This is a genomic window from Pigmentiphaga kullae (assembly GCF_004216695.1).
GTDB lineage: Bacteria > Pseudomonadota > Gammaproteobacteria > Burkholderiales > Burkholderiaceae_B > Pigmentiphaga > Pigmentiphaga kullae.
Window position 1 is genome coordinate 226,791 of sequence record NZ_SGXC01000004.1, and the last position, 55,981, is coordinate 282,771.

The window sequence follows — 55,981 nt, forward strand, 5'->3', positions numbered from 1 at the left end:
GCACCAGATCCGCAGCGAGAACGGCAGCTGGCTGGTGGGCGTGGGCGTGCGCTGGACGCTGTGGGACTCGCTGGACCGGCCGTCGCTGGACGCCGCCAGCGACAAGACCATTCTCCAGGCCCAGTTGACCGAGGCCCAGGCGCGGCAGGACATCAGCCTGCTGGTGGAAAGCAAGTGGCGCGCGGTGGACCAGGCGCGCCGCCAGTTCCTGGCGACCGGCGCCAGCGTGGAACTGGCCGACGAGGTGGTGCGCCTGCGCACCAGCGGCCTGCGCGAAGGCGTCAGCACCGCCACCGACCTGATCGATGCCGAGACCAACCGCGCCAAGGTGCAGACCGAAAGAGCGCAGGCCGCCTACGACTACATCCAGTCCCTGGCCGAGCTGCTGGAGGCCAGCGGACTGGGCGGCGAGCTGCCGCGCTACATCGAACGGGCGGACGTGTGCCTGCCGCTGGCGGCCGTGGTCGCCGACTCCGCCCACGGCCCCTGACGACAACGAGACCGAGCTGCCATGAGCGCAAAAAAATCCACTCTCGCCCTCGCCGTCGCCGGCCTGCTGGTGCTGGCCGTCGTCGTCTATGGCTTCTGGCGCGCGTCGCGGCCCGCGCCCGAGCAGTTCCAGGGCTACATGGAAGCGAAGGAAACCGACATCGCCGCCAAGATATCGGCGCGTGTGGCCGAAGTGGCGGTGAAGGAGGGCGACCGGGTGGAGCGCGGTTCGCTGCTGGTGCGGCTGGACAGCCCCGAGGTCGCCGCCAAGATGGCCCAGGCCCAGGGGGCGCTGGCGGCGGCGCGGGCGGTGCAGGCCAAGGCCGATCGCGGCGCCCGTCCGCAGGAGATCACGATGGCGCAGTTGAACTGGCAGCGCGCGCAGGCGGCGGCCGATCTGGCCGAGGTCTCGTTCCGCCGCGTGGACAACCTGGCGCGCGAGGGGCTGGTGGCCGAGCAGAAACGCGACGAGGCGCGGGCCAACTACCACGCCTCCCGCGATGCGGCGCTGGCGGCGCGGGCACAGTACCAGCTCGCGCTGGACGGCGCGCGGCCCGAGGACAAGGAAGCGGCGGCGGGCCAGGCCCGGCAGGTGGCCGGCGCGCTGGCCGAGGTCGAGGCGGCCGAGGCCGAGGTCAATCTGAAAAGCCCCGTGGCCGGCGAGATCACCAAGGTCTATGCCAAGGTGGGCGAGTTGTCGCCGCAGGGCGTGGCGGTGGCCACTGTGGTGGATCTGGCCGATCAGTGGGTCGTCATCAACGTGCGCGAGGACCGGCTCTCGCGTTTTGCCGTCGGCTCGAGCTTCCAGGCCGAACTGCCCGCGCTGGACAACCGCCGCGCGGATTTCAAGGTCTATTACGTGGCCGTGCTGCCCGACTTCGCCACCTGGCGCACCACCCGCGCCAGCCAGGGGTTCGACGTCCGCACCTTCGAGGTCCGGGCCCGTCCGGAGGCGCCGATAGACGGGGCGCGACCGGGCATGAGCGTGCTGGTGCGGTGACGGCATGAGCGCGGCCGCCGGGCCTTCTTCGCATACGGCCGGCAAGTCCGCGAAGCGGCATGCGCGGTCCGGCGTCTTCCTGCGCGCGGCGGGCCGGGAGGCCGCCTGGCTGCGCCGGCATCCGCGCGAACTGGCCATGATCAGCTGGGTGCCGCTGCTGGCCGTGCTGCTGCTGTGGTGGATGTTCTCGGCGGGCATCCCCACGCGCCTGCCCATCGCCATCGTGGACGACGATCATTCGGCCTTGTCGCGCCAGCTCGGGCGCATGCTGGAGGCGGCGCCGGGCCTGCGCATCGCGCGGCGCGACGCCAACCTGGCCGAGGCGCGGGCCGGCATGGAGCGGGGCGACGTCTATGCGGTGGTGGCGATCGAGCGCGACTTCTCGCGCGACGTCAAGCGCGGGGCCAGTGGCCACGTCACGCTGTATCACAACGCCCAGTTCTACACGGTGTCGGGTCTGGTCCTGCGCGACGTGCAGACCGTGGCCATGACGCTGTCGGCCGGCGTCGAGATGGCGGCACGCAATCGCCGGGGCGAGCCGGCGCAGGCGGTGGCGGTCAGTGCCGAACCGATCCGGCCAGGTTCGCTGGCCTTGTTCAACCCCAGCCTGAACTACGAACAATTCCTGGCGGCCGCGCTGATCCCGGCGCTGCTGCACATTCTGGGCATGACGGCGGGCGCCTGGGCCGTGGGCCGGGAGATCCGCGACCGCACGGTGGGCGCCTGGCTCGCGGCCGCCACGGGGGCCGGGATGGATCCCGACGGCGGCGTGCGCATCGCGGCGGGGCCGGCCCTGGCCGCGCTGGCCGGCAAGCTTGCGTGGCCGTGGGCCGGGCTGTCCGCCGTGGGGCTGGCGGCGCTGCTGTGGCTGACCTGGGGCCGGGGCTGGCATCCGCCCGGCAGCCTGCCGTGGGTGGCCACGGCCCTGGTGGCCTTCATCGCCCTGTCGATCGCGATGGGCGCGGCCGCAGCGCTGGCGACGCGGTCCCTGCGCACGGCGCTGTCGCTGGCCGGCGTCGTGACGGCGCCGGCCTTCGCCTTCAGCGGCATGGGCTTTCCGCTGGCCGCGATGCCGGCTGGCGCGCGCGCCTGGGCGCTGGCGCTGCCCTATACGCACTACATCCGGCTGCAGGTGGAGCAGTTGCAGATGGCGGCGCCCCTGCGCCATTCGCTGCCGGCCTTCGTGCTGATGCCGCTGGGCACGGTGCTGCTCGCGCTGGCGGGCGCGTGGCTGTTGTGTCGCGTGGCGGCCGAGCCCGCGCGCTGGGGAGGCCGCTGATGGCCGCGCGCGGCTGGGTCGCCGCCTGGCGGGACACGCTGGCGGAACTGCTGCGCGACAAGGGCGCGCTGCTGCTGATCGTGCTGGCGCCGGTCTTCTACGGCTTCTTCTATCCCTGGCCCTATGCCACCGAGGTCCTGCAACGCGTGCCGGTGGCCATCGTGGACCTGGACCATTCCAGCCTGTCGCGCCAGATCGTGCGCTACGCCGATGCCAGCCCGGACCTGCGCGTGGCGATGGTGGCCGGGGATGAAGAAACGGCCAGGCAGGCGATGTGGCGCGGCGAGATCGAAGGCTACGCGCTGCTGACCCGGGACCTCCGGCGCAACGTGCTGCGCGGCCGGCCGGCGCCGGTGGTGGTCAGCACCAACGGCAGCTACGCGCTGTACAACAAGGCGGTGATGACCGGCTTCACGGCGGTCATCGGTACGGTGTCGGCCGGGGTCGAGATCGCGCAGCGTACCGCGCGCGGCCAGGGGCGGGCCCAGGCCATGGCCGGCCGCAGTCCGGTCGGCGTCAGCGCCGTCGCGCTCTACAACCCCACCGGCGGGTATGGCAGCTACGTCGTGCCGGCGGTGGCGCTGATCATCATGCAGCAGACGCTGCTGATGGGCGTCGCGATGCTGGCCGGCACCTGGGCCGAGGCCGGGCGCCTGCGGGCGCCGGCCGCGGTCTGGCTGGGACGCGTGCTGGCCTTCTCCACCGCCGGCCTGTTCGCCGGGCTGGTCTACTTCGGCTGGATATTCTGGCTGCAGGACTACCCGCGCGGGGGCAATCCGCTGGGGGCGCTGGTGCTGCTGCTGTGCTATGCCCCGGCGGTCAGCGTGGCGGGGGCGCTGCTGGGCGCCTGGCTCAGGGACCGCGAGCAGGCGTTGCAGGTATGGCTGTTCACGTCGCTGCCCATCGCCTTCCTGTCCGGCTTCGCGTGGCCGGTGGAAAGCCTGCCGCCCGTGCTGCAGGCGGTGCGCTGGATCTTTCCCAGCACCGCCGGCATCGATGCCTCGCTCAGGCTGAACCAGATGGGGGCGCCGCTGGCCGACGTGGCGGGATCGCTGTCGTGGCTGGCGGCCTGGGCGCTGGCGGGCTTCGCCGCGCTGGTCTGGTGGATGCGTCCCCGGGAGCCGGGGACGCTCCGTGGCAACGTCAGATCTGCGTGATGAACTTGGTCACGAGATAGCCGTCGAAGGTCTCGACGCCGCCTTCGCTGCCTATGCCCGAGTCCTTCACGCCGCCGAAGGGCGTCTCGGCCAGGGCGACGCCGAAGTGGTTGATGTTGACCATCCCGGCTTCCAGGCCGTTGGACACGGCGGTCGCGGTCTTGAGCGAGTTCGTGAACACGTAGGAAGCCAGGCCGAAGGGCAGGCTGTTGGCGCGCTTGAGCACTTCCTCGGTGGTCTTGAAGCGCGTGACCGGCGCGATGGGCCCGAAGGGTTCCTCGGTCATCAGCTTGGAATCGTCGGGGATGTCGGTCACGACGGCGGGCGAGAAGAAGTTGCCTTTTTCGCCCATGCGCGAGCCGCCCGTCACGATACGGCCGCCGCGCTGGCTGGCGTCGTCCAGGAAGGTTTCCATGGCCATCAGCCGGCGCTCGTGGGCCAGCGGGCCCATTTCCACGCCCTTGCCCAGGCCGTCGCCGACCTTGATGGAGGCGATGGTATCGGTGAAGCGCGCCACGAACTTGTCATAGGCCTTCTCCTGGACGTAGAAGCGGGTGGGCGAGATGCACACCTGGCCGGCGTTGCGGATCTTCATGCGTGCCAGCATCTCGGCTGCCGGCTCGACGTCGGCGTCGTCGAACACCAGTACCGGCGAATGGCCGCCCAACTCCATGGTGGTGCGCTTCATGTGGGCGCCGGCCAGCGCCGACAGCTGCTTGCCCACCGGCACCGAGCCGGTGAACGAGATCTTGCGCACGATGGGCGATTCGATCAGGTAGCTGGAGATCTCGCTGGGCACGCCCCAGACGATGTTCAGCACGCCCGGGGGCAGGCCGGCGTCGTGGAACAGCCGGGCCATGGCGACGACTGCGCTGGGCGTGTCTTCCGGGCCCTTCAGGATGATGGTGCAGCCGGCGGCGACGGCCGCCGAGACCTTGCGGATGGCCTGGTTGAACGGGAAGTTCCAGGGTGTGAACGCGGCGCAGACGCCCACCGGCTCGCGCACCACGAACTGGCGCACGGCGGGGTTGCGCGGCGGGATCACGCGGCCGTAGATGCGGCGGCATTCCTCGGCGTGCCATTCGGCGTGCTCGGAGCAGGTCATGATCTCGGCCACGGCCTCGGCCAGCGGCTTGCCCTGGTCCAGCGTCAGGTTGTGCCCGATCTCCTGGGCACGCTCGCGCGCCAGCTCGGCCACCTTGCGCAGGATGCGCGAGCGCTCCAGGGGCGAGGTCTTCTTCCAGCTTTCGAAGGCCCGCTGGGCCGCCGCGAGGGCGCGGTCGAGATCCGCGCGCGAGGCGTGCGGCAGCTTGCCGAGCACTTCCCCGGTGGCGGGATTGACGACGTCCTGCTCGCGCCGGTCGCCGCCTTGGATGAATTCGCCGTCGATGTAAAGGGCGAGGTCCTGATACATGCCAGTCTCCTGAGGTCGGAGTCCGGAACGTTCCGGACTCCGGAAGCGAAAAGCAACCCCATAGACTAGCATGGCCAGACGCTTTTCCGCGTGCGCCGGCCGCCCCGCATGCTATCTTCCCGGGGACTTCCCCTAATATCGAACCTTGCGTATTCCCCGCGGCATGCCGGCAGGACGAGACCCGACAACACAGCCCGGCGACAGCCCCCGCTACCGGCAGATCCTGGATGCGCTGCTGGCGCGCATCGAGCACGGCATCTATCCGGTGGGAGGCCATGTCCCCACCGAAGGCGAACTGTGCCGCGAGTTCGAGGCCAGCCGCTACACCATACGCGCGGCGCTGGCCCACCTGGTCGAACACGGCATGGTCGAACGCCGCCCGGGAATCGGGACGGTGGTGCTGGCGTCGCGGTCGCGGCGGGCCTACCAGCAGTCGATCGCCTCGCTGTCCGACCTGTTCCAGTACGCGCTGGACACCCACGTGGAGATCCGCGCCTCGACCCTGGTGGCGCTGGACGCGGCCATCGCGGCCATGCTGGGCGCGCGCGAGGGCGACCGCTGGCTGCAGGTGGATAGCGTGCGCTGGACCGAGCGGGGCGGCGCGCCCATCTGCTGCACCAGTTCCTTCCTGCCCGAGCGGCTGGCGTGGATAGGCCCCGAGCTGCCCGGCTGCGTGGGGCCCTTCTATGCCCACATCGAGGCCCGCGCGGACGAGCCCATCGTCCGCGCCACGCAGGAGATCCGCGCCGAACCCATGCCGGCCCACCTGCGGCCGCTGCTGGACGAACGCCGCGAGGCGATCGCGCTGTGCCTGATCCGCCACTATTTCTCGGCGGCGGGCAGCGTCATCTGTTCGTTCAACTGGCATCCGGCGGCCACTTTCAGCTACCGGATGGAGATCGAGCGCCGGGGTTAGGCACTACATGATGGCCGGCTTGTCCACGTGCGGCGCGCGGGCGCCTTCGGCGGCCAGCTCGGCCGGCAACGATTCGTTCCACAGCCGCGCGACGTAGCGTTCGCCGCTGCGGCCGTTGGAGGCGTCCGAGCACAGCCACAGGATGCCGCGCCGCATGACGGAGGCGGGCAGCAGGCTGCCGTCGGCGCCTTTCCTGTTCGGGCCGGCGGGAAGGAAATCGGTGTCGGCCGCGCCGCCGGGCAGATAGACGTTCACGTCCACGCCGGTGCCCTCCAGATCCTGGGCCCAGATGCGCGAGGCGGCCTCCAGCGCGGCCTTGCTCGGCCCGTAGGGCGAATAGCCCCGGCGCACCATGGTCTGGTCGCTGGTCGAAATGTTGACGATCTTGCCGAAGCCCTGGGCCACCATCAGGGGCGCGGCGGCGCGCGCCATGTTGAAGGCGCCGTTGATGTTGGTGTCGATGATGGCGCGCCAGGCCTGCGGGTCGGTCTGCCAGAAGCGCGCGGGCTCGGTGGTGAAGGTGTCGCTGATGACGCCCATGCCGATGCCCGCATTGTTCACCAGCACGTGCAGCGCGCCGAAATGGTCCCGGATCTCGGCCACGGCGCGCGCGCAGTGCTCGAAGCGCGTGACGTCGGCGACGATGGCGAACATGCGCCCGATGCCGGCCGTGGCCTGGGCCTGCGCCATGGTCTCGTGCATGGCGTCCGAGGCATGGGCGCCGGTGATCGCGACCCGGGCGCCCGCCGCCACCAGCGCCAGCGCCATTTCGCGCCCCAGCCCGCGCGTACCGCCCGTGACCAGCACGACGCGGTCGCGCAGGGATGCCGTGTAATCTGCCGTCATGACGTTCGCTCCTGGAAGAGGCGCCCAGCCGGCCGCACCGTCGGGTGCCCGTATCGCGCCGCGCATGTCCCAGTGTAGCGGCTTGGTGGGCGCACGGGGGCCGCCGGTGGCGCCGGCATGCCACTTTGTCCGGACAAAGCTATACTTTTCCCTACCCCAGACACCAGGAGACCCGGCATGGACGGCCACGTGCAGATCATCGACGTCGCGCCGCGCGACGGTATCCAGAACGAACGCGTGCTGCTTCCCGCGGCGGACAAGATCGAGTTGATCCGGCGCATCGCCGATGCCGGCGGCCGGCGGATCGAGGCAACGAGCTTCGTCAACCCGAAGCGGGTGCCGCAGATGGCCGACGCCGAGGCCGTCATGGCGGGCATCGAGCGCCGCCCGGGCCTGTCGCTGATCGGCCTGGTGCTCAACGAGCCCGGCCTGGCGCGCGCGCGGGCGGCCGGCTGCGACGAAGCCAACGTGGTGGTGGTGGCCAGCGAGACCTTCTCGCGCAAGAACCAGGGCGCGGGCGTGGCCGACGTGGTCGCGGCCGCATCGGCCATCCTGGACGGCGCGCGGGCCGCCGGCATGCGCACGTCCGTCACGGTCGGCGCCGCCTTCGGCTGCCCCTTCGAGGGCGAGGTGCCCGCGCAGCGCGTGCTGGCCCTGGTGGAGGCGCTGCTGCCGGCCCGGCCGGACGAGATCGCGCTGGCCGACACCATAGGCTGCGGCGTGCCGACCCAGGTGCGCGAGCTGCTGGCGGGCACGCGCGCGCTGGCGCCTCGGGCGCGCCTGCGCTGCCATTTCCACAACACGCGCAATACCGGCATCGCCAACGTGCTGGCGGCCCTGGAGGCGGGCGTGGATGCCCTGGACGCCAGCACGGGCGGTTTCGGCGGCTGCCCGTTCGCGCCGGCGGCCACCGGCAACATCGCCACCGAGGACGTCGTCTACATGCTCGAGCGCATGGGCGTGGCCACCGGCATCGACCTGGACGCCGTGCTGCGGACGGCGCAGTGGCTGAGCGAGCGGCTACAGCGGCCCGCCATCGGCGGCGTCAGCCGCGCCGGCCGTTTTCCGTCCGCGGCCGCGCAGGCCTGCGCGTAGCGGCCGGAGCCCGGGCCTGGACTATCATGACGTCCTGAGAATGACGTGGAGTGGCAACGACGATGGACAACGTCGATCTGGACGTCCTGCGGCGCCTGGCCCAGTGGCGGCGGGAAGGGCACAAGGTGGTGCTGGGCACGGTGACGCGCACCTGGGGCTCGGCGCCCCGGCCCATCGGCGCGATGGTGGCCGTGCGCGGCGACGGCTCGATCGCCGGCTCGGTGTCGGGCGGCTGCATCGAGGACGACCTGTCGGACAAGGCGCGCGCGGGCGCATGGCCCACGGACGTGCCCAGCGTCGTCCGCTACGGCGTCTCCGCCGACGAGGCCACGCGCTTCGGCCTGCCCTGTGGCGGCACGCTGGAACTGGTCCTGGAACCGGTGGCCGACCATAGTGGGGTGGAAGAGCTGCTGGCCGAACTGACCCGGGGCCATCGGGTGCTGCGCCGGCTGGACCTGGCCACCGGCCAGGCCGTGCTGGAGACCGCCAGCGACCGCGCCGACACGCTGTCGCTGACCGCTTCGGAGCTGGCCGCCACCCACGGGCCGCGCTGGCGCCTGCTGATCATAGGCGCGGGCCAGATGTCGCAGTACCTGGCGCAGATGGCGCTGGCGCTGGACTACGAGGTCATCGTCTGCGATCCGCGCGAGGAATATTCGCAGGGCTGGGAAGTGCCGGGCGCCAGGCTGGTGACCACCATGCCCGACGATACCGTGACCGAGATGCGCCCCGACCGCCACACGGCCATCGTCGCGCTGACGCACGATCCCAAGCTGGACGACCTGGCGCTGCTGGAGGCGCTCAAGTCCCAGGCCTTCTACGTCGGCGCCATCGGTTCGCGGGCCAACCAGGCCAAGCGCCGCGAGCGCCTGGTGGAGTTCGACCTGACCCGGGACGACGTGGCCCGCCTGCACGGCCCGGTGGGCCTGCGCATCGGCGCGCGCACGCCGCCCGAGATCGCCGTGGCCATCCTGGCCCACATGACGGCCGAGCGCTACGGATTCCACAAGCTCGAATTCGAAGCCCCGGACGCCGGCGCGTAAACTATCGCGCCTTGTCGTTTCCCGGATCCGCCGTGCCCGCCGTCGTCAACATCGCCGCCTACCGTTTCCTGACCCTGGACGACCTGCCCGCGCTGCAAGCCGCGGCGCGGGACCGGGCGCTGGCGTGCGGGCTGAAGGGCACGGTGCTGCTGGCGCAGGAGGGCATCAACCTGTTCCTGGCCGGCACGCGCCAGGGCATCGACGCCTGGCTGGACTGGCTGCGCCACGGCCCGGCCTTCGGCGGACGGCTGGCCGGCATCGAGGTCAAGGAAAGCCTGTCCGCCCAGGTGCCGTTCCGCAAGCTGCTGGTGAAGATCAAGCGCGAGATCATCCGCATGGACCACCCGGCCATCCGGCCCGAGGCGGGACGGGCGCCGGCGGTCGAGGCCCGCACCCTGGCCCGCTGGCTGCGGCAGGGCCGCGACGACGAGGGCCGCGAAGTCGTCATGCTGGACACCCGCAATGCCTTCGAGGTGGACCACGGTACCTTCCGGGGCGCGATCGACTGGCGGATTTCCCGTTTCACGCAGTTCCCGGCGGCCGTGCAGGCGAACCGGGACCAATTGGCCGGCAAGACCGTGGTGAGCTTCTGCACCGGGGGCATCCGCTGCGAGAAGGCGGCCATCTACATGGAACAGGCCGGCATCGAGCACATCTACCAGCTCGAAGGCGGCATCCTGAAGTATTTCGAGGAAACCGGCGGGGAAGGCTACGACGGGGCGTGCTTCGTGTTCGACGGGCGCGAATCGCTGGATCCGGCCCTCAAGCCCCGGCTGGACGGGCCGGACGAGCCGTTCCAGGCGGCGTAGGCGGGGGCGCGCGCCGCCCCCCGTATTGTCCCGGCATCCGGGTAAAATACCCGGTTTCCCGTACCGGCCCGACCCCTCGCGCCGCCTCCGGTACAGCCACGCAACCCGCGCCGGACGATCCTCATGTCTGCTTTCATTTCTCCCGTTCCCGCCCCCAGCGGGTCCTCCGCCATCTCGTCGGTGCCGGAAATCGTGGCCGAGCTGCGCGCCGGCCGCATGGTCATCCTGGTCGACGAAGAGGACCGCGAGAACGAAGGCGACCTCGTCATGGCGGCCGAGTTCGTCACGCCCGAGGCCATCAACTTCATGGCCCGCTACGGACGCGGCCTGATCTGCCTGACGCTGACCGAGGACCGCTGCCGCCAGTTGAACCTGCCGCTGATGGTGTCGGCCAACGGCACCAAGCACGGCACCAATTTCACCGTGTCCATCGAGGCCGCCCAGGGCGTGACCACCGGCATCTCGGCCGCCGACCGGGCCCGCACCGTGCAGGCCGCTGTGGCGCGCGAGGCCAGGCCGTCCGACCTGGTGCAGCCCGGCCACATCTTCCCGCTGAAGGCCGCGCGCGGCGGCGTGCTGGCGCGCGCCGGCCACACCGAGGCCGGCTGCGACCTGACCGCCATGGCCGGGCTTACGCCCGCCTCGGTCATCTGCGAAGTGCTCAAGGACGACGGGTCGATGGCGCGGCTGCCCGACCTGATCGAGTTCTCGCGTCAGCACGACGTCAAGATCGGCACCATCGCCGACCTGATCCAGTACCGCAGCGAGCACGAGTCGCTGGTGCAGCGCGTGGCCGAACGGCCGATCCGCACGGCGCACGGCGTCTTCCGCGCCGTGATGTACCGCGACACGCCCAGCGGCGCGCCCCATCTCGCGCTGGTCCACGGCGACATCCATCCCGAGCGCGAAACGCTGGTGCGCGTGCACGAGCCCACGTCCCTGCTGGACGTGCTGGAAGTGGCCCGCAGCACGCACAGCTGGAGCGTGCCCAGCGCCCTGGAAGCCATTTCCCAGGCCGAATCCGGCGTGGTCATCCTGCTGAACTGCGACGGCGCGTCCAGCGACCTGGCGGCCGAGTTCCAGCAGTTGATCGACCAGGACCGCACCGGCGCGGCCTGCGGCGACGCGCCGCCCCGCATGGACCTTCGCACCTACGGCGTGGGCGCGCAGATCCTGAAGGACCTGAACGTCGGCAGCATGAAGCTGCTGGCTCGGCCGGTCCGCATGCCCAGCATGACCGGCTTTTCCCTTACCGTGACCGGCTACGAAGCCGGCCATGACCAACCCCCCACCAAGGACGGCGCCCCATCATGAACCCCTATACCATGACTCCCGATCTGAATGGCGAAGGGCTGCATATCTGCATCGTGCGCTCCCGCTTCAACGAGAACATCGGCGAACAGCAACTGCAGGCCTGCCTGGAAGAACTCGGCAAACTGGGCGTGGACGAGCGCGACATCATGGTCGTGTCGGTGCCCGGCGCGCTGGAGCTGGGCGTGACCCTGGCCCAGCTCGCCCACACCGGCGAGTTCGACGGACTGATCGCGCTGGGCGCGGTGATCCGCGGCGAGACCTACCACTTCGAGGTGGTCAGCAATGAAAGCGCGGCGGCCATCAGCCGCGTCGCGCTCGAGACCGGCATCCCCGTCGCCAACGGCGTGCTGACCACGGAAACGGAAGAGCAGGCCCTGGAGCGCGCCGCGACCAAGGGCCGCGACTGCGCCCAGACCGCCGTGGAGATGGCCAACCTGCTGGCCACCCTCGAGCCCGAAGAAGACGACGAGGACGACGAGGACGAGGACGACGAAGATTTCGACGACGAGGAAGAACAGGATGACTGAGGCCAGCCGCCAGAACGCGCGCAGTGCGCGCCGGCGCGCGCGCGAGTTCGCTCTGCAAGGGGTGTACGAGTGGCTGCTCAAGGGGGGCGATGCCGGCGAGATGGGCGAGATCGATGCCCACATGCAGGACGGCGAAGGTTTCGCCGAAGCCGACCTGGGCCATTACAAGGCGCTGCTGTACGGCGCCGCCCGCGATGCGGCCGCGCTGCGCGAACGCTTCGCGCCCTTCCTGGACCGTCAGGTCGACGAACTGTCGCCGGTCGAGCACGGCATCCTGCTGATCGGCACCTACGAGCTGCAGAACCACGTCGAGATCCCGTACAAGGTCGTCATCAACGAGGCCGTCGAGCTCGCCAAGTCCTTCGGCGGCACCGACGGCTTCAAGTTCGTCAACGGCGTGCTGGACAAGCTCGCGGCCGAAGTCCGCGCCGCCGAGGTCCAGGCCGGCCGTCGGACTTGAAATGGATGCGCTGACGCGCATCCTCCAGGGCGCCGCGGATCCGGCTTTGCCGGTCCGCCAGCGCCGCGCCCACGGGATCCGGCGCTGGGCCGCCCCAAGGCGGGTCCTGGCCCCCGAGGGGGGCTGCCGCATAGCGGCTGGGGGCTCACCATGCGGGGCGCCCGAAGGGCGTAGGGGGTGGGCCTGACCATGGCAGGGGAATTCGAGCTCATCCGCCGGCATTTCACCCGGACGGCGCCGGCGGGCATGCTGGGGGTGGGCGACGATTGCGCGTTGCTCGCGCCCTCGGCCGAGGCCACGGCGGTCAGCACCGACCTGCTGGTGGAGGGACGCCACTTCTTTCCCGACGTCGACCCGCGCGCCCTGGGTCACAAGTCGCTGGCCGTGAATCTGTCAGATCTTGCCGCCATGGGCGCGAAGCCGACCGCCTTCGTGCTGGGGCTGGCGCTGCCGCGCGCGGACGATGCCTGGCTGTCGGCCTACGCCGGCGGCCTGTTCGCGCTGGCCGATGCCCATGGCTGCCCCCTGGTCGGGGGCGACACCACCCGCAGCGACGCGGGCACGACCCTGTCCATCACCATCTTCGGCAGCGTGCCCGCCCGAGCGGCGCTGCGCCGCTCGGGCGCCCGGCCCGGCGACGACATCTGGGTGTCGGGCATGCTGGGCGACGCCGACCTCGCGCTGCGCCTGCTGCTGGGCGAGCCGGAAGTGCCGGTGGCGGACCGGGCGGCGGTGCTGGCGGCGACCCGCCGCGCGCTCGAATGGCCCGAGCCGCGCGTGGCGCTGGGGCTGGCGCTGCGCGGCCTGGCCAGCGCGGCGATCGACATCTCGGACGGCCTGCTGCAGGACCTCGGCCACATCCTGGCCGCCAGCGGCTGCGGCGCCCGTCTGTGCGCCGACGACGTGCCGGTGTCGCCCGCCGTGGCGGCCCTGCCGGTCCCCTGGCGGCGGCGCTGCGCGCTGGGCGGCGGCGATGCCTACGAATTGTGCTTCACCGCGCCGGCCGATGCCCGCGCCCGTGTGGCCGACGCGGCCGCGCGCGCGGGCGTGGCGGCCACCCGCATCGGCGCGGTGCAGGCTGGCGCCGGCCTGCGCGTGGTGGATGCCGGCGGCAACCCGGTGCCGGACCTGCCCCGCGCCGGCTTCGATCATTTCCCGTCGACGGCCGGTCCGGCGGCGGGGCTCTTGCCTGAGACGACATGACCGACATTTCCTCCGCCGGCACGGTGCCGGCGAGCCCCAGCTTCGCCTGGATGCGCGCGCGCCTGTCGCGCACCATCGCCTTCGGCCTGGGCAGCGGCCTGATCCGCCCCGCGCCGGGGACCTGGGGGACGCTGCTGGCCTGGGCGCTGTGGCAGCCCTTGACCATGGTGCTGGGCGCGCCGCTGCACCAGGCCATTTTCCTGGTGGCGGCATTCGTCGTGGGCATCTGGGCCTGCGACCGCGCGGGGCGCGACCTGGGCGTGCCCGACCATGGCGGCATGGTATGGGACGAGATGGTCGCCTTCTGGACGGTGTTGTGGCTGATCCCGGATTCCGTGGTGTCGCAGGCCTTCGGCTTCCTGCTGTTCCGGCTGTTCGACATCCTCAAGCCGCCCCCCATCGGCCATTTCGACCGCCGGCTCAAGAACGGCCTGGGCGTGATGTGGGACGACATGATCGCCGCGTTCTACGCGCTCTTGGTCTGCGCGCTGTACTGGCGTATCGTCAACTAAATTAATCCAGGGGGCGGCTTTCAACCAGGCTGACGATCGCCATTCTCGGCCGGCCTGGTAGTGCCCCAGGATGCGGTGGATCCGGCTTTGCCGGTCCACCCGCATCGCCCCCTGGGGGGCGCGCGTCAGCGCGTAGGGGGGAGCATATATGTTCGACCAGGAATCGCTGGATCTGTCTGCCGCCCTGGGCGAAGCCCTGCAGCCGATGGGCTGGATGCTGGCCGCCGCCGAGTCCTGCACCGGCGGGCTGGTGGCGGGGCTGGTCACTGCCGTAGCGGGGTCCAGCGCCTGGTTCGACCGGGGGTTCGTCACCTACACCAACGCGGCCAAGGTGGCCGAGCTGGGGGTGCGGGAAGAAACGCTGGCCGCGCACGGCGCGGTCAGCGAACAGACCGCTGGCGAGATGGCGGCCGGGGCGTTGCAGGCGGCGGGCGCGCAGATGGCGGTGTCGACCACCGGCATCGCCGGACCCGGTGGCGCGACGCCGGGCAAGCCGGTCGGCATGGTGTGCTTCGGCTGGGCGTGGACGACGCCCGAAGGCGTGCGGGTGCGCACGGCCACGCATCTGCTGGCCGGGGACCGCGCCGCCGTGCGCATGCAGGCGGTGCGGATCGCGCTGCGCGGCGTGCTGGAAGCGCGGGCGCTCGCGGTCGACCCGCTTCAGAACGAGTAAGCCAGGCCCACGCTGCCGAAGGCGGCGGTCTTGCGTTCGACGATGGGGCTGTCGGCCGCGTCGCCCATCAGGCTCTGCACGCCCAGCAGCGTGACGACGCGCCAGCGCTGGTCCAGCCGGTAGGTCCAGAGCGCGAAGGCCGAGCCCGAACGCAGGCCCGACGATGGCCGGTAGGACGCAAGCCCGGCGCCGCTGTGCGCGGATTGCTCCGGCGTCACGCCGAACCAGGTCTGCATGTGGTCGCGGTTGCCCCATTCCAGGCCGGCGCCGACCTGCACGTCGTGCTTGCCGCCCTGCCAGATGGCGTACGAGCCGCGCACGGCCAGGGTGCCGCCATAGCCGCTCTTGGCCGCCTGGGTGTAGGCCAGCGACGCGCGCCACCGGCCGGGCGCCCAGTCGGCGAATACGCCATACTGGGCATGGGCATCGATGTCGCCCAGGCCGGACAGCCGGTCGGACCGGCTTTCCTTGCGGCCCAGGCCGAAGCCGGCGCGCACGCCCACGCTCAGGCCGGGCGCGATTTCCGTCTTCAGTCCCAGTCCGGGCAGGCCCTGGCTGTTCGAGATGAAGAAGGGGCCGCGCTGGAAATTGAGGATGGGCGCGGGCAGCACGCGATAGCTGTCGGCGCCGGGGTAGGCCGGGATGACGGCAATGCCGCCGCCCACGAGGTCCTGCCCGACGGCGGGCTGCATGGCGCCCAGCAGAAAGCAGAGGCAGAGGCTGCGCGGGTCCTGGATCATGTGGCTGGCTCCTGGAACCTGCCGCCGCGGGCGGTTCCGAACGTGGATGTGAGGGCGGCGGCCAGCCCGGCCCGGGCATGAGCGCGAGCCAGCCGCCACCGCGAATTCTGGGCGGGGCGGTTTAAGAACTTTTTAAAATCGGGCGACGATACTGGCCTTGGCCAGCCGATGCGGCCGCGCGCGCCGCTCATCCGAACCACGGGAAACCGATCTTGCGCATTCTGCTCGTAGAAGACGACGCCATGCTTGCCGACGCGCTCGTCACCGCGCTGGGCCAGCACGACACCGTGGTCGAATGGGCCCGCGACGCCGCCGCCGCGCGGCTGACCTTGATCGACCACGACTACGCGGCGGTCCTGCTCGACCTCGGACTGCCCGGCGGTTCCGGACTGGGCGTGCTGGCCGCCATGCGCGCCCGCTACGACACGACGCCGGTCATCATCATGACCGATGACCGCGCGCGACCGCCTGAGCGACCGCATAGGCGGCCTGGACGCGGGGGCCGACGACTACCTGGTCAAGCCGTTCCAGGTCGACGAACTGCGGGCCAGGCTGCGCGCGGTGCTGCGCCGCAGCCTGGGACGCGTGGCCCCGGTGCTGCGCAGCGGCGACGTGGAGCTCGACCCCGCATCGCGGGCGGTCTCCAGTCGCGGCCAGCCGGTCGCGCTCAGCGCGCACGAATACCGGACCCTGCTGGCGCTGATGGAAAGGGCGGGCAAGGCCCTGTCCCGCACGGCGCTGGAAGAGGCGGTCTACGGCAGCGACGGCGTGATCGAAAGCAACACGGTGGCGGTCTATGTCCATCAGTTGCGCCGCAAGCTGGGCGAGGACCTGATCGAGACCGTGCACGGCTACGGCTACCGGCTGCGGGAGACGCGATGAGATCGCTGCGCACGCGCCTGCTGACGGGCATCGTCGCGACCATGCTGCTGACCTGGGCGGGAACGTTCCTGTGGTATCGGGCCGAGGTCACGCGCGAATGGAGCGGGGAGTGGGACGCCGCGCTGCGCGAGGTGGCGAACCTGACCCTGCTGTCGCTGCCCGTCGGACTCGAGAACAACGTTGCCGAACGCGGCTTTTCGCTGCCGGGCGAGCAGCGGCTGGATACCTCCCAGCTCCAGATGACCTTCCAGGTCTGGAACCTGGCGACCGGCCGCAGCGTGCTGCATTCCCCCAGCGCGCCCGGCCGGCCCATCGTGCCGGACATGCGCGAAGGCTACGGCACCATCATGGTGGGCGGCGAACCCTGGCGCGTCTATGCGGTGTCGGACGCCAGCGGGCGGATACAGGTGCAGGTGGGCAAGCCGCAATCGCTGTTGCGCAAGGAGCTGCACGACCGCCTGACCCGCGGCTTGATGTTCGTCGGCATACTGGCGTGCATGCTGGCCTGTGTGGTGGGCTGCCTGGTCCAGTGGTCGGTCCTTCCCGTCACGCGGCTGTCGCGCCGCATCCTGCAGCGGCGCCCCACCGACTTGCAGCCGCTGCCGGCCCGGGAACTGCCGGTTGAACTGCGTCCGCTGGTCGAGTCGTTCAACGGCCTGCTCGGACGGCTGGACGAGACCATGCAGAACGAGCGGCGCTTCCTGGTCGATGCCGCGCACGAGCTGCGCACGCCGCTCGCGGTCCTGACTGTGCAGACCGAGAACGCCCTGCGGTGCCAGGATCCCGTGCAACTGCGCGCCGAACTCGGCAAGCTGCTGGCGACCACCCAGCGCAGCGCGCGGCTGTCCGAGCAATTGCTGGACATGGCCAGGCTGGATGCCAACGGATTCGGCGAGGACGACGTGGAGCTGCACACCGTGGTGTCGGTGATCGCGCGGGATTTCGAGACCGGCGCCGCCGAGCGCGGCCAGCGCATCAGCCTGGACACCGAAGACTGCCTGGTGCGCGGCCGGGTCGATCCGCTGGGCATCCTGGTACGCAACCTGATCGACAACGCGGTGCGCTATGGCGGACGCGACGCGCACATCGCCGTGGCCTGCCGGCGCGAGGCCGACGGCGTGCTGCTGACCGTGGCCGACGACGGCCCCGGCGTGCCCGAGTCCGAATACCGGCGCATCTTCGACCGGTTCTACCGCGTGATGGGTACCACCGAAAGGGGCAGCGGCATCGGCCTGTCGCTGGTCGCTCAGATCGCCGAATCGCACGCGGCCTCCATCCACGTGGGCACCGGCCTGCAGGGGCGCGGCCTGGGCGTGCGGATACGTTTCCCGTCGGCGCAGCCGGCCTGAGCCGGGACGCCGGTCAGGCCGGGAGCGAGGCGCGCCGGGCTTCGTCCGCGCTGGCCTCGGCCAGGATCCAGTCGCGGAACGTGCACAGGTGCGCGTCGTATTGCAGCCGCTCCGGATAGATCAGGTAGAAGGCGTTGTCGATGGGAACGCGCAGGCCGAAGGGCGCGACCAGCCTGCCTGACGCCAGATCGTCGGCCACCAGCGCATGCTGGCCCATGGCCACCCCCAGGCCTTCCAGCGCCGCCTGGTAGGCCAGGCTGACGCTCTCGAAGGTCAGCCCGCGGTCCGGGTCGATGTCGCCCGCGCCGGCGGCCTGCAGCCAGGTCGGCCAATAGTCCGGCCGCGCCACCGATTGCAGCAGCGTGTACTGGCCCAGGTCGCCCGGATGGATGGGCGGGGCGCGGCCCTCCAGCAGGCGCGGACTGCACACCGGCAGCAGCTCGATGCCGACCAGGAAGCGGGAGATCACGCCCGGCCAGTCGCCGCGGCCCATGCGGATGGCGACGTCGGCGTCGTGCTCGGTGAAGTCCACCGGCTTGAGCGAGGTGGTGAAGATGGCGTCGCGGCCCGGATGGGCGGCGTGGAACGCCGGCAGGCGCGGCACCAGCCAGCGCATCGCAAAGGTCATCGGGCACCAGATGTGCAACGGCTTGTCGCGCACCCCCTGCATGGCGCGCTGGGTGGCCTCGCCTATGCTGTCGAACACGTCGTTCAGGTCGTCCAGGTAGCGCCGGCCCACGGCCGTGAGCCGCACTTCGCGATTGACCCGTTCGAACAGCCGCGCCCCCAGGAATTCCTCCAGCACCATGACTTGCCGGCTGACGGCGCCGGGCGTGACGTGCAGCTCGCGCGCGGCGCGCGTGAAGCTCAGGTGGCGCGCCGCCACCTCGAAGGTGCGCAGCGGGTTGAGCGGGGGCAGGCGAGTGACCATTTCTATGAGTAAAAGTCAATGATATTGACTATAAATCGATTGATGCGCTTTGGGAAAGCGATGAGAATTTTTCACATATGAAGACCGCCGCCGCGGATGGGCCGCAGGCGGCGGCGCGCCTCATTCCTTACGGAGACCACGCATGACCAAGACGCTGCTGGGCAAGATCGCCCCCGAACGGGTAAAGAGCCTCGACATCGAGCGCCCGCCCCAGGACCTGATCGATGGCTTCAAGGCGCTGGGCGACGCCTCCGGCATCGTGTCGGACGTCATGGATCACCTGGGCATTGCCGCCACGCTGCCCGGCTCGCTGCTCAAGCCCACCATTCCCGGCGCCACCATCGTCGGCCCGGCCATGACCCTGCGCAACACGGTCATGACCGGGCACCCCGTCGACAACGCGCGCGCGCACCGCAACGGCATGGCCGAGATCGAGGCCCACAACATCGCGGAGCAGGGCGACGTACTGGTGATCGAGGGCGTGCCCGGGCTGTCGAACATGGGCGGCATCTCGGCCCAGGTGGCCAAGCGCCAGGGCGAGATCGGCGCCATCGTGTCGGGCGGGGTGCGCGACGTCGCGCACTCGCGCCGCGTCGGCTTCCCGGTCTGGGCCACCGAGGTCTCGCCCATCACCGGCAAGTGGCGCATCGAGACGATAGAGATCAACGGCCCGGTCCAGATCGAGGGCATACGCGTCAACCCCGGCGACCTCGTGGTGGCCGACGACACCGGCGTCTGCTTCATTCCGCGCGACCGCGCCCGCGAAGTGCTGGAGCTCTCGCGCAAGCGCGCCGCCGCCGAGGACGCGCGCTGCGACGCCATCGACCGCGGCGTTGCCATCCGCGACCTGCCGTCGGCCAGCTGAGCCGCGCGCCGGCGGTATCGCGCCGGCGACCCCGCCGCCCCGGCCACGGCCGGGCGGCCACCAGGAGACACCAACGTGCAAAGACATTCCCTCAAGCGTGGGCGGCCGGCGCTCGCCTGCGCCGCCGCCGCGCTCTTCAGCGCCGGCGCCTGGGCGGCCCCGGATTATCCTACCCAGCCCATCCGCCTGATCGTGCCTTTCGCGCCCGGCGGCGGCACCGACATGATCGCGCGTGTCGTGGGCAAGAAGCTGGGCGAGCGGCTGGGCCAGCCCGTCATCGTGGACAACCGCCCGGGCGCCAGCGGCATCATCGGCGCCGAGGCCGTGGCCCGCTCGGCCCCGGACGGCTACACGCTGCTCATGGCCACGACCGCGATCAGCTCGAACGGCAGCCTGTACAACACGATTTCGTATGACCTGAAGAAGGACTTCGCGCCTGTCTCGCAACTGGCCAACGCGCCCGCCGTGCTGGTGGTGAATCCCGGCCTGCCGGTGGCCTCGCTGCAGGAACTGATCCGCTATGCCCGCGAGCGGCCGGGGCAGGTCAACTACGCTTCCTATGGCGTGGGCACGGCGCCGCATCTGGTGGCCGAACTGTTCCAGCAGAGCAGCGGCACCAAGCTCTACCACGTGCCCTACAAGGGTGGCGGCCCGGCCGTGCTGGCGACCCTGTCGGGCGAGACCCGGCTGCTGTTCCCCAGCCTGGTGCCGGTGATGAACCACATCCGCAACGGCAAGCTGCGGGCGCTGGCGGTGGCTTCGGACAAGCGCTCGCCCAGCCTGCCCGACGTGCCCACCTTCCGCGAGGCCGGCATGGAGTTCGAGACCGGGACCTGGTTCGGCATCGTGGCGCGCGGCGGCACGCCGGCGCCCATCGTGGCGCGGCTGCACAAGGAAATCGTCGCATTGCTGAATGACGCCGACGTGCGCAAGTCGATCTCGGACGAAGGGGCCGAGGTCGTGCCCAGCGCCACGCCGGAGGCCTTCGGCAAGCTGATCCAGGCCGAGGCCGAGCGCTGGGCCAAGGTGGTCCGCACGGCCGGCATCAGGATCGAGAAGTGACGAGGGGGCGGCCCTGGCCGCCCCGGATTGGCGGCTAGCCCCGGCCGGGGCGGAAGCCGTTGATGGCGTCGCGGGTCTCGCGCGCCACGCGCGCCGCGGCCTCGCGCCAGTCGTCGCCGCCGCTGGCGTACAGGATGGCGCGCGAGGAGTTGATCATCATGCCGGTGCCCGCGGCATTGCATCCCGCTTGCACCGTGGCCTGCACGTCGCCGCCCTGGGCGCCCACGCCGGGCACCAGCAGCGGCATGTCGGCGCCGATGCGGGCGCGCACCGCCGCCAGCTCGGCGGGGAAGGTGGCGCCCACCACCAGGCCCAGCTGGCCGTGGCGATTCCATTTCTTCGCCACCAGGTCGGCCACGCGCAGGTAGAGCGGCTCGCCGCCGGTTTCCAGGAATTGCAGGTCCGAGCCGCCCGGGTTGGAGGTGCGGCACAGCACGATCACGCCGCGGTCCGGCCAGGCGAAATAGGGTTCGATCGAATCCGAGCCCATGTAGGGGCTGACCGTGACCGCATCGGCGCCGTAGCGCTCGAAGGCCTCGGCGGCGTATTGCTCGGCCGTGGAGCCGATGTCGCCGCGCTTGGCGTCGAGCACCAGCGGGACGTCGGGGTGGTGCTCCTTGATGTGCCGGCACAGCGCCTCGAGCTGGTCCTCGGCGCGGCGGGCGGCGAAATAGGCGATCTGGGGCTTGAACGCGCACGCGTAGGGCGCCGTGATGTCGGCGATGGCCCGGCAGAAATCGAAGATGCGGTCGGCCCGTCCGCGCAGTTCGGCGGGAAAGCGGGCGGGATCCGGGTCCAGGCCGACGGTCAGCAGGGAGTCGGACGCGGCCCAGGCCTGCGTCAGTTTGCGGGTGAAAGACATGGTGCAAGGGGAACGGAGTCGATCCGACATTGTAGGATCATCCGGCCAGGGGCGCGAAAACGGCCCGTTGCCCCAGGGGCGGGGTCAGCCCAGCAGCCGGCCCGCCAGCACGTGTATCCAGAGCCCCGCCGAGAACAGCAGGGACAGCATCACCGCCGCGCTGCCCAGGTCCTTGGCGCGCCCCAGCAGCGGGTGCGTTTCCACCGACAGGGCATCGGCCAGGGCCTCCACCGCGGAATTGAGCAGTTCCACCACCAGCACCAGCAGCATGCTGAACAGCAGCAGCAGGACTTCGGTGGTATCGCGGCCCAGCCAGACCGCCGCCGGCACCAGGATGACCACCAGCGCGACTTCCTGGCGGAACGCGGCCTCGTATTTGAGCGCGGCGCCCAGGCCCTGCAGCGAATAGCGCCAGGCGCGGAAGACCCGCTGGAGGCCGCCGGTGCTCTTGTAGGGAGAATGCTGTTGATCGGTCATCGGAGCGGGGTAGGGAAGGGTCGGCCGCAGGATACAGCGAAACGCGTCCGCGGCGCATGCTTCGGGTTTGCAACAATGGTCGGAGCCGGACGCCGATGTTGACATAGATCCCGTTGGAAAATTCCCCACCGATACAAGAAGGAGACGCACCCATGAGGCATTTCCCGTCATCGGCCCGTGCGGCCTGCCTGGCCGCGCTGGTTTCCCTGGTATCCGCCGGCCCCGCCGCCGCGGCCTCGTACCCGGACAAGCCGGTACGCGTGGTGGTCGGCTTCTCGGCCGGCGGCACCACCGACGTCGCCGCCCGCATCATCGCCAAGGAGCTGGGCGACGACCTGGGCCAGAGTTTCGTGGTCGAGAACAAGCCCGGGGCCGGCAGCAACATCGGCGCCGAACTGGTCGCCCGCGCCAAGCCCGACGGCTACACGCTGTACATGGTAGCCGTCACCAGCACCATCAACCAGACCTTGTACAAGAACCTGAACTTCGACATCGTCAAGGATTTCGCGCCCATCGCGCTGGTCATCAAGGTGCCCAACATCCTGGTCGTCAATCCGTCGCTGCCGGTCAAGAACGTCAAGGAACTGGTGGCCTACGTCAAGGCGCACCCGGACAAGCTCTCGTATGCGTCGTCGGGCAGCGGCACCTCCATCCACATGGCGGGCGAGCTGTTCAAGCTGCGGGCGGGCGTGGACATTCCCCACATCCCCTACAAAGGCAGCGCCCCGGCCCTGACCGACCTGATCGGCAACCAGGTGCAGCTGATGTTCGACAACATGCCCTCGGCCTGGCCGCACGTGCAGGCCGGCAAGCTGCGCGCGCTGGCGGTCACCACCGCCGAACGCTCGGCCACCGCGCCCGACCTGCCCACCATGATGGAGTCGGGCTACGACAAGTTCGACGTGTCGTCCTGGTTCGGATTGATCGCGCCCAAGGGCACGCCGCCCGATGTCATCGCCAAGGTCAACGCGTCCGTGCAGAAGGCGCTGGCCAAGCCGGACGTGCAGCAGCGCTTCAAGGACCTGGGTGCCGTCACGGCCAAGACCACGCCGGAGCAGTTCGGAACCTTCATCAAGGACGAGGTGGAGACCTGGGCGACCGTGGTCAAGGCCTCGGGCGCGAAGGTGGAGTAGCCACGCTGACCGCCCGCGGCGTCAGCGCGCCGCGGCGGCTTTCCAGATCGCGGTCTCGCCGTCCAGGGGGCGTTGCAGCGAACGCTCCGGGATTTCCCAGACGATCAGGCGGGGCGGCGTGTCGCGGAATTCCTCGCTCTTGAAATAGGCCTGGGCGGCGCCGGCGAATTCGCCGCCGTCGCGGGCGAAATTGACCACGCGGGTCTGTAGCGCGGCTTCCAGGAACGGGACGAAGTTCGAGTTGCGCGAGTAGGACGTGCCGATCAAGGCCACCCGCGGCAGGTCGGCGTCGCCGAACAGGTCGTCTTCGCTGGCCGGGGCGGCGGTGTCCGTCACCGGCGCGAAGGCCGTGCGCGGTTCCAGGTCCAGGGCCGGCAGCAGCGGGGTCGGCAGCCAGTCTATGCCGGCCAGCCTGATCAGATCGCCCGCCAGTGGCTGCGGCTGGCCCCGCGTGATGGCGAAGGCCTGGTGCGGCTGCAGTGTCTCGGCCGCCGAGGGCAACGAGCGGGCGGCTGCCGCGATGGCGCCGGCCGCCGCTTCCGCGCCGGCCTCGTTCCAGTGGGTGTCGGTGCGCAGGAACCCCGGCACGCGCAGCTTGCGCAGGGCGAGTTCCAGGTCCACGGTCCGCACGCCGCTGGCTTGCAGGAGGCCGTTCCACTCGCGCAGGCGCCGTTCCAGCGCGGCCGGGCGATAGACGCCACAGCGTTGGCCGGCCGCGATGCGGCTCTTGTCGGGTACCGTGGCCACCAGCAGTTCGATGCCGCGCGCGGCCAGCCGCGTCCGCAGGTCGGCGACTTCCCGGGCACGCGCCCGCAGGGCTTCGTCGCCGCCGGCATGCGGCTCCAGTTCGTCGGCCAGGAACAGCCAGTCCGGGCAGCCCTGGCGCACGCGCGGGCCCAGGTCGCCCACCGCCAGCCAGCTCGCGCCGCGTTCCAGGCTGGCCGAGCCGGACGGCAACGGCGTCTTGGCCAGGGTGTCGGCGATCTCGGCGGTGACCCGTCCGTCCAGGAAGCCGGGCCAGTCGGGCGCGTGGCGGGTCAGGGGCAGTCGTTCGACCAGCAGTCCGTAGCCATTGGACAGCAGGCCCGCCGCCAGGACGACGGCCATGACACAGCCCGCGAGCGCGTAGCGGGGACCGGAGCGGGAAGAGGTCTTGTCCATCAGAACTGGAAATACAGGAAGGGGACCGCGCCGCGGCTGGCGATCAGCGAGAAGCCCAGCAGGAAGCCGGCCACCGGCCAGGCGCCGTCCCAGGCGCGCAGCAGCGCCGGCCGGCCGCCGCGCGCCAGCCAGGCGTCCACCGCCGGGTAGACGATGCACAGCACGCCCAGGACCATGGCCATCAGGTGGGCGGGGCGAAGCTGGACGCGCAGGGCATCGCCCAGCGCGTAGCCGTTCAGGCCGAACTGGCCGGCGTACATGTCCAGGGCCGAGCCGAAGGAGTGCGCCCGGAACAGCGTCCAGGCCAGCATGACGAACAGCAGGGTCAGCACCCGCGACAGCACGGCGGGCGGCTCGGGCAGCGAGGCATGGCCCCACAGCCGGGTACCGGCCAGCGCCAGGCCGTGGGCGATGCCCCACAGCAGGTAGTTCCAGTTGTCGCCGCCGTGCCAGAGGCCGGCGATGGCCATGGTCAGCAGCAGGTTGACGTAGGTGCGCACCTCGCCCTTGCGATTGCCGCCCAGTGGAATGTAGAGGTAGTCGCGCAGCCAGCTCGACAGCGACAGGTGCCAGCGGCGCCAGAAGTCCTGGATGCTGGCGGCCAGGTAGGGATGGTTGAAGTTCTCGGGAAAATGAAAACCCAGCATCAGGCCCAGTCCGATGGCCATGGCGCTGTAGCCGGCGAAGTCGAAGAACAGTTGCAGGCTGTAGGCGAAGCAGCCCAGCCAGGCGTCCACGAACGTCGGCGCGGACAGCGAGAAGGCGGTCTGCACCAGCGGCGACAACGTGTCGGCGATCAGCGCCTTCATGCCGAAGCCGATCATGAAGCGGCGCGCGCCCTGCGTGAACTGGGGCCAGTCGACGGTACGCTCGCGCAGTTCGCGCGCCACCCAGTCGTAGCGGATGATGGGGCCGGCGATCAGGTGCACGAACATGGCCTGATAGGCGCCGAAGTTCACCAGGCTGCGGTCGGCCGGCACGACGCGGCGCTGCACGTCGATCAGGTAGGAAATCGACTGCAGCACGATGAAGGACAGGCCGATGGGCAGCGCGATCTTCTGCCAGGGAACGGGCATCGCGCCGCTCCAGGCCAGCACCTGGTTGAAGGTCTCGACCAGGATGTTGGCGTACTTGTACCAGCACAGCACGGACAGGTTGATCGCGATGAAGGCCGTCAGCATCAGCATGCGCTGGCGCTCGGTGCGGGTGTTGTCGATGGCCATGCCGCCTATCCAGCCGACCAGGATGAGCGCGATGAACAGCAACAGCAGCAGCGGGCTCCACCAGCCATAGAAGATCCAGCTGGAGAACATCAGCACGGCGTTGCGCCAGGACGCCGGCACGGCCGCGTAGACGAGCAGGAACAGCGGCAGGAACAGCGTGAGGAATTCCAGCGACGCAAAGACCATGAGATGACCTGTGGGGGAACTCGGGAAGCGGGGTCAGCGGGTCAGTGCGTCGTTGGCGAACAGCGTGCGGGGGCCCTGGGGACCGGGAACGACCAGGACGGTATAGCGCTGGCCCGCCTCGAGCGCGCCCAGATCGCGGGCCGCGCCTTGCGGCTTGCCGTCGCAGGTCAGTTCCACCGACACCGCCACGGGATTGATCAGGCGGCGTTTGGTCTGGCCCTGGCCGACGTTCTCGAAGATGCCGACGTTGCGGCCGGCCGTGCGCAGCCCGGCCTGGCGGCAGGCGGGATCGGCGTTGTAGAGCGCCAGCGACGCGCGCATGGCGTTGAAGTCGTCGGGCGATTCCTTCAGGACCACGGTCGCCTTCTTGTCCAGCGCGACGACGGTGGCGAACTCGCCGGGCTTGACGTTGACCGACACCGGCAGGCCCTGGCCGCCCCCGGCCAGCGTGCCTTTGACCGGCTTGCCGGCGGCCACCGGCATGAAGCCGGAGGCGGGCTTGTCGACCGGCAGCGACAGCGTCGCGCCGGAGCCGGCGGCCTGGACCTCCAGCGGCCCGGACGTGGCGTTGACGAAGCGCACGAAGGCCGAGTCCTCGGCCGGGCCCGTCGGATAGAGCGCAATGCCGGCCGCGTGCGCGCTCAGCGCGGGCAGGCAGGCCAGTGCCGCGATCAGGGTGGGTTTCATTTGCCGTTGGCTCCCTTGGTTGCCGGCGCGTTGGCCAGCGCCTGCGTGATGGCCGAGCCCCACGCGTTGTAGCCGGCCTGCGTGAAGTGCTGGCCGTCCACGGTGGCCCATTGTCCGGGCTTGGCGAATTTCAGCGAATCGATGTACTGGCAGGGCGGAACATTGGCCTCCAGGAACTTCGACATCAGCTGCACGCGGGGAAAGGTCTTGCCGTACTTGCCGCCTTCGCTGCCCCAGGCCGGCCCCACCCATGCGCACTTGGTGTTGGTGGAGGAAATGGCCTTGACCAGCGAGGTCGTCTGTTGCCAGGCCCAGGTCTTGGGGAAGTCCGGTTTGGTATAGGCGGCCATCGTGTCGCCGAAGACCAGGACGACGAGGTCGGGCTTTTCCTTGGCGATCAACTGCGAAATGGGTTCGGTCGCGGCGGCCTTGCCCTTGACGACCGCCTTGGCGCTGCCGATGCGCTCGGCGCCGCCGCAGGAGCCGGGCGTGGCGGTCAGCCACTCGGCGGGTGTCGTGCCGCACACGCCTATGGTGTGCACGCTTTTCGCCCCCTGCCGGAGCAGGCCGTCATGCAGCGACCCGATCAGGTAGGAGGGGGTGGCCAGGTGGCTGTCGCCGATGATGAGGATCGTCAGGCCAGCGATCAATGAAACCATTTCGTACTCCGGTGATGCCTACAGCAGTAAGGTGATTCGGTTATTCGCTCGCGTAGGGCGAGGCGAAGGGAGGGACCGGCATGGGGACCGGGCCCGTTTGCGGCTCGAGAGCATAGCGTACGTAGACGCCCCCTTTGTATTGCCGATAGTCGCGCGCGTTGTCGATGCTGAAATTGCCGCCCAGGAACCACTTGGGCGCGAGCTGGTATTCGGCGGCCAGCGCGAGGCCGTAGCCGATGCCGGTCTTGCTCTGGCCCGCGTAGCTGGCACGGGTGCCATAGGCCGCGGCGATGGCTTCGGCCTGGGCCTGGCGGGCCGGATCCGAGAAGTAGTTCACGGCGTCCTGCTTGATGTGCTGAACGCCGATCGCGCCCTTGATCTGGTAGCTGAAGCGGCCCTGGCGCTGCGCCCATGCCAGCGGCACGCTCAGCGCGACGAAGCGCTGCGGGCTGAAATAGCCGCCATTGCCCACCGTGTAGTAGCCCTGGTTCTTGTCGTAGCCGAAAACGGTGAGGTCCAGGCCCGAGGTAAGGGTGCGGTTGGGTTCGCGGATGAGCTGCGTGTAGAAACCCGCGCCGCCCGACAGCCGGCTGTTCGACTGCACGTTGTGGCCGTTCAGGCTGTGCCAGCCCAGGCTGCCGTAGAAGCCGTAGCCATCGTAGTTCAGGCCGCCGCGCAGGCGTCCGCCCGTGGCCGTCACGCCGCCCCAGCTTTCGCCGGTCCGGCTGTCACGCGTGCCCGCGTAGGAGAGCACAGTGTCCGTAACCGCGCGGCGCGAGGCTTCCACGCCATAGGACAGGCGCGGACCGTCCTCGTTGGCGACCTCGCCGTCGAAGCGGGCGCCGCCCACGATGTTCTGGTAGCGGAAACCGAAGGGCGTGACGCCCAGGTCCAGCTTCAGCCCCGACAACTGGTAACCCACCGCGACGCCCACGCCGCTGGCGTTCTGCGAGCCGGGCGCGCCGACGGCACCCTGTTGCTGGGCATTCGCGGCGGCGGGGCCGCCGCCGAACTGGCTGCTGGACGCGAAATCGCCGCCGACCGAGCCGGCGCGCAGGGTGACCGGGGTGGCCTGGACATAGGCGCGGCCGTCGCCGACGGGGAAGTCCACCGTGACCGGCGTCTCCACGTCCAGCATGCGGCCCATGCCGCCGGCGCCGTTGTGCTGGCGCATGGTCGTGCCGACGGTGATGGTCGCGCTGCGGGCCTGCTGGATCGCATCCAGTTCCTCTTCCAGCGTCTTGGGCGCAGCAGGCGCGGCCGAGGCCCTGGCCAGGTTGGCCTGCGAGCCGCCGGACCGGCGGAAGGGGGACGGCGGCAGGGTGGGGGCGGGTTCGAGGCCGATCACCGGGTCGGGAATGGCGCCGGGGGAAGGCGGCGGGACGGTACCCGGCGGCGGCGCCGATACCGTGGCGACGAACGGTGCCTGCACGGTCGCGGATTCCAGGTCCGCGCGGACCGAGGAGACGACCGGCGCGGGCTCCGCGCTGGACGAGGCGCGCGCCGCCGGCACGGGCGCGGCCAGCGCCGCGGGCACAGGCGCGGCCGCGGCGCGTCCGTCCCCGCGTGCGGCCGCGGCGTAGGCGGCGGGCGCCGTGACCTGGGTACCGAAGACGGGGCCGCCGTAGGAGACGGTCGTCGTGTCCGCCGGTGCCGCGCCCGCCACCCGCTGGGCCGGCGGATTGCTGCGGACCTGGCCGGGGAGGCTGGCGAAAGGATTGTCGTCGTTGACCCGGGGGGCCGGCGCCGCCGCGGTCGCCTGCGGGGCTGCCGGAACCTTGGCCGCGGCCTGCGCGGCCAGGGCCGCCTTCAGGTATTCCGCGGCCTTGCCGCTCTTGCCCATGCTGTTGTAGACCCGGCCCACCGAGGCCAGCACCGTCGGGTTGTTGGGTTGCAGGCTGACGGCCTTGGCCAGCGCGGCCTCGGCGTAGTCGGTATTCCTGGCCTGCGCCGCGGCCTGGGCGGCGGCGGTCAGCAGTTCGGCATTGTCCGGATCCTTCTCCAGCAGTTGCCGGTGCAGGGCCAGCGCCTTGGCGCCGTCGCCGGCCGCCGAGTACATGCGCGCCAGCGCCCCCACGACCAGGGGGTCGTTGGGATACTTCGCCAGCATCGGCGCCAGCACGTCGTAGGCATCCGCGATGCGGCCGCGCTGGCGCAGCGCTTCGGCCTGGCGCACGGTATAGAGCTTGCGCAGGTCGTCGAAGCTGCGGGTCTGCCGGTCGTTCAGCGTCTGCGTCTGCAATTGCCGCAGGATGCCCGCGGCCTCGGCGTCCTGGTCGGTCTTGAGCAGCACGACCGTGTATTGCAGCAGCAGGTCGTTGTCGGGGGTGGACGTGCGGGCCATTGCCTGGCGCAGCATGCTCAAGGCATGCATGTTGTCGCCGGCGTCGATGTAGGCCGACGCGAGCGAGCCGACCAGTCCCGGACTCTGCGCCACCTCGGGTTCCAGTTGCGCGAGGATGGCCTTGGCCTGGTCCGGTTTGCCGGCCCGCGCGAGCGTGACCGCCTGCGATACCTGGTACTGGGTCCAGGCGAGTTTCTGCAGGTCGATGACTTCCTTGGTCCGGTTGCGTGCCGGGATCTTGTCCAGCGTCTTGAGCGCCGCGTCCCAGTCCTGGACTTCGGCGGACAACAGGGCGCTGGCCTGTAGCGCGCCGGGGTCGTCGGGGTTGGTCAGCAGCAGGCCGTCGACCACGCCCCGCGCTTCGGCGATGCTGCCCGTCTTCAGGTACAGGCGCGCCAGGTCCAGGCGCAGCCAGGCGTCGTCGGGATTGGCGCGCAGGCCGTCTTCCAGCAGCCGTCGCGCGGCGGTGTAGTCGCCCCGTTCGCTCGCCTTGCGGGCATCGTTGCGTGCCTGGGTGGCGCGCAACTGGCCGACGCCGCCCAGCTTCTGCTGGTCGGCCGGGCTCAGTTGCGAGACCAGCCGCAGCGCTTCCTCCATGCGGTCGGTCTGCGCCAGTACGTTCACCAGGCCCTGCAGCGCGGCAAGGTTGTCCTTGTCGCGCGCCAGCACGCCGCGGAAGATCTTCTCGGCTTGCGTGTATTGGCCGCGCTCGGCCAGTACGCCGCCCAGCGCGACCTCGGCCGTCCGGTCGTTCTGCGAAAGCTTGACGGCCTGTTCCAGCTGCTGCTGCGCTTTCTCCAGTTCGCCGGCCTGGCGTGCGCGTTCGGCGCTGGCGTTGAGCGACCAGTACCGGGCCACGCCCAGCACCTGTTGCCAGCCGCCGCGCGCGCGAGGCTGCCGCGTGGCGCGCGTGAGGAATTCCACGGCTTCGTCGGGACGCTCCTGCTTGAGGCGCAGGACGCCCATGCCACCCAGCGCGTCGGCGTGGTTGGGATTGGCCTGGAGCAGGGCGGTGAGGTCCGCCTCGGCGCTGTCGAGGTTGCCGCCTTCCAGTTCCTTGAATGCGCGGCTCAGCTGCGCGTCCTGCGGCGAGGGAGTGGCGGCGCGGGCCGCGGCGCCTCCTCCGGCCTTGCGTGTGCGGCTGTATTGCTGGCGGATCTCGGTGTCGTCCGGATGGGCCTTCAAGTAGGCTTCGAACAGGGGGGCGTCGGCGGGGCGGGGATCGCCGTACCAGGTCAACGCCGCCCGCCAGCTTTCATCGGCCTCGCCGCCGACGTCCTGGCGGGACGACAGCCTGGCCAGGCGGCGGATGCCCTCGGCCCGGGTGCTTTCCTTGCGGGTCAGCAGTTTGGCCAGTGCGAGCGAGACCTGGACGTTGTCGGGGCTTTCGCGTTGTAGCCGTTCCAGGCCCTGGCGCGCCTCGTCCCAGCCGTCGTTGGTGTAGCCGAGGTAGCTGTAGTATTCCAGCGCGATGCGGCCTTGCGGGGCCTTGCCGCCGAACACGGACCGGTACTGCACCACGGCCTTGTCGATCTCCCCCGAACTGGCCAGCAGCCGGGCCTGTTCGAGCGTTTTCGGATTGTCGCCGGCGCGCAGGGTGATCTCCTGCTCCAGCCGCACCGCATCGACTTCAGCCGTCCCCAGCGCGCGCAGCTGCGCCAGGTACTCCCGTGCGCGCGCGGGCCGGTTGGCCTTCAGTTCGAGCAGGCCCAGGTTGTACAGCGCCTCGGCGTTCTTGGGGTCTGCCTGCAGCAGGCGCCCCCAGGCTTCGGCGGCGCGCGCGTCATTGTTGCGGGCCTGCCAGTAGCGGCCCTGTTCGAGCAGCGACGTGGTCGTGGCCGAAGGCGTCTGCGCGGGGGCTGCCGGCGGGGTCTGCGCGTTCAGGCTGGGGGAAATGGCCAGGGCGGCCAGCAGGCCGGCCGTCAGAAAACCACCTCCAGCGCGGCCCGGGCTTGGGGCGGCCCGGCGCCGGGGCGCTAGCGAGCGACGGTGGGCGGACATGTTTTCTCCCAGGATAGTTGCACTTGTCCAGTGCTTAGGAATCGATAGCGTTCTTCGGCCCAGCCCAATCCAAACAGGCTGAGCACGACGTCGTAGTAGGGGGGCTGGCGGCCGGGCCCTGCCGTGCGCAGGCTTTCGTCCAGCAGGGCCTGGGCGCGGCGCCGCTGCAGGTCGGCCAGCCAGGGCTGTTTCTTGGCCGTGAAGTAGGGCACCAGCGCCGACGAAAAGCCGAACGGTCCGGTGCCTTCGGTCTGGCCCGTCATGGCGCGCACGCGCTCGGGTGGCGTGCCGGCGCTCGCGGTCGCGGCGGCCATGCCGCGCAGGGCTTGCAGCATGGGGGCGGCCAGCGGATCGCTGGTGGGGGCCATTCCGGCCCACAGGTAGGTACGGATGGCGTCGTAGCTGCCCAGGTCGCCCTTGATGGGGTCGACCACGAACAGGCCGCTGGCGGGCGAGGCGCCGCGATAGGCGACCCAGTCGGCCACGTAGCCCTTGGGGCTGACGGCGGCCAGCAAGGCCGCGGTGTTGTCGGCGATCCGGGCCCAGGGACCCGACGGCGAAACCATGGCCAGCCGGCGCAGCAGCGGCAGCGGCAGGTAGCTGGGGTTGATCTGCCAGAGCGAGTCCGGCCGCGCGAAGCTGCGGCGGCCGGGCAGCAGCATAGGGCCGAGGCCCGGCAGTTCGACGGTTTCCTCGGCCTCGATGCGGGCCAGCAGGGCGCGCGCGTCGCGCAGGTAGTCGTCGCGGCGCCATCTCTCGCCGGCCTCGAACAGCGCATACGCGAACCACAGGTCGGCGTCCGAGGCGGAGTTGTCGTCCAGCACGCCCCAGGTGCCGTCTTCGCGCTTGCCCCAGTACCACGCGGGCAGCCGGGCGCCGATGTCGCCGCCGGCCAGGTTGTCGACGGCCCAGCGCCACATCCTGTCGAAGGCGGCCGGATCGTTGGCGACCAAGGCGAAGAACATGCCGTAGGACTGCCCTTCGGACGAGGAGTGCAGGCGTGGCGTGCTGGCGTCCAGCACCCGGCCGTCGGGCTGGATGAAGTGCGTCCCGAATGCCTGCCATAGCGGCCACGCGGGCGTGCACGCGTCCGGGCCGGCGGCCGCGCGGACTGCCGCCGGCCCGGCCAGCGCGAACGATAGCGCCGACGCCATGGCGGCCAGGCGCCATGGCAGCCGCCCGATGGCTGGGTGCGTCTTCATCTGGCCACCGGCGTCGCTCAGGCGTTCAGGCGGCGGGCCGCCCGGGCGCGAAGCGCGATGTAGACCAGGAGGCCCAGCAGCGCGATGCCGAACACGGCAAGCAGCAGCAGGATCCAGGGCTGGCGGGCGGCGTACCACTGGATGCTCTTGAAGAAGCCCAGCGATCCCACGTAGTAGGTCGGGCCCGAGACCAGCGAGTCGACCTGCTTGCCGCGCACGACGGACACGCTGCCCTGGATGAACTCGGTCCGGTCCTCGCCGATCAGCGCATCCACGGCTTCGGCCAGGCCTTCGGGGCGGGTGGCCGAGATCGCGACCACGCTGCGGCCGCTGCGCAGCGGCGATTCGAAGCCCGCGAATACCACGCTGGCGCCGTCGGTCGTGAAGGACAGCGAATTGCGGGCCTTGCCCGTGTCCTCGCGCGGATTGGGAACGACCCAGTTCCAGGCCTGGTAGACCCAGTCCGACAGGCTGAAGCGGCGGCCGCCCTCGGCCAGGGAGACGGGCAGCTGGCTGCTCCATTGCTTGAGCAGGGGCTGGTTGTCGCCCGATGCGATCACCAGCAGGTCCTTGTCGGCCAGGCCCGAGACCTGATCGGCGCGCGCGACCGTGACGTTCAGCGCGGGATAGCCGGTCGATTCCGACAGGCGGCCCAGCACGCCCAGGTAGGCGCTGTACTCGGCGGTGCCGGCACTGTCCGGAAGAATGATCGCGGTCTGCGACAGGTCCGCCATCCGGGTGAACGGGAAGCCGCTGTTGTGGAACACGGCCAGGTCGGGCAGGGCGATGTAGTGCTTGAAGCCGGAGATGTCGATGGTCGAATCCGGTTCGATCGCGCCGCGGACGTTGTCGATGATCACGTCACGGCACTGGCCTTCCTTGATGTAGTCGTACTGGTAGCGGAACTGCAGCCGCGAGCGCGGCGGCATCAGCTGCAGCGGCAGCTCCATCTGCGCCCGCACGGGAATGCTGCTGTCCGTCTGGAGCTTGGCCAGCAGGCCCTCGCCGCCGTTCAGGCGTTCGATCGACGGCAGCGGGAAGGACTTCACCAGTTGGTCGTTCACGCCCAGGGTCATGGTCGAGCTGGTCGACAGCTGCTGGGGCGTGTAGCGATACCGCAGGTCCAGCGGGATGCCGCTCTCGCGCCAGCCGAACAGGTCGGGCGGCAGGCGCAGGTCGACCGGAATGGTGGGAGGCGCGAAGCCCGAGACGTTCAGGCTGGTGGGCGGCACCAGTTCGCCGAACTTGACCGGCCGATCGCTGCGCAGCCAGTTGGGCGCGTCATAGGGCTTGCGCGGTTCGAGTTCCGCCAGCTGCGTGATGACCGCGCGCTGGCCGGTCAGCGCCTTGCTGCCCGTGACCACGGCCTGGGCGGCGCGCTTGAGCTCCTTGGCATCGCGGCCGCCCAGCACCAGCAGCTTGCCGTACATGTCGTTGGGGTTGGGGACCAGGGTGACACTCGGCCCGCTGGGGGCGGGCAGGTCGAGCCCGCTCGAGCGCAGCTCGCCCGTGGTCAGCAGGATGGCGTTGCCCTTGGTGGGCAACTGGTTGACGGCGGTCGGGAAGCGCGCACCGCGGTAGCTCGCCAGCGCTCCGAACCAAGACGACAGGATGCCGGCCGCCTCGAGGGTCGTGTTGTCCGGCGCGGCGGCGAACACGAAGGGCAGCGTCAGCGGCCGGCTGTCGCGCCGGTCGAAGAAGGGCAGGGGCAGGATGGACAGGTCGTTGGCCAGCACCAGCGGCGTGACCGTGAGCTCCAGCGTGCTGCGGTTGCTGACGTTGGCCCACAGGCTGGAGTGCAGGGGATCCTCGCACTCCATCGTGTAGTGGCCGATGAGCTGCACGTTCAGGTTGTTGAACTGCGTGATGAGCTGCGAAGGCAGGTCGACCAGCGTTTCCCTGGGCTCGCCCGCGCTTTCCTTGGGTACCGGCACCGAGGCCGCGACTTCGCCATTGACCAGCACGTTGATGTGCGACAGGTCGGCCAGCAGCGCGGGCGAATAGGTGTAGCGCAGGCGCAGCCGCGCCGAGGACACCACCTCGTCGGCGCGGATGTCGAAGGGCAGGCTGAAGCTGCCTTCCACGCCGCGGATCACCATGGGCGCGCCCGCGCCGAGCTGCTTGAGTGTGACGCCATAGGTGCGGCCGCCCGACACCAACTGCTCGGGCTTGACGGGGGCCTCGCCGCCGGCCGGGGCCGGAGCCGGCTGGGTGGCGGCCTGCAGCGGCAGCGAGTTCAGCAGCAGCGCCGCGGCCAGCATCGCCGCGAGCGGCCTGGCGGACAACGCGTGGGCGCGCTTGCGAGGAAGATTTCTGGTTGTTGTCATCGATTCTTCATCCTGGTTTGGATAGGACGGGCTTGCAGCCGGGCGCGCACGGCCTGGCCTCCGTGTAGGGCGAGTTGCTTCATGCCGAGCACACCGATGCGCACGACCTCGCGCAGGCCGACCAGCGGCGCGTCAGGCGTGTTCTGGCCCCAGTTCTCGGCCCAGGTGTCGGCGCGCGCGAAGGTCATCTCGGCCATTTCCACCTGCTGTTGCAGCGTCAGCGATTCGAAGCGCAGGCCCAGGTGGCGGTCGGTCGAGAACACGATGGTGGCGGGAAAGACCCGCTGCTCGGTGCCGCGGAACAGGGCCACGTGCAGTTCCTGCCCGATCTCCAGCCGTTCCAGTTCGGGCGGCAGCTGGATGCCCAGGCCGGTCGCGGAATAGTCGGTGGTGCTGCACGCCACGGTCTTGCCGTTCGGCAGGCGCAGCATGGCCGGGATCTGCGCGGCGACGCGGGGCTGCGAGCGGAACTGCCGCTCCTCGCGGGCGACGGCGATGCTCGCGCTGGTGATGATGATGTTGTAGAGGGTCCAGACCAGGTTGATCGCCAGGGTGAACAGGCCGCCCGAGTCATAGTCGACGACGGCCAGCGAGATCAGGCCGGCGATCAGGCCGGCGATGTTCAGGGTCAGCAGCACGAGGTAGGGCTTGGCCATGTCCCAGTCGAACCACGCCTGGCCCTGGGCGCCGCCCTTGGCGGTGACGTTGAACTTGCCGAGCTTGGGGTTGATCAGGGCCAGCAGCGCCGGCCGCATGATGTACCAGGCCAGCACCGATTCGTAGACCTCGTTCCAGAACGAGTGGCGGAAGCGCCCCTGCATCCGCGAACTGGTCAGATTGGCGTGGATCAGGTGGGGGAAGGCATACAGCGTGATCATCAGCGCCGATGCCTGGAACACGTGCGCGCCGAAGAACAGGAAGGCCAGCGGCGCGGTCAGGAACACCAGGCGCGGCAGGCCGTAGAAGAAGTGCAGCATGGCATTCAGGTAGCACATGCGCTGGCTCAGGCTCAGGCCCTTGCCGAACAGCGGGTTGTCGACGCGGAAGATCTGCGCCATGCCGCGCGCCCAGCGCACGCGCTGGCCGATGTGGCGGGACAGGTTTTCCGTCGCCAGGCCGGCCGCCTGCGGGACGGCCAGGTAGGCCGTGTTGTAGCCCGCGCGGTTCAGCTTGAGGGCGGTGTGGGCGTCCTCGGTCACCGTCTCGGTGGCGATGCCGCCCACTTCCTCGAGCTGGCTGCGGCGCAGGACCGCGCACGAACCGCAGAAGAACGCCGCGTTCCAGAGGTCGTTGCCGTCCTGGACCAGACCGTAGAACAGCTCGCCCTCGTTGGGCACCGCGCGGAAGGTATGCAGGTTCTTCTCGAACGGATCGGCCGAGAAGAAATAGTGGGGCGTCTGCAGCATCGCCAGCTTCGGATCCTTCAGGAACCAGCCTATGCAGATCTGCAGGAAGGAGCGGGTGGGGATGTGGTCGCAGTCGAACACGGCCACGTACTCGCTGCTGGTCAGTTCCAGCGCCGCGTTCAGGTTGCCGGCCTTGGCCGATTCGTTGTTGCTGCGCGCGATGTAGCCCACGCCCAGTTCGGAGCAGAAGTCCTGGAATTCCTTGCGGCGGCCGTCGTCCAGCACGAAGATGTGCAGGCGGTCGGCCGGCCAGTCCAGCGAGACGGCGGTCAGCACCGACTGCTTCACCACGTCCAGCGGCTCGTTGTAGGTCGGGATCAGGATATCCACCGACGGCCAGGTCGCCGGATCGGCGGGCATCGCGGCCGGCAGCCGGCGCAGCGGCCAGATGGTTTGCAGATAGCCCAGCAGCAGTACCGACAGGGCATAGATCTCGGCCAGCAGCAGGCCGTAGCCGAAGGCGATGTCCAGCCAGCTCTGGAAATCCAGCGTCGAGGTCAGCCGCCAGTACATGTAGCGCAGCGACATCGTTGCCGACAGGAGCACCATCAACACCGTCGGCAGGCGCCCCGCGACGTTGCGCAAGACCAGCGCGGCCACCAGGGCCGCCAGGGACAGCAGCAGTTGCGGCAGCGCTTCCAGGGGGGCGGTGATGACGACGGCAAGGCTGAAGCAGGCCAGGGCGGCCAGCACGATCCGCACGAGCCGGTGGCTCCACAGCGGCAGGGCGGCCACGCGGTCGGCGCGCGCGTCGGCGGGCGCCTGGTGGGAAGTGGGGACGGCTGGCGGCAGCGGACTCACGCCGGTCTCCTTCGGGGCTGGCTCGGCTTCATGGATCAGTTCCTGAGCAGGCGCTGGAACAGTGCGGGCATCGCCTGGGGATCCGGCCGGCCATCGTCGGCGTAGCCGCGCAGGCGGGCCAAGATCTCCGCGATCGGCTGGTCCGGGGTCGGGGCCGGCGCAGGCGAGGATGGCGCCGCGGCGTGCGCCGGGGCGGCCTGGCCGGCGTCCGGGATCGCGGCCGTCTCCGGCGCCACGGGCGCTTCATCGGTAGCTTGGAAGCGGGTGGGCGGGACGTACACGGTGGGCGGCTCCGCCGCAGGTTCGCCTGCCACGCTGCCGATGGCCGGAACCGCGCGGCGCTGGGCCAGGGCGGGCCAGCGGCTTACGGCGGGCAGGGCCGGCGGCGTGACGGGCTGGGGCGTATTCCCCGCTTCGGGATGATTGGTCGTATCCATGGCCACCTCAGGCCGCGACGGGCGATCCCAGGCGCAAGCCTATGCCGCCGATGCCGTCGAAGTCGGAAACCTGGGAAACGCGCAGCCTGTCGCCGGCGCCCAGTTGCTCGAACCACTGCTGGTAGACGCCCTCCAGGAACGAGGGCGTCCAGGCCAGGGCTTCACGCCCCAGGGCGGCCTCGAGAGGGGCGCAGTAGTGCTGCAGGCGCAAGTGATCGGTCTGGTCCGTGATCTCGACCCAGCCCCAGTCCAGGCGCGTCCAGATCTGGCTCATGGCCAGCTGGATGTCGTCCAGCGTCGTGCAGGCCGGCACGGGCAGCTCGCGCCCGAAGCGGCCGCCCACGCGGCGCATGAAGGTGCGCAATTCGGCGGCCGAGAATTTCTCGGCCAGTTCCTGCGAGGTCGCTAGCAGGAATACCTTCCATTGCGCCGCGACCTGGCGGCTGGAAAGATAGCTGATGACGGAAGAAGTAGCGTCCATGGGAAGTCCTTGTCGTGGATGATCGTTTCGTCCGCACGTGCCAATGCACGACGCTTCCGGACGCGAGCGCGAACGGAATGCGAAGAAATGCGGATATGGGTAACGGCGCCTCCTGCGGGGCGGGACAAGGGCCTCAGTGGGCCGGGGGGATTCGCTTCATGGGGTCTGCGCCCATTCTGGCAAGGCGGAGCTACGTGTTTCCGGCACGTATTCTTGAAGCATGACCTTGCGTCTTGAGTAGTCTGCCCCAGGGTAATCAGGGGAGACAGTCGGAATTTAGCCTAGATGCATGACCCACGCAATGTTTTGTTGCGTTCGTTTCATCCTTGTTTATGTTGTTCATCCGCATCATATCGGCATCATATAGAACCCCGGCCCGATGGCGGGACAGCGGCCGGGCTGCCGTCAGTCCGGATGAGGGCTCGGGCGAAGACGGCTGAATCGCTGTTCGGTGACTTTCGCCCCCCATTGTTCGCCTTCCGATTCCTGCACCAGGCGAAAGCCGAACGATTCATACAAGTGGCGCGCCGCGTCCAGGCCCTTGAACGTCCAAAGGCAGGTCTCCTGGAAACGGTCGTCCACGAACCGCATCGCGCGAGACATCAGCTCCCGTCCGACGCCGGTGCCGCGCAGCGCGTCATCGACGATGAACCACCGCAGATGGGCGATGCCCGAAGCGGGATTGCCGTCTATGGCCAGGGAGGCCAGGGTGCGGCCGTCTTCCACATGGAGCCACAGGGCCTTGCCGTCGCCGGGCAGCGCCTGCGCAAAAGCGGCCAGTTCCGTGGCCACCTTCTTCTCGAAGAAGACGCCGAAGCCCCAGTGCTCGGAATAGAAGCGCGCATGAAGGCTCGCGACATCGCCGATGCAGCCGGGCCGATAACCTTCGTGGATGCCGCTGGAGGCGCTGCTGGCCGGCGTGCCGGCGCTCTGGGCCAGGGCGTCCGCATACTGGGCCAGCGCGCGGACCAGGGCCTGCTGGTCGGCGGGAACGATGCGCCGCAGCGCATCCGACACCTGGGCCGTGGCGAACCGGTCGATCTTCCTGCGCAGCGCCTGGCCGGCGGGGGTCAGGTGCAGCGCCGCCGAACGTCCGTCGTCTTCGGCGGCCTGGCGCCTGATCAGGCCGTCCGCCTCGAGCCGGGCCAGTTGGCGGCTCGTGTTCGACTTGTCCAGTTTCAGCAGATGGCCGAGATCCTTCGCATGGATCCCGGGCGCGGCGCCGATCTCGAGAACGGCATGGACCGCCGAGGGCGCCAGATCCGTATCCGCCAGCGTGGCGCGCATGAAGCCGAGTTCGCGGACCAGCTTGCGGGAGAACTCGCGGAGTTCCTGGATGATCGGGTCCGCGGGGAGGGGGGGCGCCGCCATGGGTTCCATGGTTTCTTGCTCATGAGTTGCGTATCGCAACAATATAGTTGCGGTGCGCAACCCGGTCAAGAGCCCAGGGCGAAAGTCAATTCGAATTGAACTTGCCTTCGAGGATGTATTTGCGTTTCGGGACCTTCTCGCGCGCCTGGTTGTTGGATCCCGAAACGAAGATGACGTTGATGGAATCGACGGGCTCCAGGTGGATCGGATACACCTCGCCGACTTCGCTGCTGTCGATGGCTTCGACGATGACGGCCTGGGCGAGGCCGGAATAGCCCCCGCTCCGTTGCATGACCAGCTTGTAGCTGAGTCGATTCCGGTCCTCGTCGAAGCCCGAGGATAGCCAGAGCGGCTCCGGGATCTGGTAGTTCCGGTGGGTGATCAGCTCGATGATCGTGCTTGGGGTGCAATCGTTGACGGCCACCGGTTCGCCCTTGAACCGGGCCGTGTCGATGCGCACCGTGAACTTGCGGTTGCCCCCGTCGTCGCGATTGACGAACGAGCAATACGTCGCGCCGGACGCGGCGCCGCAAAACAGCGTGGCCGCCCCGAACAGGGCGAGCCGGGCCAGGCGGCGATGGAAGATTCTGCTGTCCGAGTCCATGGCGGAGCGGTCCTTGCCGAGTGTGTACGCACGCCCATGGTATGAACCGCTATCCGGCGAGTCATCCTCCAAATGCGGTAGCACCCGCCGAAACGAAAAAACCCGCGAGCGCGGACGCTCGCGGGTTTCGAAGCAGTGTCCCGGGCGGACCCGGGACCAGCGGAGGGACTTCTTAGAAGTCCATGCCGCCCATACCGCCCATGCCACCCATGCCGCCGGGGGCGGGAGCAGCGGGCTTGTCTTCGACCAGCTCGACCACCGTGGCTTCCGTCGTCAGCAGCAGCGAAGCGACCGACGCGGCGTTCTGCAGGGCGGTGCGGGTGACCTTGGTGGGGTCCAGCACGCCGGCTTCGACCATGTCGCCGTATTCGCCGGTGGCGGCGTTGTAGCCGTAGTTGCCCTTGCCGTTCAGCACGTTGTTGACGATGACGCTGGGCTCGTCGCCGGCGTTGGCGACGATGGTGCGCAGCGGCTCTTCAATGGCGCGCAGGACGATCTTGATGCCGGCGTCCTGGTCGGCGTTGGCACCCTTGGTGTCCTTGATGGCTTGCTTGGCACGCAGCAGGGCCACGCCGCCTCCGGGCACCACGCCTTCTTCCACCGCGGCACGCGTGGCGTGCAGGGCGTCTTCGACGCGAGCCTTCTTTTCCTTCATTTCGACTTCGGTGGCAGCGCCGACCTTGATCACGGCAACACCGCCGGCCAGCTTGGCCACGCGCTCTTGCAGCTTTTCACGGTCGTAGTCCGAGGTCGCTTCTTCGATCTGGGTGCGGATCTGCTTGACGCGGGCCTCGATGGCCTTGCTGTCGCCGGCGCCGTCGATGATCGTGGTGTTTTCCTTGGCCACTTCGATGCGCTTGGCCTGGCCCAGCTCTTGCAGGGTGGCCTTTTCCAGCGACAGGCCGGTCTCTTCCGAGATCACGGTGCCGCCGGTCAGGATGGCGATGTCTTCCAGCATGGCCTTGCGGCGGTCGCCGAAGCCCGGGGCCTTGACGGCGGTGGTCTTCAGGATGCCACGGATGTTGTTGACGACCAGGGTGGCCAGGGCTTCGCCGTCGACGTCTTCAGCGATGATCAGCAGCGGGCGGCTCGACTTGGCGACTTGTTCCAGGACGGGCAGCAGTTCGCGGATGTTGCTGATCTTCTTGTCGTGGATCAGGACGAACGGGTCGTCCAGGGCCGCGACTTGCTTGTCGGGGTTGTTGATGAAGTAGGGCGACAGGTAGCCGCGGTCGAATTGCATGCCTTCGACGACGTCCAGCTCGTTATCCAGCGACTTGCCGTCTTCGACGGTGATGACGCCTTCCTTGCCCACTTTTTCCATCGCGTCGGCGATGATCTGGCCGATCGACGAATCGCTGTTGGCCGAGATCGAGCCGACCTGGGCGATTTCCTTGCTCGACGAGCAGGGCTTGCTGATCTTCTTCAGTTCTTCGATGGCGGCGGCGACGGCCTTGTCGATGCCGCGCTTCAGGTCCATCGGGTTCAGGCCGGCGGTCACGTACTTCTGGCCTTCGTGCACGATGGCCTGGGCCAGCACGGTGGCGGTGGTGGTGCCGTCACCGGCGTTGTCGCTGGTCTTGGAAGCCACTTCCTTGACGAGCTGGGCGCCCAGGTTCTCGAACTTGTCTTTCAGTTCGATTTCCTTGGCGACGGACACGCCGTCCTTGGTGACGGTGGGGGCGCCGAAGGAGCGCTCCAGGACCACGTTGCGGCCCTTGGGACCGAGAGTGACCTTGACGGCGTTGGCGAGGACGTTCACGCCACGGACGACGCGGGCGCGGGCGTCATCACCGAACTGGACTTGTTTGGCAGCCATTTACGAAATTCCTTGGATAATGTGTTGATGCCGGGGGATCGGACAGCGGGCCGCGAGGCTTACTGGATCACCGCCAGGATTTCTTCTTCACGGATGACGAGCAGTTCGTGGCCGTCGACCTTCACGGCCTGGCCGGCGTACTTGCCGAACAGGACCTTGTCGCCGACCTTGACGTCGACCGGCAGCACCTTGCCGTCTTCGGTCTTCTTGCCCGGGCCGACGGCCAGCACTTCACCTTGGTCGGGCTTTTCGGCAGCGCTGTCGGGAATGACGATGCCGGACGCGGTTTTACGCTCGTTGTCCAGGCGCTTGACGATCACGCGATCGTGCAGGGGACGGAGGGCCATACAAACTCCTGATATTCGAAGTTGACGTCTATTTGTCAGAAAAAGAGGCTGGAAAGCCGTACTTGGCCGGCGCCACGCCGTAACGCGGCGCCTCGGCCTGTTGCCGGAGGCCTGGACGCCGCGTGGGCGGCGTTGTTAGCACTCTCTGCAATCGAGTGCTAATTATAGGGATGGCATGGGGGGCTTTCAAGGGGGGTGGGTATTCGGGAGAGCCCTTACCCAGACCTTCTTGTCCCATGGGCATTGCGGTCCAATGTCCCGCCCCGCAAATAAAGCTGGCGGGACATACTTGCCGCCTCACGGATTCAAGGGCACGGAAGGGGCAATGGGGGTCAATTGGTATGAAGGCATGATGCGTTGGGCGCCTCATGTCGATGCGGACGGCCGGGTCTATCCACTGACTCACCTGCATCCTTTCCGGTATGAGTTGACGATCAGCGACCAGGAACGCGTCGAAATCCGCGTGGCATTCGCCATGCACTGTTTCACGCGCGCACGTGCAGAGAGTGGTGGTCCTTCACAGCTTTATAAGGATGAGCGCGAAACGCGCAGCTTCTGTCCCGACCGCTATGCTTTGTCCCCACGATTGCCGACGATTGCGCGTGAATTGGCCACCCGCAGGTGCGGCTACGCAAAGAGTGAGAACTATGTGACGGTAGACGTGCCTGTCGCTGAGGGGAAAGCCGCACTGTATGGCGTATTTCTTAACGTCCTCAGGGTCAAGGATTCAGCCGGTCCGGCTGTGTTGCTGACCATCCAGAGTGCCTATGAACTGGTCTTGGGGCGGCAATTGCCCATGCGGGGTTCCATCAGGTTCACACGGCTGGTTGAATTGACGCTGCAGGGCATCAAGCCCCGGCCCCCCAGGAACTGAAGGGCCAGAAAAAGCGAAGGCCCCCGAAGGGGCCCCGTAGTCTGGCGGTCTGTTGCCTCCGCTTTTGGCGGAACCGCTTGCGCGGCAGTCAACGCTTTTGCCTTTAGGCTCACCAGCTATTACGTCACCGTCATTATTGCTCGAATTCGAGCAGCGGGCAATCGTCCGCGCTGACCTGCCTCGTCTCAGGCCCCGCTGCGCGAGGTCATGCGCGTCGCGGCCGCCAGGAAGCGCGAGAACCAGGATTGCTGGACCGGATGGATGACCGCGCGCAGGGCCCGGCTGTAGTCCAGCGTCAGGCCGGGGGTCCAGGCCATGACCTGGGCGCGCTGGCGCACCTGCGCGGCGATCCACAGTTCAGGCATCAGCAGCGTGCGCAGCACCTGCCGCACGCTGCGGCTGCGCTCGTCCAGCACGCCGTCCAGGGCGGACTCCAGCGCGTACGAGACCGAGCTGGAACAGTTGCGCCGGGTCAGGTTGTAGATTTCCTGCCCGCGGTAGCGCCGCCAGAAGTCCTGGAGCTTCTGGTGGTCGTACCGCTCGAACCTGACCTGCCAGTTCGACGGGCACCAAGCCTTGGACTCGGTCGCGTAGTCGGGCTGGAACTTGCCCGGCACGTCGTTTTCCTTGACCGCCTTCAATAGATTGAAGAACTCGGACGGCGAGCGGTCGATGTCCACCGCGGGGTACAGGCTGATGTAGGTCGACGGCGGGACTTCCATGGCGGCGTGCCCGGTAGAGATTACGCCCTGCACGTCGACGGCGGCGATGTAGCGGTTGAACACCGGCCGCGACACGGTCTTGTCCTTGGCCGAACCTTCCGGGGTCCAGACGTGGACGGTCAGGGGGCCGTCGGGCGCCGGCTGCTGGGCGGGCGGCGGCGCGCCGGCGTTCGTTCCGCGCAGGTCCACGGGCGCCAGCAGGTCGAACATGGACGACTGCTCGCTCAGCTTCCGGGCCAGGGCGGCCACCCGCATGGTGTTGATGCCGGCGACCAGCATGGTGATGCCGATGAAGTACGAGACGGTGCCGGCGTAGTGGGTGGGGTAGGGCTGGAACAGGAACAGGCCGAACAGGACCTGGGCGCCGCCGCCCAGCGCGGACAGGCGCCACCGGTCGTAGCGCAGCACCCAGGCCGAGGCGATCTGGAACACGCCCAGCACGAAGTAGGTCAGGCCCAGGATGATGGCCAGCAGCAGGTTGCTGATGGACCCGCCGGCCAGGATCAGCAGGGCGACCAGCAGGAAGATGCCGCCCTTGAAGGCCAGCACCGCCTTCTGGGCGCCCATGCCGCTGCCGGCGACCGTCAGCGTGACCAGGCTTTCCACCAGCAGCAGCGCGCCGAAGAGCGTCAGCGGGAAGTAGCGCGCGCCGTCCACGCCGTCCAGGGTGATGATCACGCCCAGGGCGGCCCAGACGAAGCCGATGAGCAGCAGCAGATGGATGTTCCTGCGGACGAAGCCGGCGCCGAACAGAAGCAGGGCGAGCTGGATCATGGGTTCCCTTATGCGCCGTGGTGCGGCGTGGGCAGCCGCCAGCTGCCGATGATGAAAGCGCCGTCGGGCCCCATCATGGCCCCCCGGTTCAGGTCGACGACGGTGGTCCACTGGTCGGGCGCGGTCGCCAGGCGGAACGGGAACGGGTGGTCCAGCCCAGGCGTTCCGTCGGCGGCGCGCAGGCGTTCGCGCAGGCCCTGGCGGTCGTCCGGATGGACCTGTCGCAGCACTTCGTCCAACGTTCCGGGGCCGGGGCGGGCGTCGGGCGGCGCGTCCCAGACGATGGTGCCCGAGGCCAGGTCCAGCCGGTACAGGGTCTCGCGGCCGCCGGCGTCGGCCGTGCGCGGGCGCCGGATGCCGCGGGTCAGCACCCGCACGAAGACCTGCAGCATGGCGACCGAGACCAGATAGCACTGGACCAGCAGCAGGGGTTCGCCCGGCAGGAAGCCGCGCAGGAAGAAGGGGCCGCGTCCGGCGTTGGAGTGATAGATGACGATGGCCGCCATGGTCAGCACGGCCAGCGAACCCATGCGGTTGCCGCCGCTGAGCGTCGCCACGGTGGCCAGCGCCAGCGGGATGCAGGCCAGCCCCAGCAGCAGCGGCGCTTCGGACGTGGACGGGCGGTGCACGCCGAACACGTACCAGGTCATGGCCGCCAGCAGCAGCCACGCGGCGATGCCCACGGTACGGCCGATCGGTCCCGGTGGCGCCTCCACCGTGCGAAAACCCATGAATCCCATCAGCACCGAGACGCCGAACAGCACGCCGGTCACGGTGGCCGCCCACCATATCCACGCCAGGTCGGAGACGGCCTCCCACAGGACTTCATGCTTGATCAGCGCCAGTCCCGCGCTGCCGGCCACGGCGGCCAGCGCGCTGACCACGAAGGTGACGGCCACCCAGCCGAGCACCGCGTGCAGGTCGTCCCGGCCCTGGGCATAGCGCTGCGAGAGCCAGGCGATGCCGAGCGTGGAGGCGAGCGACAGGCCGGCGAGCCAGGCCGAGGGGACCAGCGGATGGCCGGTCAGCGCGGACAGTCCGAGGTCGGCGGCGAACAGCGCGGCGACCAGAGCCGCCCAGGCGCCGCGCGGCATGGCGAAGAAGGCGGCGACGGCGACGCCGGCGGGGAACCAGACGAAGGACACCTGGGTGACGGGATCGTCCAGAGAGAACGACAGATAGGCGCAGGCCACATAGAGCGCGGCCCAGAGCGCGAGGCGTCCAAGCAAGCTGGCGAAAGGCATGGCGATTCCCGGTGGTTGTTCTTGTGGCCGTCGAAGCGGCTCTGCCCAGGCGAAAGTATAAGGAAAAAAGATGACACGGCCGTTCAACGGCCGGGGTTCGCCACCTTCTGCAATTCATGGTTGCCGGCCAGCGGGCCCTGGGGACGCGTGCCGTCCGTGTACAGTTGGATGAGCCGTCCCTCGGCCACGAAATACTGCCGTCCGTCCCCGGCCTGGTCCAGGGTGATGCGCGTGCCGTCGGGCTGCCAGGTGAAGCTGCCTTCGACGCGGTCGGCGCGCGGCTGGCGGTCGAGATACTGGGTCTCCAGTTCGTAGCGGCCATCCTGGCGCAGCGTGAGCCGGGTCCGGATGCCCGGGCAGTCGGCGCAGGGAAGCGTGCCTTCGTAGACGCCGTTCCAGTCCAGCGCGTTGCGGGCGTTGTGCCCGTCGACGACGGGGCTGGCGGCCGGCGTGTCGGGTTCCCTGGGAGGCGCGTCGCAGCCGGCGATGAGCACGGCGGCAAGGCACGCGAAGGCGGCGGTTTTCATGATGTCGCTCCGGTTGCCGGCGCTCGCGCGGGGGCGCGGCGCTTTCCGCCAACGGTAGCAGGCGGCCGCCGCCGCGCCGGCAACCGGATGTAAGAGGCCCTAGAACAGCGAGCGCTCCAGCGCGCGGTCCCCGGCGTCGGGGTCCAGCACCGCCTGGTTCCTGCCACGGGACTTGGCGGCATACAGCGCGGCGTCGGCGCGGCTGATCAGTTCTTCCAGCGACGTGCCGGAATGCGGGAAGACCGCGATCCCCGCCGAGGCGCCGACCGTGGGCGAGACGCCCGGATACGGCTCGGACAGCACCGCCACCAGGCTGTTGGCCACGGCTTCGGCGGCGGCGGGGCCGGCGCCGTCCAGCAGCACCATGAATTCGTCGCCGCCGTAGCGCGCGACCACGTCGGAATGGCGCACGGCGTCGGCCATGCGGCGCGCGGCGATCTGCAGCACCGTGTCGCCCGTGCCGTGGCCGTGGACGTCGTTGACGGTCTTGAAATGATCGAGGTCGATGGCCACCAGGGCCAGCGACGCCTGGGACCGCTGCGCGGCCGCGATCGCGCGGCGGGCCAGTTCCGAGAACAGGACCCGGTTGCTCAATCGGGTGAGCGGGTCGTAATAGGCAAGCTGGCGCGCGTGCTCGAGCGTATCGGCGGCATGTTCGATGGCATCGGCCACGGCCGCTGTTTCCTTGAAGTGCGGCGGCGCCACGCCGATGCGATGGCCGGCTCCCAGCGCCAGGGCGGGCTCCACGAGGTTGCCCACCGCCTGTTCGATACGGCGCGCCAACCGATAGGCCAGGCCCAGGCCGAGCAGGATGGCCAGCAGCCCGCCGCCGGCCACCCAGGCCATGGCGCGATAGAGATCGGCCGTGAACGCGGCGGTGGGCGCGCCCACGACGATGGCCCACTGCGTCGTGCCCAGATGGCTGAACGCCGTCAGCACCGGGATGCCTTCCTTGGTCAGGCTGGGCAGCGTGCCTTCATGCTGGCGCTGGACCGCGTCGGCCAGCGACGGCACGGCCCGTTCGCCGACGAAGCGCGCCTCTTCCCGGGTGCGGCCGAGTATGGTCGAGTCGCGGTCGAGCACGGCCGCCACCCAGCCCTCGTCCAGCGTATGCCGGTTCATCAGGGCGCCCAGGCGGTCCGAGCCGATGTCGGCGAACAGCAGGTAGCGGGCCTCCCCCTCGATCGTGACCGGCACGCCCACGATGATGGTGAGCCCGCGTCCTTGCTGCGGCGGCCCCAGCCGGGCCACCATGGGATGGCTGCCGCGGCTGGAGACGTGCGGCAGGTCCGGCAGCCGGGCGCGCGGCTGGAGCGAGCCGGGGCGGGCCGTGGAGGTGTCCAGGATCTCGTTGCCGCGCAGGTCGGTCAGCACGTAGCGATCGATGTCCTGGTATTTGAGCGCCTCGATGGCCCGCAACTGAAACGAGTCCAGGTCGGCGCGCACCAGGTCGCTGGATCCGGCCAGCACGCGCAGGCCGGCACCTATGCCTTCAAGCTCCTGGTCCAGGTCGGCGGCCAGGCTGCGGGCGGTCAGGATGGTGGTTTCGTAGATGCGGGTCTTGCGCAGCGCGTAGGTCTCGTACACCGCGAGGCCGGCGACCAGCGTGGCGGGAAGCGTGCAGACGACGACCAGGGCGAGCAGGCCGATGCGTATCGAGATCGTTCCGCCGCGCCGGGCATGGCCGGCCGGCGTATTGGATAAAGAGGACTGCGCTGGAACGGATGTCATCTGCCATGGAGCGGGACTGCCTGGCCCGCTGCCTTGTTTTTGCCCAGCCTACCATGCGAGGCACCCGCTGCAAATCCGTGCGGGCCTCAGGTGCCCAGGCCGTGCAGCCACAAACGCAGCCCGTCCCACGTGCGGCCGAACCACGATGCCGCCTGCACCGGCTCGAGGGCGATCAACGGCAGGCGCCGGGCCGGTTCGCCGTCCACGCGCACTTCGAGTTCGCCCACGCGCTGTCCCGCCGCCAGCGGCGCGATCAGCGGCGAGGCCGGATGCAGGGTGCGTTCGATCCGTGCGCCCGGGCGCACGGTGATGTAGGTGTCGCGCTGCAAGCCCATCGGCACGGTCGGGCGGGTGCCTTTCCAGACGCGCGGCGAACCGACCGGATCCCCGCCCGCATACAGCCGCACCGTCTCGAAGTTGCGAAAGCCCCATTCCAGCAGTTCGCGGCTCTGCCGGGTGCGGTCGTGGTCGGAGGCGGTGCCGACCACCACCGAGACCAGCCGCCGCTGGACGCCGCCGCTGGCGCGCCGCGCGGTCGCCACGAGGCTGTAGCCGGCCGACTCGGTGTGGCCGGTCTTCATGCCGTCCACGCTGGCGTCCAGCCACAGCAGGCGATTGCGGTTGGGCTGCGTGATGCGGTTGTAGGTGTATTGCCGCGTGGCGTCGTAGGTTCCGGCCAGGTCGGGGAAGTCGCGCACGATCCGGGCCGCCAGCACGGACAGGTCGCGCGCGGTCGAATACGTTTGGGGATCGGGCAGGCCGTGCGGGTTCGAGAAGTGGGTCGAGGCCAGGCCCATTTCCCCGGCCTCCTGGTTCATGCGTGCGACGAAGGCCTCGACCGACCCGGCGACGCCTTCGGCCAGCGCGATCGCCGCGTCGTTGCCCGACTGCACCAGCAGCCCGTACAGCAGCTCGTCGATGGTGGCCTGCCTGCCGGGTTCGAGGAACATGCGGGAGCTGCCCGGCGCCACCTTCCAGGCCCGCGTCGATACCGTGACCCGCGTGTCGCGGGCCACGGCGCGGTCGCGCAGCGCCTGGAACACGACGTAGGCCGTCATCATCTTGGTGAGCGAGGCCGGCTCGATGCGTTTGTCCGGGTCGTGCGCGCCCAGCACCTGGCCGCTGGTCGAATCCAGGAGCAGCCAGGCGCGGGCGGACAGCGACAGCGCAGGAACGGGGACGGCGGCGGGCGAGGGCTGGGCGTGGGCGGCGGCGATGCAGAGGGCGCAGGCCAGCGCCGCCGCCATCTTCGATATGGGCATGTCTTAACGGATGTCGTGAATGGGGGGGCGACCGGCGTCCGCGTTCCATCGGAAATAGGCCATGCGATCGCGCTCTTCAGCCAGGCGCAGCGCCCGCAGCCGCAACAGGTCCTTGCGGCCCACGAGCCCCACCAGCTTTCCGCCGGCGCGGTCGACGATGGGCACGCGCCCCACGCCCGCGAGCGCCATGCGGTCGGCCAACTGGCTGGCGAGTTCGTCCGGATAGGCGACCAGAAGTTCCCGGTCGGCCAGCAGTTCGCCCATGGGCTGGCCGCGGTCTTCCTGTTCGACCGTCCAGGCCAGGCTGTCGGCGCGGGTGACTTCGCCCACCACCACGCCTTGCGCGTCGACCACCGGATAGCTCGTGTGGCGGCGCTCCAGCGTCGTGAAATGCTCCACGGCCTGGCCCACCGTCATCGAGGCCGGCAGCGTCTCCACCTGCCGCGTCATCAGGTCGGCCACCCGCACGAGGTCGAACGGATCCACGTGGTACTCGCGGGTGACGTGATGGCCGCGGCGGGCGATCTTCTCGGTCAGGATGGAGCGCTTGAGCAGCAGCACCGTCACGCCGTAGGCGAAGGCGCAGGCGGTCAGCACGGGCACCATCACGCCGAAGTTGCCGGTCAGCTCCACGGCGAACAGCGTGGCGGTGAGCGGCGCGCGCATGGTGCCGCCCATCATCGCCGCCATGCCCAGCAGGGCCCAGAAGCCGGGGGCGGCATCGGGCATCAGCGGCGTCGCCAGGGCGCCCAGCGCGCCGCCGAAGATCAGCAGCGGGGCCAGCACGCCGCCCGAAGTGCCCGAGCCCAGCGCCACCGCCCAGATGACGACCTTGACCGCCAGCAGGAGCAGCACCGCGTGCAGCGCCAGGTCGCCGGCCAGCAGGTGGCGGATGTTGTCGTAGCCCACTCCCAGGGCTGCCGGTTCGATCAGGCCGCCCAGCCCGATGACGAGACCGCCGATGGCGGGCCACCACATCCAGTGGAGGGGGAGCTTGGCGAAGCCGTCCTCGGCGGCGTAGACCAGCGTCGTCAGCACGCCCGACCCCAGTCCGGCGACGATGCCGAGCGCGGCGAAGGCCGCCACGTGCGCGGCCGAGACATCGACCGAACCGGCATAGGGGAACAGCGGGGCGCCGCCCATGATGAGCGGGCGGACGGCGGCGGCGACCACGGCGGCCACCGCCACCGGCAGGAAGCTGCGGGGCTTCCATTCGAACAGCAGCAGTTCCACCGCCAGCAGCAGCGCGGCCACGGGCGTGCCGAAAATGGCCGTCATGCCCGCCGCGGCGCCGGCCACCAGCAGCGTCTTGCGCTCGGCCGAGCTCATGTGGACCATCTGCGCCAGTAGCGAGCCGATGGCGCCGCCGGTCATGATGATCGGTCCTTCCGCGCCGAACGGGCCGCCGGTGCCGATCGACACGGCCGAGGACAGCGGCTTGAGCACCGCCACCTTGGGCTGGATGCGGCTGCGGCCGATCAGGATGGCTTCCATGGCTTCGGGGATGCCGTGGCCGCGGATCTTCTCGGAACCGTAGCGCGCCATGAAACCGATGATGAGACAGCCCGCCACCGGCACGAACACCGTGGTCCAGCCCAGCGGCGTGCCGGAGATAGGCAGGTCTTCGAGCGACAGGCGGCCGTAGTAGGCCAGGTTGGTGCACAGCGTGATCAGCCGCAGCAGCAGCCATGCGGCGCCGACGCTGCACAGGCCGATGACCGCGGCCAGGGCCATGAGCAGCAGGACTCGACGGTCGGTCGTGAAATCGCCGAGCCGGGAAGCAGGAACGGAATGAGACATGATGAAAGGGGGAAGGGACGAGGCGCCCCGGACATGGGGCGCCATATATATCGTACCACGACATATATTAGAATGCCCGGGTGAAGAAAACCGCTTCCTCGTCGCGCGCCGCGCGATCCAGCCTGTCGACCGCCGACTATGCGCTGCTGGCCGAGTTCCGCTACGCCCTGCGCCGTTTCATCGCGTTCAGCGAAGACGCCGCGCATGCGATCGGCCTGGCGCCGCAGCAGCACCAGGCGCTGCTCGCCATCAAGGGCGCGCCCGGACGCGATGGGTTGTATGTGGGAGAGATCGCCGACCGTCTGCTGATCAGGCCGCATTCGGCCGCCGAGCTGGCCGGGCGGCTGGTGCGCATGGACCTGGTCGCGCGCATGGCGGATCCCGAGGACGGCCGCAAGGTGCGGCTGGTGCTGACGGCGCACGCCGAGCAACTGCTGGAGGAGCTGTCGGCGGCGCACCTGGAGGAATTGCGGGCGATCAAGCCGCTGCTGACGCGGCTGCTCGCACGTTTCGACGACGGCGCGGCGGACTGAACGTTCCCGCCCGTCAACCCTTGGCGGACGCGCGGCGCAGCCGCCGGATGCCGGCGTGCCCCAGGACGAAATCCATGAAGGCCTGGGCCGCCGGCGAAACCGCCACGGTGGCGCGGTGCACGATCGACACTTCGCGCCGCACGACCGGGTCCTGCAAGGGCTTCCAGGCGATGACGCGCCGGTCGGCCAGCGCGGTCGCATAGCCGGGCACGATGCCCACCCCCTGTCCCGCCGACACCAGCCCGATCAGCGTTCCGACGTAGGTCGCCTCGCCCGCCGGATCGAGCGTCATGCCCGCCGCGTTGTAGCCCCGCTCGGCCAGTTCGCGGAACACGCTGCCGCGCGGCAGCGTCAGCACGCGTTCCTGTTCCAGCCGGCGCCAGGACAGGCGCCGCGCGCGGGCGAACGGATGGTCCACCGGAAATATCGCAACCAGCGATTCCTCGAACAACTGTGTGTGCTGCAACTCGGCCTCGGTGCGCCGGAACGTTCCTATGCCGAGGTCGGCCGCGCCGCTGCGGACCTGAGGCAGCACCTCGTCCGGCAGCGAATCCTTCAAGACGAGTTCGATGCCGGGATGGCCGGTCCTGAAGTCGGCGACCAACGGGGGCAGCAGAGTGCCGGACAGCACCAGCGGCGCGGCCACGACCACGCGCCCGCGCTGGTGCGCCACCCATTGGTCGACGTTGGCGATGGCGTGGCCGATGTCGTCCAGGATGCGTTCGGCGCTGGCCAGGAATTCCCGGCCGACGGCGGTGACGCTGACGCTGCGCGTGGTGCGGTCGACCAGTCGCGTGCCCAGTCCCGTCTCCAGTTCGCGGACCAGCAGGCTGAGCGCCGATTGCGTGACGTGCATGGCATGGGCGGCCTTGGTGAAGCTGCCCAGCCGGGAGACCAGCACGAAGGCTTGCAACTGACGCACCGTCAAATTCATGAGATCAGCTCATTTCTGGATAAGAAATATTCGTTTGAATTATAAGTGAGCGAATCGTGTAATACGGCCATCCGTCATGAGAGCGGCCGGGCGGACCGGCCCCAGTCCAGGGAGACACGATGAATCACCGCACATGGCTGGCCGCGTTCTGCGTGGCCGCATCCGCGTGCGTGCCGGCGGCGGCCGGCGCGCAGGACAAGTATCCTTCCCAGCCCATCAGGATCCTGGTCGGCTTTCCTCCGGGCAGTTCCACCGACGTGGGCACGCGCCTGGTCGCCGGCAAACTGGCGGCGGAGCTGGGCCAGAGCGTCGTGGTCGAGAACCGGCCGGGCGCGAGCAGCGACATCGCGGCGCGCGCCGCCGCCAATGCGCCCGCCGACGGCTACACGCTGTTCGTCGTGACCATCGCCAACGCCATCAACTCCAGTTCGCGCAACCCCGACCTGGTCGACGTGGTCAAGAGCTTCGCGCCGGTAGGGCTGGTGGGCAACGTGCCCAATGTGCTGGTCGCCCACCCGTCCCGCAACCTGAAGTCGGTAGACGACCTGATCCGCGCGGCCAAGGCCAGGCCCGGCGGCATCACGTTCGCCTCGTCGGGCAACGGCACCTCGCCGCATCTGGCGGGGGAACTGTTCGCCAGCAAGGCGGGCGTGCAGTTGCTGCACGTGCCCTATCGGGGCAGTTCGCCGGCCATGGCCGATCTCCTGGGCGGCCAGGTCGCCATCATGTTCGCGCCTGCCTCCACCGCGTTGCCGCACATCCAGTCCGGCAAACTGGTGGCGCTGGCGGCGGCCAGCAAGGACCGTATCGCCGCGCTGCCCGACTTGAAGACCTTGTCGGAACTCGGGCTGAAGGACTTCGACACTTCGGTCTGGTTTGGCCTGGCGGCGCCCGAGGGTACGCCCGAGGCGGTCAGGCGGCGGCTGTCGGCGGCCATCCAGTCCGCGCTGGATACGCCTGACCTGCGGGCACAGTTCCGCGCGCAAGGCATCGAACCGTTCAAGGCCGGACCCGAGGAAACCGCCCGCTACATCCGGGCCGAGGTCGACAAATGGGCCGAGGTCATGCAGGCGGCGGGCGTCAAGCTGGAATAGCCCCACGCGGGCCTCATCATCACCACAGGAGCAAGACAAGCATGGCAAGAATCCAACTGGCCGAATGCCGGGAGTTCATGCGCGCGGCGCAGGAAAAGGCGCTGGAGATGGGCGTGCCGGTGTCGATCGCGGTCGTCAGCGCCGAAGGGCACCTGATCGCGCTCGAGCGCATGGACGACGCGGGCTTCATCACCCCGGACACGGCGCGCGCCAAGGCCTATACCGTGGCGGCCTTCCGTTCCATGAGCCCGCGCTTCCAGGACGGACTGCTCATCCAGCAATGGTTCAAAGAGCGCAATCCGCAGATGCTGATCAATGCCTCGGTATTCACCGGCGGCCAGATCGTCGTCTCCGGCGGCTGCGCGCCCGTGTTCAAGGACGACGAGATGGTCGGCGCCTACGGCATCAGCGGCGCGACCTCCGACCAGGACGAAGTCATCGGGCGCTACGCGCGCGAGAAGGCCGGCTGGGCGCACAAGCCCGCCAACGACGACACGCCGGAGGACGTGAAGCGGCACGTCAACGAGATCTACGCCAGGGTGGGGCTGGGCGACCGCGCGTTGTAGACCGGCGCCGCCCGCCGCCTTCAGGTCCGGCGGGCGCGCAGCGCGGCTTGCAGCCCGCCGGGAAGCGCGACCGGCTCGGGCAGGTGCAGCATCAGGTTGAGGTATTTCCACGTCGAGCGCGAATGCTCGATCATCAGTGCCTGCGCGCGTGTTCCTTCCCTGTTTTCGATGGCGTCGACGATGTTGCGGTGCTGCTCCTGCGCGCCGCGCAGGATGTCGCGCACGCCGGCCTCGGCCGACGCGGGAACGTCGGTGAACGAATTGTTGACCGAGAAGGGAATGGCCACCAGCCGCTCGAGCGCCCGGGCCACCATGGGGCTTTGCGCGGCGCCGCAGATCAGCTCATGCAGCCGGTCGTTCAGGACGACGTAGTCGTTCTGGCGCCCGGCGACATCGGACGATCCCACCACCGCATCCAGTTCTTCCAGGCATTCGTGCATGGCCTTGAGGACGCGCGCCGGTGCGCCTTTTTCGGCGGCCATGCGCGCCGCCATGCCCTCCAGCGTGCCGCGGATCGAGATGGCGTCGAACACGTCGTCTTCCGTGAAGCTGGACACCACATAGCCGCCCGAGGGCTGGAGGGAGATCAGTCCTTCCTCGCTGATGCGCTGCATGGCGGCGCGGGCCGGCGTGCGCGACACGCCGAAGGCGTCGACCAGCGCCTGTTCCAGCACCCGGTCGCCGGGTTTGAGCTTGCCTTGAACGATCAGGCCGCGCAGTCCGTAGACGGCTCTTTCGGTTTGCGACAGGTTGGGATCGATGTCCATGTGAGAGCGGGAGGCAGGGAAGCGGCAATTATGGTGCAGAACCTTCATTTTCCGTTGTTCGAATACGTTACGTATACAAAAATAGGGGTTTATGCGTAATTAATAAGCAAAAAATTGTCTTATTTAAATTTTGCGTATACGCTGATTGGAAAGCAAAGAACATGATCCCGTAAAAAAGTTTCCCTATCGTCCGCCAAAGGAGGCGAAATGTTCGTCAAGAATGCCTGGTACGTTGCCGCCTGGGCGAGCGAGGTGGAGGCGGCGCCCTTCTCCCGCACCCTGTGCGGTGTCCCCGTCGTGCTGTTCCGGCATCCGGGCTCGGGCAAGGTGGCCGCGCTGCTCGACCGCTGCTGCCATCGCGGCACACCCCTGCGGTTCGGCCAGGTGGTGCCGGAGGGCCTGGAGTGCGGCTATCACGGCATGGTGTTCGACGCGGCGGGCGCCTGTGTCCGGATTCCTGGCCAGGCCTCGATCCCGCCCAAGGCCAGGGTGCAGTCGTTCCCGGTGGTCGAGCAGGACGAGCTCGTGTGGATATGGCTGGGCGAGCCGGAGCAGGCCGATCCCGCCCGCATCGTCTCCTACCCCTTCCACAACGACCACGCCGCCTGGCCGCACAAGTGCCAGGTCTATCACGTCAAGGCCAGCTCCATGCTGCTGGTGGACAACCTGATGGACCTGACCCACCTGGCCTTCGTCCACAAGAACACCATAGGCGGCAATCCGAAGGCGCATGTCGAGGCCAGCATGACCGTCACGCCCGCCGACGACGGCCTGCATTTCATCCGCTGGCTGATGGACTCCGCGCCGCCCCCCACCTACACCAAGGCGGTGTCCCTGGCCGACCGCATCGACCGGTGGATGGAGTTCCAGTACATCGCGCCAGGCGCGGTACTGCAATGGACCGGCGGCATAGACAGCGGCAAGGGCGCGGTGGAAAACCGCGACCAGCCGGGCTTCTCGCTGCGCATCTTCCACGGGCTGACACCGGAAACCGAGACCACCTGCTTCTATTTCTGGTCGGCGGCCAACGGCTACCGGCAGGACGACCCCGCCGCGACC

The 55,981-nt window shown here is 69.4% G+C and carries 52 protein-coding genes and 1 pseudogene (2 of these 53 only partly in view); 24 read left to right on the plus strand and 29 right to left on the minus strand.

What is annotated here, in order from left to right; all coding sequences use genetic code 11:
- The 4 genes in view from EV675_RS29130 to EV675_RS29145 are tightly spaced (at most 21 nt apart) and all read left to right on the plus strand, a layout consistent with a single transcriptional unit that may run on beyond the window.
- Nucleotides 1-490 carry the 3' end of a TolC family protein gene (locus EV675_RS29130; RefSeq protein WP_130362161.1) on the plus strand. It extends 872 nt beyond the left edge of the window, so only the last 490 of its 1,362 coding nucleotides appear in the window; its start codon lies beyond the left edge, outside the window; it ends in the stop codon at nt 488-490.
- Nucleotides 491-511: 21 nt separating this feature from the next.
- Complete coding sequence (locus EV675_RS29135) at nt 512-1,489, plus strand: HlyD family secretion protein (protein ID WP_130362162.1); 978 nt, start codon at nt 512-514, stop codon at nt 1,487-1,489.
- Nucleotides 1,490-1,493: 4 nt separating this feature from the next.
- Nucleotides 1,494-2,768 carry an ABC transporter permease gene (locus tag EV675_RS29140; RefSeq protein ID WP_207222077.1) on the plus strand — a complete coding sequence of 425 codons (1,275 nt, stop codon included), beginning with the start codon at nt 1,494-1,496 and terminating at the stop codon, nt 2,766-2,768.
- Nucleotides 2,768-3,925 (plus strand): ABC transporter permease, encoded by a 1,158-nt coding sequence (locus EV675_RS29145; RefSeq protein ID WP_130362163.1) that lies wholly within the window; start codon nt 2,768-2,770, stop codon nt 3,923-3,925. Before EV675_RS29140 ends, EV675_RS29145 begins: the two co-directional genes overlap by 1 nt.
- Here the strand turns inward: EV675_RS29145 and EV675_RS29150 are convergent.
- Nucleotides 3,912-5,339 carry an NAD-dependent succinate-semialdehyde dehydrogenase gene (locus EV675_RS29150; protein ID WP_130362164.1) on the minus strand — a complete coding sequence of 476 codons (1,428 nt, stop codon included), beginning with the start codon at nt 5,337-5,339 and terminating at the stop codon, nt 3,912-3,914. The two genes, EV675_RS29145 and EV675_RS29150, sit on opposite strands and share 14 nt — an antisense overlap.
- A gap of 163 nt (nt 5,340-5,502) precedes the next feature.
- On the opposite strand from EV675_RS29150, the gene EV675_RS29155 reads away from it, so the two are divergent.
- On the plus strand, nt 5,503-6,255 hold the full coding sequence (locus tag EV675_RS29155) for a GntR family transcriptional regulator (protein WP_130362165.1): 753 nt from the start codon (nt 5,503-5,505) through the stop codon (nt 6,253-6,255).
- A 3-nt stretch (nt 6,256-6,258) separates the two neighbouring features.
- Here the strand turns inward: EV675_RS29155 and EV675_RS29160 are convergent, their stop codons facing one another.
- Complete coding sequence (locus tag EV675_RS29160; protein ID WP_130362166.1) at nt 6,259-7,101, minus strand: SDR family NAD(P)-dependent oxidoreductase; 843 nt, start codon at nt 7,099-7,101, stop codon at nt 6,259-6,261.
- 177 nt (nt 7,102-7,278) lie between these two features.
- Between EV675_RS29160 and EV675_RS29165 the strand changes: the two genes are divergently transcribed.
- From EV675_RS29165 to EV675_RS29205, 9 genes are all read left to right on the plus strand, one after another.
- Nucleotides 7,279-8,196, plus strand: coding sequence for a hydroxymethylglutaryl-CoA lyase (locus EV675_RS29165; RefSeq protein ID WP_130362167.1), 918 nt, complete (start codon nt 7,279-7,281; stop codon nt 8,194-8,196).
- 62 nt (nt 8,197-8,258) lie between these two features.
- Nucleotides 8,259-9,239: an XdhC family protein gene (locus tag EV675_RS29170; RefSeq protein WP_130362168.1), complete on the plus strand. Its 981-nt coding sequence runs from the start codon at nt 8,259-8,261 to the stop codon at nt 9,237-9,239.
- A gap of 32 nt (nt 9,240-9,271) precedes the next feature.
- On the plus strand, nt 9,272-10,048 hold the full coding sequence (locus tag EV675_RS29175) for a sulfurtransferase (protein WP_130362169.1): 777 nt from the start codon (nt 9,272-9,274) through the stop codon (nt 10,046-10,048).
- A 123-nt stretch (nt 10,049-10,171) separates the two neighbouring features.
- Complete coding sequence (gene ribBA, locus EV675_RS29180) at nt 10,172-11,362, plus strand: bifunctional 3,4-dihydroxy-2-butanone-4-phosphate synthase/GTP cyclohydrolase II (protein WP_130362170.1); 1,191 nt, start codon at nt 10,172-10,174, stop codon at nt 11,360-11,362.
- Nucleotides 11,359-11,889: a 6,7-dimethyl-8-ribityllumazine synthase gene (gene ribH, locus EV675_RS29185; RefSeq protein ID WP_130362171.1), complete on the plus strand. Its 531-nt coding sequence runs from the start codon at nt 11,359-11,361 to the stop codon at nt 11,887-11,889. The genes ribBA and ribH overlap by 4 nt, the downstream gene beginning before the upstream one ends.
- A complete protein-coding gene (gene nusB, locus EV675_RS29190; protein WP_130362172.1) occupies nt 11,882-12,349 on the plus strand; it encodes a transcription antitermination factor NusB in 468 nt (155 codons plus the stop codon). Before ribH ends, nusB begins: the two co-directional genes overlap by 8 nt.
- A gap of 189 nt (nt 12,350-12,538) precedes the next feature.
- On the plus strand, nt 12,539-13,552 hold the full coding sequence (gene thiL / locus EV675_RS29195; RefSeq protein ID WP_130362173.1) for a thiamine-phosphate kinase: 1,014 nt from the start codon (nt 12,539-12,541) through the stop codon (nt 13,550-13,552).
- Nucleotides 13,549-14,064, plus strand: a complete 516-nt coding sequence (locus EV675_RS29200; protein WP_130362174.1) for a phosphatidylglycerophosphatase A family protein — start codon at nt 13,549-13,551, stop codon at nt 14,062-14,064. Before thiL ends, EV675_RS29200 begins: the two co-directional genes overlap by 4 nt.
- A gap of 148 nt (nt 14,065-14,212) precedes the next feature.
- On the plus strand, nt 14,213-14,737 hold the full coding sequence (locus EV675_RS29205; protein ID WP_130362175.1) for a CinA family protein: 525 nt from the start codon (nt 14,213-14,215) through the stop codon (nt 14,735-14,737).
- Here the strand turns inward: EV675_RS29205 and EV675_RS29210 are convergent.
- Nucleotides 14,725-15,477, minus strand: coding sequence for a MipA/OmpV family protein (locus EV675_RS29210; protein WP_242621656.1), 753 nt, complete (start codon nt 15,475-15,477; stop codon nt 14,725-14,727). The genes EV675_RS29205 and EV675_RS29210 overlap by 13 nt on opposite strands.
- The gene (locus EV675_RS30150) at nt 15,474-15,818 is read right to left on the minus strand and encodes a hypothetical protein (protein WP_242621665.1); all 345 of its coding nucleotides are present in this window, start codon (nt 15,816-15,818) and stop codon (nt 15,474-15,476) included. The genes EV675_RS29210 and EV675_RS30150 overlap by 4 nt, the downstream gene beginning before the upstream one ends.
- On the opposite strand from EV675_RS30150, the pseudogene EV675_RS29215 reads away from it, so the two are divergent.
- Both EV675_RS29215 and EV675_RS29220 read left to right on the plus strand, forming a co-directional pair.
- Nucleotides 15,720-16,359, plus strand: a pseudogene (locus EV675_RS29215) (winged helix-turn-helix domain-containing protein). The gene EV675_RS30150 and the pseudogene EV675_RS29215 sit on opposite strands and share 99 nt — an antisense overlap.
- Nucleotides 16,356-17,708, plus strand: coding sequence for an ATP-binding protein (locus EV675_RS29220; protein WP_130362176.1), 1,353 nt, complete (start codon nt 16,356-16,358; stop codon nt 17,706-17,708). Before EV675_RS29215 ends, EV675_RS29220 begins: the two are co-directional and overlap by 4 nt.
- 13 nt (nt 17,709-17,721) lie before the next feature.
- Here EV675_RS29220 and gcvA read toward each other — a convergent pair whose 3' ends face one another.
- The gene (gene gcvA / locus EV675_RS29225; RefSeq protein ID WP_130362177.1) at nt 17,722-18,639 is read right to left on the minus strand and encodes a transcriptional regulator GcvA; all 918 of its coding nucleotides are present in this window, start codon (nt 18,637-18,639) and stop codon (nt 17,722-17,724) included.
- 142 nt (nt 18,640-18,781) lie between these two features.
- On the opposite strand from gcvA, the gene EV675_RS29230 reads away from it, so the two are divergent.
- The gene (locus EV675_RS29230) at nt 18,782-19,504 is read left to right on the plus strand and encodes an RraA family protein (RefSeq protein WP_130362178.1); all 723 of its coding nucleotides are present in this window, start codon (nt 18,782-18,784) and stop codon (nt 19,502-19,504) included.
- A gap of 75 nt (nt 19,505-19,579) precedes the next feature.
- Nucleotides 19,580-20,566 carry a tripartite tricarboxylate transporter substrate binding protein gene (locus EV675_RS29235; protein ID WP_130362179.1) on the plus strand — a complete coding sequence of 329 codons (987 nt, stop codon included), beginning with the start codon at nt 19,580-19,582 and terminating at the stop codon, nt 20,564-20,566.
- 34 nt (nt 20,567-20,600) lie between these two features.
- Here the strand turns inward: EV675_RS29235 and pyrF are convergent, their stop codons facing one another.
- The gene (gene pyrF / locus EV675_RS29240) at nt 20,601-21,428 is read right to left on the minus strand and encodes an orotidine-5'-phosphate decarboxylase (protein ID WP_130362180.1); all 828 of its coding nucleotides are present in this window, start codon (nt 21,426-21,428) and stop codon (nt 20,601-20,603) included.
- 84 nt (nt 21,429-21,512) lie between these two features.
- Nucleotides 21,513-21,905, minus strand: coding sequence for a diacylglycerol kinase (locus EV675_RS29245; RefSeq protein ID WP_130362181.1), 393 nt, complete (start codon nt 21,903-21,905; stop codon nt 21,513-21,515).
- Nucleotides 21,906-22,057: 152 nt separating this feature from the next.
- Between EV675_RS29245 and EV675_RS29250 the strand changes: the two genes are divergently transcribed.
- A complete protein-coding gene (locus tag EV675_RS29250) occupies nt 22,058-23,038 on the plus strand; it encodes a Bug family tripartite tricarboxylate transporter substrate binding protein (RefSeq protein WP_130362182.1) in 981 nt (326 codons plus the stop codon).
- Between the two features lie 21 nt (nt 23,039-23,059).
- Here the strand turns inward: EV675_RS29250 and EV675_RS29255 are convergent, their stop codons facing one another.
- From EV675_RS29255 to groES, 14 genes are all read right to left on the minus strand, one after another.
- A complete protein-coding gene (locus tag EV675_RS29255; RefSeq protein ID WP_130362183.1) occupies nt 23,060-24,199 on the minus strand; it encodes an alginate O-acetyltransferase AlgX-related protein in 1,140 nt (379 codons plus the stop codon).
- A complete protein-coding gene (locus tag EV675_RS29260) occupies nt 24,199-25,608 on the minus strand; it encodes an MBOAT family O-acyltransferase (protein WP_130362184.1) in 1,410 nt (469 codons plus the stop codon). The genes EV675_RS29255 and EV675_RS29260 overlap by 1 nt, the downstream gene beginning before the upstream one ends.
- 33 nt (nt 25,609-25,641) lie before the next feature.
- The gene (locus tag EV675_RS29265) at nt 25,642-26,295 is read right to left on the minus strand and encodes an alginate O-acetyltransferase AlgF (RefSeq protein WP_130362185.1); all 654 of its coding nucleotides are present in this window, start codon (nt 26,293-26,295) and stop codon (nt 25,642-25,644) included.
- Nucleotides 26,292-26,954: an SGNH/GDSL hydrolase family protein gene (locus EV675_RS29270; protein WP_130362186.1), complete on the minus strand. Its 663-nt coding sequence runs from the start codon at nt 26,952-26,954 to the stop codon at nt 26,292-26,294. Before EV675_RS29270 ends, EV675_RS29265 begins: the two co-directional genes overlap by 4 nt.
- 40 nt (nt 26,955-26,994) lie before the next feature.
- Nucleotides 26,995-31,299, minus strand: a complete 4,305-nt coding sequence (locus tag EV675_RS29275; RefSeq protein WP_130362187.1) for a cellulose biosynthesis protein BcsC — start codon at nt 31,297-31,299, stop codon at nt 26,995-26,997.
- A complete protein-coding gene (gene bcsZ / locus EV675_RS29280; protein ID WP_130362188.1) occupies nt 31,275-32,501 on the minus strand; it encodes a cellulose synthase complex periplasmic endoglucanase BcsZ in 1,227 nt (408 codons plus the stop codon). The genes EV675_RS29275 and bcsZ overlap by 25 nt, the downstream gene beginning before the upstream one ends.
- Before the next feature lie 17 nt (nt 32,502-32,518).
- Complete coding sequence (gene bcsB / locus EV675_RS29285; protein ID WP_130362189.1) at nt 32,519-34,828, minus strand: cellulose biosynthesis cyclic di-GMP-binding regulatory protein BcsB; 2,310 nt, start codon at nt 34,826-34,828, stop codon at nt 32,519-32,521.
- Nucleotides 34,825-37,035, minus strand: a complete 2,211-nt coding sequence (gene bcsA / locus EV675_RS29290; protein WP_130362190.1) for a UDP-forming cellulose synthase catalytic subunit — start codon at nt 37,033-37,035, stop codon at nt 34,825-34,827. Before bcsA ends, bcsB begins: the two co-directional genes overlap by 4 nt.
- Nucleotides 37,036-37,070: 35 nt before the next feature.
- Nucleotides 37,071-37,472 carry a hypothetical protein gene (locus EV675_RS29295; RefSeq protein WP_130362191.1) on the minus strand — a complete coding sequence of 134 codons (402 nt, stop codon included), beginning with the start codon at nt 37,470-37,472 and terminating at the stop codon, nt 37,071-37,073.
- 7 nt (nt 37,473-37,479) lie between these two features.
- Entirely contained in the window at nt 37,480-37,953 is a 474-nt protein-coding gene (gene bcsD, locus EV675_RS29300) for a cellulose biosynthesis protein BcsD (RefSeq protein ID WP_130362192.1), read from the minus strand.
- Nucleotides 37,954-38,358: 405 nt separating this feature from the next.
- On the minus strand, nt 38,359-39,333 hold the full coding sequence (locus EV675_RS29305; protein ID WP_130362193.1) for a bifunctional helix-turn-helix transcriptional regulator/GNAT family N-acetyltransferase: 975 nt from the start codon (nt 39,331-39,333) through the stop codon (nt 38,359-38,361).
- 76 nt (nt 39,334-39,409) lie between these two features.
- Complete coding sequence (locus EV675_RS29310; protein ID WP_130362194.1) at nt 39,410-39,928, minus strand: hypothetical protein; 519 nt, start codon at nt 39,926-39,928, stop codon at nt 39,410-39,412.
- A gap of 172 nt (nt 39,929-40,100) precedes the next feature.
- On the minus strand, nt 40,101-41,747 hold the full coding sequence (gene groL, locus EV675_RS29315; RefSeq protein WP_124691025.1) for a chaperonin GroEL: 1,647 nt from the start codon (nt 41,745-41,747) through the stop codon (nt 40,101-40,103).
- 59 nt (nt 41,748-41,806) lie between these two features.
- Nucleotides 41,807-42,094: a co-chaperone GroES gene (gene groES / locus EV675_RS29320; protein ID WP_130362195.1), complete on the minus strand. Its 288-nt coding sequence runs from the start codon at nt 42,092-42,094 to the stop codon at nt 41,807-41,809.
- A 325-nt stretch (nt 42,095-42,419) separates the two neighbouring features.
- On the opposite strand from groES, the gene EV675_RS29325 reads away from it, so the two are divergent.
- Nucleotides 42,420-42,968, plus strand: coding sequence for a hypothetical protein (locus tag EV675_RS29325; protein ID WP_130362196.1), 549 nt, complete (start codon nt 42,420-42,422; stop codon nt 42,966-42,968).
- A 185-nt stretch (nt 42,969-43,153) separates the two neighbouring features.
- Here EV675_RS29325 and EV675_RS29330 read toward each other — a convergent pair whose 3' ends face one another.
- The 6 genes from EV675_RS29330 to EV675_RS29355 all read right to left on the minus strand — a co-directional run bounded on the left by EV675_RS29330 (nt 43,154) and on the right by EV675_RS29355 (nt 51,028).
- Nucleotides 43,154-44,464 carry an HdeD family acid-resistance protein gene (locus tag EV675_RS29330; RefSeq protein ID WP_130362197.1) on the minus strand — a complete coding sequence of 437 codons (1,311 nt, stop codon included), beginning with the start codon at nt 44,462-44,464 and terminating at the stop codon, nt 43,154-43,156.
- A gap of 8 nt (nt 44,465-44,472) precedes the next feature.
- Nucleotides 44,473-45,708, minus strand: a complete 1,236-nt coding sequence (locus EV675_RS29335) for a UbiA prenyltransferase family protein (RefSeq protein ID WP_130362198.1) — start codon at nt 45,706-45,708, stop codon at nt 44,473-44,475.
- A gap of 83 nt (nt 45,709-45,791) precedes the next feature.
- Nucleotides 45,792-46,235 carry a copper resistance protein NlpE gene (locus EV675_RS29340; protein WP_130362199.1) on the minus strand — a complete coding sequence of 148 codons (444 nt, stop codon included), beginning with the start codon at nt 46,233-46,235 and terminating at the stop codon, nt 45,792-45,794.
- Between the two features lie 99 nt (nt 46,236-46,334).
- Complete coding sequence (locus EV675_RS29345) at nt 46,335-47,966, minus strand: sensor domain-containing diguanylate cyclase (protein ID WP_130362200.1); 1,632 nt, start codon at nt 47,964-47,966, stop codon at nt 46,335-46,337.
- Between the two features lie 86 nt (nt 47,967-48,052).
- Complete coding sequence (locus tag EV675_RS29350) at nt 48,053-49,228, minus strand: D-alanyl-D-alanine carboxypeptidase family protein (RefSeq protein WP_207222078.1); 1,176 nt, start codon at nt 49,226-49,228, stop codon at nt 48,053-48,055.
- 3 nt (nt 49,229-49,231) lie between these two features.
- Nucleotides 49,232-51,028, minus strand: a complete 1,797-nt coding sequence (locus tag EV675_RS29355) for a chloride channel protein (protein WP_130362201.1) — start codon at nt 51,026-51,028, stop codon at nt 49,232-49,234.
- 80 nt (nt 51,029-51,108) lie between these two features.
- Between EV675_RS29355 and EV675_RS29360 the strand changes: the two genes are divergently transcribed.
- Nucleotides 51,109-51,561 (plus strand): MarR family winged helix-turn-helix transcriptional regulator, encoded by a 453-nt coding sequence (locus EV675_RS29360; RefSeq protein WP_242621658.1) that lies wholly within the window; start codon nt 51,109-51,111, stop codon nt 51,559-51,561.
- Between the two features lie 13 nt (nt 51,562-51,574).
- Here the strand turns inward: EV675_RS29360 and EV675_RS29365 are convergent, their stop codons facing one another.
- Nucleotides 51,575-52,495, minus strand: coding sequence for a LysR family transcriptional regulator (locus tag EV675_RS29365; RefSeq protein WP_130362202.1), 921 nt, complete (start codon nt 52,493-52,495; stop codon nt 51,575-51,577).
- Nucleotides 52,496-52,614: 119 nt separating this feature from the next.
- Between EV675_RS29365 and EV675_RS29370 the strand changes: the two genes are divergently transcribed.
- Both EV675_RS29370 and EV675_RS29375 read left to right on the plus strand, forming a co-directional pair.
- Nucleotides 52,615-53,589 carry a tripartite tricarboxylate transporter substrate binding protein gene (locus EV675_RS29370; protein ID WP_130362203.1) on the plus strand — a complete coding sequence of 325 codons (975 nt, stop codon included), beginning with the start codon at nt 52,615-52,617 and terminating at the stop codon, nt 53,587-53,589.
- A gap of 41 nt (nt 53,590-53,630) precedes the next feature.
- On the plus strand, nt 53,631-54,155 hold the full coding sequence (locus EV675_RS29375) for a GlcG/HbpS family heme-binding protein (RefSeq protein ID WP_130362204.1): 525 nt from the start codon (nt 53,631-53,633) through the stop codon (nt 54,153-54,155).
- A gap of 20 nt (nt 54,156-54,175) precedes the next feature.
- Here the strand turns inward: EV675_RS29375 and EV675_RS29380 are convergent, their stop codons facing one another.
- The gene (locus EV675_RS29380) at nt 54,176-54,922 is read right to left on the minus strand and encodes a GntR family transcriptional regulator (RefSeq protein WP_165404832.1); all 747 of its coding nucleotides are present in this window, start codon (nt 54,920-54,922) and stop codon (nt 54,176-54,178) included.
- 207 nt (nt 54,923-55,129) lie between these two features.
- Between EV675_RS29380 and EV675_RS29385 the strand changes: the two genes are divergently transcribed.
- A protein-coding gene (locus tag EV675_RS29385) for an aromatic ring-hydroxylating oxygenase subunit alpha (protein ID WP_130362206.1) crosses the window boundary here: on the plus strand, nt 55,130-55,981 show its 5' portion. 204 nt of this gene lie beyond the right edge of the window; 852 of the gene's 1,056 nt are visible here — the first part of the coding sequence; its start codon is at nt 55,130-55,132; its stop codon lies off the right edge, out of view.

Coding starts and splice junctions, on each gene's coding strand:
- EV675_RS29135 (WP_130362162.1), top strand. CDS start 512: ATGAGCGCAAAAAAATCCACTCTCGCCCTCGCCGTCGCCGGCCTGCTG.
- EV675_RS29140 (WP_207222077.1), top strand. CDS start 1,494: ATGAGCGCGGCCGCCGGGCCTTCTTCGCATACGGCCGGCAAGTCCGCG.
- EV675_RS29145 (WP_130362163.1), top strand. CDS start 2,768: ATGGCCGCGCGCGGCTGGGTCGCCGCCTGGCGGGACACGCTGGCGGAA.
- EV675_RS29150 (WP_130362164.1), bottom strand. CDS start 5,339: ATGTATCAGGACCTCGCCCTTTACATCGACGGCGAATTCATCCAAGGC.
- EV675_RS29155 (WP_130362165.1), top strand. CDS start 5,503: ATGCCGGCAGGACGAGACCCGACAACACAGCCCGGCGACAGCCCCCGC.
- EV675_RS29160 (WP_130362166.1), bottom strand. CDS start 7,101: ATGACGGCAGATTACACGGCATCCCTGCGCGACCGCGTCGTGCTGGTC.
- EV675_RS29165 (WP_130362167.1), top strand. CDS start 7,279: ATGGACGGCCACGTGCAGATCATCGACGTCGCGCCGCGCGACGGTATC.
- EV675_RS29170 (WP_130362168.1), top strand. CDS start 8,259: ATGGACAACGTCGATCTGGACGTCCTGCGGCGCCTGGCCCAGTGGCGG.
- ribBA (WP_130362170.1), top strand. CDS start 10,172: ATGTCTGCTTTCATTTCTCCCGTTCCCGCCCCCAGCGGGTCCTCCGCC.
- ribH (WP_130362171.1), top strand. CDS start 11,359: ATGAACCCCTATACCATGACTCCCGATCTGAATGGCGAAGGGCTGCAT.
- nusB (WP_130362172.1), top strand. CDS start 11,882: ATGACTGAGGCCAGCCGCCAGAACGCGCGCAGTGCGCGCCGGCGCGCG.
- thiL (WP_130362173.1), top strand. CDS start 12,539: ATGGCAGGGGAATTCGAGCTCATCCGCCGGCATTTCACCCGGACGGCG.
- EV675_RS29200 (WP_130362174.1), top strand. CDS start 13,549: ATGACCGACATTTCCTCCGCCGGCACGGTGCCGGCGAGCCCCAGCTTC.
- EV675_RS29205 (WP_130362175.1), top strand. CDS start 14,213: ATGTTCGACCAGGAATCGCTGGATCTGTCTGCCGCCCTGGGCGAAGCC.
- EV675_RS29210 (WP_242621656.1), bottom strand. CDS start 15,477: ATGATCCAGGACCCGCGCAGCCTCTGCCTCTGCTTTCTGCTGGGCGCC.
- EV675_RS29220 (WP_130362176.1), top strand. CDS start 16,356: ATGAGATCGCTGCGCACGCGCCTGCTGACGGGCATCGTCGCGACCATG.
- gcvA (WP_130362177.1), bottom strand. CDS start 18,639: ATGGTCACTCGCCTGCCCCCGCTCAACCCGCTGCGCACCTTCGAGGTG.
- EV675_RS29230 (WP_130362178.1), top strand. CDS start 18,782: ATGACCAAGACGCTGCTGGGCAAGATCGCCCCCGAACGGGTAAAGAGC.
- pyrF (WP_130362180.1), bottom strand. CDS start 21,428: ATGTCTTTCACCCGCAAACTGACGCAGGCCTGGGCCGCGTCCGACTCC.
- EV675_RS29245 (WP_130362181.1), bottom strand. CDS start 21,905: ATGACCGATCAACAGCATTCTCCCTACAAGAGCACCGGCGGCCTCCAG.
- EV675_RS29250 (WP_130362182.1), top strand. CDS start 22,058: ATGAGGCATTTCCCGTCATCGGCCCGTGCGGCCTGCCTGGCCGCGCTG.
- EV675_RS29255 (WP_130362183.1), bottom strand. CDS start 24,199: ATGGACAAGACCTCTTCCCGCTCCGGTCCCCGCTACGCGCTCGCGGGC.
- EV675_RS29260 (WP_130362184.1), bottom strand. CDS start 25,608: ATGGTCTTTGCGTCGCTGGAATTCCTCACGCTGTTCCTGCCGCTGTTC.
- EV675_RS29265 (WP_130362185.1), bottom strand. CDS start 26,295: ATGAAACCCACCCTGATCGCGGCACTGGCCTGCCTGCCCGCGCTGAGC.
- EV675_RS29270 (WP_130362186.1), bottom strand. CDS start 26,954: ATGGTTTCATTGATCGCTGGCCTGACGATCCTCATCATCGGCGACAGC.
- EV675_RS29275 (WP_130362187.1), bottom strand. CDS start 31,299: ATGTCCGCCCACCGTCGCTCGCTAGCGCCCCGGCGCCGGGCCGCCCCA.
- bcsZ (WP_130362188.1), bottom strand. CDS start 32,501: ATGAAGACGCACCCAGCCATCGGGCGGCTGCCATGGCGCCTGGCCGCC.
- bcsB (WP_130362189.1), bottom strand. CDS start 34,828: ATGACAACAACCAGAAATCTTCCTCGCAAGCGCGCCCACGCGTTGTCC.
- EV675_RS29295 (WP_130362191.1), bottom strand. CDS start 37,472: ATGGATACGACCAATCATCCCGAAGCGGGGAATACGCCCCAGCCCGTC.
- bcsD (WP_130362192.1), bottom strand. CDS start 37,953: ATGGACGCTACTTCTTCCGTCATCAGCTATCTTTCCAGCCGCCAGGTC.
- EV675_RS29305 (WP_130362193.1), bottom strand. CDS start 39,333: ATGGAACCCATGGCGGCGCCCCCCCTCCCCGCGGACCCGATCATCCAG.
- EV675_RS29310 (WP_130362194.1), bottom strand. CDS start 39,928: ATGGACTCGGACAGCAGAATCTTCCATCGCCGCCTGGCCCGGCTCGCC.
- groL (WP_124691025.1), bottom strand. CDS start 41,747: ATGGCTGCCAAACAAGTCCAGTTCGGTGATGACGCCCGCGCCCGCGTC.
- groES (WP_130362195.1), bottom strand. CDS start 42,094: ATGGCCCTCCGTCCCCTGCACGATCGCGTGATCGTCAAGCGCCTGGAC.
- EV675_RS29325 (WP_130362196.1), top strand. CDS start 42,420: ATGGGGGTCAATTGGTATGAAGGCATGATGCGTTGGGCGCCTCATGTC.
- EV675_RS29330 (WP_130362197.1), bottom strand. CDS start 44,464: ATGATCCAGCTCGCCCTGCTTCTGTTCGGCGCCGGCTTCGTCCGCAGG.
- EV675_RS29335 (WP_130362198.1), bottom strand. CDS start 45,708: ATGCCTTTCGCCAGCTTGCTTGGACGCCTCGCGCTCTGGGCCGCGCTC.
- EV675_RS29340 (WP_130362199.1), bottom strand. CDS start 46,235: ATGAAAACCGCCGCCTTCGCGTGCCTTGCCGCCGTGCTCATCGCCGGC.
- EV675_RS29345 (WP_130362200.1), bottom strand. CDS start 47,966: ATGACATCCGTTCCAGCGCAGTCCTCTTTATCCAATACGCCGGCCGGC.
- EV675_RS29350 (WP_207222078.1), bottom strand. CDS start 49,228: ATGCCCATATCGAAGATGGCGGCGGCGCTGGCCTGCGCCCTCTGCATC.
- EV675_RS29355 (WP_130362201.1), bottom strand. CDS start 51,028: ATGTCTCATTCCGTTCCTGCTTCCCGGCTCGGCGATTTCACGACCGAC.
- EV675_RS29365 (WP_130362202.1), bottom strand. CDS start 52,495: ATGAATTTGACGGTGCGTCAGTTGCAAGCCTTCGTGCTGGTCTCCCGG.
- EV675_RS29370 (WP_130362203.1), top strand. CDS start 52,615: ATGAATCACCGCACATGGCTGGCCGCGTTCTGCGTGGCCGCATCCGCG.
- EV675_RS29375 (WP_130362204.1), top strand. CDS start 53,631: ATGGCAAGAATCCAACTGGCCGAATGCCGGGAGTTCATGCGCGCGGCG.
- EV675_RS29380 (WP_165404832.1), bottom strand. CDS start 54,922: ATGGACATCGATCCCAACCTGTCGCAAACCGAAAGAGCCGTCTACGGA.